Origin of the sequence: Enteractinococcus helveticum, from assembly GCF_020742345.1 — a bacterium.
Taxonomy (GTDB): domain Bacteria; phylum Actinomycetota; class Actinomycetes; order Actinomycetales; family Micrococcaceae; genus Yaniella; species Yaniella helvetica_A.
Window position 1 is genome coordinate 1 of record NZ_DYXC01000084.1, and the last position, 56,875, is coordinate 56,875.

64 protein-coding genes and 1 tRNA gene (1 of these 65 cut by a window edge) are annotated in these 56,875 nt (G+C 54.3%); 12 read left to right on the forward strand and 53 right to left on the reverse strand.

Features of this window, described 5'->3' with window-relative positions:
- From K8V32_RS07635 to rplM, 4 genes are all read right to left on the reverse strand, one after another.
- Positions 1–1,582: hydantoinase B/oxoprolinase family protein (locus K8V32_RS07635; RefSeq protein WP_303905345.1), on the reverse strand; the 1,582-nt coding region annotated here is incomplete at its 3' end.
- Positions 1,579–3,615: a hydantoinase/oxoprolinase family protein gene (locus K8V32_RS07640; protein WP_303905348.1), complete on the reverse strand. Its 2,037-nt coding sequence runs from the start codon at positions 3,613–3,615 to the stop codon at positions 1,579–1,581. The genes K8V32_RS07635 and K8V32_RS07640, both read right to left, overlap by 4 nt.
- 168 nt (positions 3,616–3,783) lie before the next feature.
- Positions 3,784–4,281 carry a 30S ribosomal protein S9 gene (gene rpsI / locus K8V32_RS07645; protein ID WP_303905351.1) on the reverse strand — a complete coding sequence of 166 codons (498 nt, stop codon included), beginning with the start codon at positions 4,279–4,281 and terminating at the stop codon, positions 3,784–3,786.
- A gap of 22 nt (positions 4,282–4,303) precedes the next feature.
- Entirely contained in the window at positions 4,304–4,747 is a 444-nt protein-coding gene (gene rplM, locus K8V32_RS07650) for a 50S ribosomal protein L13 (protein WP_303905355.1), read from the reverse strand.
- A gap of 362 nt (positions 4,748–5,109) precedes the next feature.
- On the opposite strand from rplM, the gene K8V32_RS07655 reads away from it, so the two are divergent.
- Complete coding sequence (locus K8V32_RS07655) at positions 5,110–6,012, forward strand: LysR family transcriptional regulator (RefSeq protein WP_303905358.1); 903 nt, start codon at positions 5,110–5,112, stop codon at positions 6,010–6,012.
- On the opposite strand, the gene truA is transcribed toward K8V32_RS07655, so the two are convergent.
- The 35 genes from truA to K8V32_RS07830 all read right to left on the reverse strand — a co-directional run bounded on the left by truA (position 5,969) and on the right by K8V32_RS07830 (position 29,933).
- Positions 5,969–6,853: a tRNA pseudouridine(38-40) synthase TruA gene (gene truA / locus K8V32_RS07660; protein ID WP_303905361.1), complete on the reverse strand. Its 885-nt coding sequence runs from the start codon at positions 6,851–6,853 to the stop codon at positions 5,969–5,971. The genes K8V32_RS07655 and truA overlap by 44 nt on opposite strands.
- Positions 6,854–6,942: 89 nt before the next feature.
- A complete protein-coding gene (gene rplQ, locus K8V32_RS07665; RefSeq protein ID WP_303905363.1) occupies positions 6,943–7,461 on the reverse strand; it encodes a 50S ribosomal protein L17 in 519 nt (172 codons plus the stop codon).
- Positions 7,462–7,521: 60 nt separating this feature from the next.
- On the reverse strand, positions 7,522–8,514 hold the full coding sequence (locus K8V32_RS07670) for a DNA-directed RNA polymerase subunit alpha (protein WP_303905366.1): 993 nt from the start codon (positions 8,512–8,514) through the stop codon (positions 7,522–7,524).
- A gap of 135 nt (positions 8,515–8,649) precedes the next feature.
- On the reverse strand, positions 8,650–9,048 hold the full coding sequence (gene rpsK / locus K8V32_RS07675; protein ID WP_303905369.1) for a 30S ribosomal protein S11: 399 nt from the start codon (positions 9,046–9,048) through the stop codon (positions 8,650–8,652).
- 57 nt (positions 9,049–9,105) lie between these two features.
- A complete protein-coding gene (gene rpsM / locus K8V32_RS07680; RefSeq protein WP_303905372.1) occupies positions 9,106–9,474 on the reverse strand; it encodes a 30S ribosomal protein S13 in 369 nt (122 codons plus the stop codon).
- Positions 9,475–9,698: 224 nt separating this feature from the next.
- Complete coding sequence (gene rpmJ, locus K8V32_RS07685; RefSeq protein WP_303905375.1) at positions 9,699–9,812, reverse strand: 50S ribosomal protein L36; 114 nt, start codon at positions 9,810–9,812, stop codon at positions 9,699–9,701.
- Positions 9,813–9,848: 36 nt separating this feature from the next.
- Complete coding sequence (gene infA / locus K8V32_RS07690; RefSeq protein WP_082911812.1) at positions 9,849–10,070, reverse strand: translation initiation factor IF-1; 222 nt, start codon at positions 10,068–10,070, stop codon at positions 9,849–9,851.
- A gap of 193 nt (positions 10,071–10,263) precedes the next feature.
- On the reverse strand, positions 10,264–11,088 hold the full coding sequence (gene map / locus K8V32_RS07695) for a type I methionyl aminopeptidase (RefSeq protein WP_303905381.1): 825 nt from the start codon (positions 11,086–11,088) through the stop codon (positions 10,264–10,266).
- A gap of 175 nt (positions 11,089–11,263) precedes the next feature.
- Complete coding sequence (locus K8V32_RS07700) at positions 11,264–11,881, reverse strand: adenylate kinase (RefSeq protein WP_303905384.1); 618 nt, start codon at positions 11,879–11,881, stop codon at positions 11,264–11,266.
- Positions 11,882–11,929: 48 nt separating this feature from the next.
- Positions 11,930–13,237, reverse strand: coding sequence for a preprotein translocase subunit SecY (secY, locus tag K8V32_RS07705; RefSeq protein WP_303905387.1), 1,308 nt, complete (start codon positions 13,235–13,237; stop codon positions 11,930–11,932).
- A gap of 193 nt (positions 13,238–13,430) precedes the next feature.
- Entirely contained in the window at positions 13,431–13,892 is a 462-nt protein-coding gene (gene rplO / locus K8V32_RS07710; protein WP_303905389.1) for a 50S ribosomal protein L15, read from the reverse strand.
- Entirely contained in the window at positions 13,892–14,116 is a 225-nt protein-coding gene (gene rpmD, locus K8V32_RS07715) for a 50S ribosomal protein L30 (protein ID WP_524536709.1), read from the reverse strand. Before rpmD ends, rplO begins: the two co-directional genes overlap by 1 nt.
- A 2-nt stretch (positions 14,117–14,118) precedes the next feature.
- Positions 14,119–14,850, reverse strand: a complete 732-nt coding sequence (gene rpsE, locus K8V32_RS07720) for a 30S ribosomal protein S5 (protein WP_303905393.1) — start codon at positions 14,848–14,850, stop codon at positions 14,119–14,121.
- Complete coding sequence (rplR, locus tag K8V32_RS07725; RefSeq protein ID WP_303905397.1) at positions 14,847–15,221, reverse strand: 50S ribosomal protein L18; 375 nt, start codon at positions 15,219–15,221, stop codon at positions 14,847–14,849. The genes rpsE and rplR overlap by 4 nt, the downstream gene beginning before the upstream one ends.
- Complete coding sequence (gene rplF / locus K8V32_RS07730; protein ID WP_303905400.1) at positions 15,221–15,754, reverse strand: 50S ribosomal protein L6; 534 nt, start codon at positions 15,752–15,754, stop codon at positions 15,221–15,223. Before rplF ends, rplR begins: the two co-directional genes overlap by 1 nt.
- An 18-nt stretch (positions 15,755–15,772) precedes the next feature.
- Complete coding sequence (gene rpsH / locus K8V32_RS07735) at positions 15,773–16,171, reverse strand: 30S ribosomal protein S8 (protein ID WP_303905403.1); 399 nt, start codon at positions 16,169–16,171, stop codon at positions 15,773–15,775.
- A 73-nt stretch (positions 16,172–16,244) separates the two neighbouring features.
- Entirely contained in the window at positions 16,245–16,826 is a 582-nt protein-coding gene (gene rplE, locus K8V32_RS07740; RefSeq protein ID WP_303905406.1) for a 50S ribosomal protein L5, read from the reverse strand.
- Positions 16,826–17,167: a 50S ribosomal protein L24 gene (gene rplX / locus K8V32_RS07745; protein WP_303905409.1), complete on the reverse strand. Its 342-nt coding sequence runs from the start codon at positions 17,165–17,167 to the stop codon at positions 16,826–16,828. The genes rplE and rplX overlap by 1 nt, the downstream gene beginning before the upstream one ends.
- Before the next feature lie 3 nt (positions 17,168–17,170).
- Positions 17,171–17,539 (reverse strand): 50S ribosomal protein L14, encoded by a 369-nt coding sequence (gene rplN, locus K8V32_RS07750; RefSeq protein WP_043058736.1) that lies wholly within the window; start codon positions 17,537–17,539, stop codon positions 17,171–17,173.
- Positions 17,540–17,937: 398 nt separating this feature from the next.
- On the reverse strand, positions 17,938–18,228 hold the full coding sequence (rpsQ, locus tag K8V32_RS07755; RefSeq protein WP_043058737.1) for a 30S ribosomal protein S17: 291 nt from the start codon (positions 18,226–18,228) through the stop codon (positions 17,938–17,940).
- A gap of 11 nt (positions 18,229–18,239) precedes the next feature.
- Positions 18,240–18,512, reverse strand: a complete 273-nt coding sequence (gene rpmC / locus K8V32_RS07760; RefSeq protein WP_303905416.1) for a 50S ribosomal protein L29 — start codon at positions 18,510–18,512, stop codon at positions 18,240–18,242.
- Positions 18,513–18,514: 2 nt separating this feature from the next.
- A complete protein-coding gene (gene rplP / locus K8V32_RS07765) occupies positions 18,515–18,931 on the reverse strand; it encodes a 50S ribosomal protein L16 (RefSeq protein WP_303905418.1) in 417 nt (138 codons plus the stop codon).
- Positions 18,931–19,701 carry a 30S ribosomal protein S3 gene (gene rpsC / locus K8V32_RS07770; protein ID WP_303905420.1) on the reverse strand — a complete coding sequence of 257 codons (771 nt, stop codon included), beginning with the start codon at positions 19,699–19,701 and terminating at the stop codon, positions 18,931–18,933. Before rpsC ends, rplP begins: the two co-directional genes overlap by 1 nt.
- On the reverse strand, positions 19,702–20,073 hold the full coding sequence (rplV, locus tag K8V32_RS07775; protein ID WP_303905422.1) for a 50S ribosomal protein L22: 372 nt from the start codon (positions 20,071–20,073) through the stop codon (positions 19,702–19,704).
- A 32-nt stretch (positions 20,074–20,105) separates the two neighbouring features.
- Entirely contained in the window at positions 20,106–20,384 is a 279-nt protein-coding gene (gene rpsS / locus K8V32_RS07780) for a 30S ribosomal protein S19 (RefSeq protein ID WP_043058742.1), read from the reverse strand.
- 14 nt (positions 20,385–20,398) lie between these two features.
- Complete coding sequence (gene rplB, locus K8V32_RS07785) at positions 20,399–21,238, reverse strand: 50S ribosomal protein L2 (protein ID WP_303905425.1); 840 nt, start codon at positions 21,236–21,238, stop codon at positions 20,399–20,401.
- Positions 21,239–21,269: 31 nt separating this feature from the next.
- Positions 21,270–21,575 (reverse strand): 50S ribosomal protein L23, encoded by a 306-nt coding sequence (rplW, locus tag K8V32_RS07790; RefSeq protein WP_303905427.1) that lies wholly within the window; start codon positions 21,573–21,575, stop codon positions 21,270–21,272.
- Positions 21,576–21,586: 11 nt separating this feature from the next.
- On the reverse strand, positions 21,587–22,195 hold the full coding sequence (rplD, locus tag K8V32_RS07795; RefSeq protein ID WP_303905429.1) for a 50S ribosomal protein L4: 609 nt from the start codon (positions 22,193–22,195) through the stop codon (positions 21,587–21,589).
- Between the two features lie 4 nt (positions 22,196–22,199).
- Positions 22,200–22,853, reverse strand: a complete 654-nt coding sequence (gene rplC, locus K8V32_RS07800; RefSeq protein WP_043058746.1) for a 50S ribosomal protein L3 — start codon at positions 22,851–22,853, stop codon at positions 22,200–22,202.
- 23 nt (positions 22,854–22,876) lie between these two features.
- Positions 22,877–23,185 carry a 30S ribosomal protein S10 gene (gene rpsJ, locus K8V32_RS07805; protein ID WP_022871386.1) on the reverse strand — a complete coding sequence of 103 codons (309 nt, stop codon included), beginning with the start codon at positions 23,183–23,185 and terminating at the stop codon, positions 22,877–22,879.
- Positions 23,186–23,700: 515 nt separating this feature from the next.
- On the reverse strand, positions 23,701–24,891 hold the full coding sequence (tuf, locus tag K8V32_RS07810; RefSeq protein ID WP_303905434.1) for an elongation factor Tu: 1,191 nt from the start codon (positions 24,889–24,891) through the stop codon (positions 23,701–23,703).
- A gap of 271 nt (positions 24,892–25,162) precedes the next feature.
- Positions 25,163–27,226: an elongation factor G gene (gene fusA, locus K8V32_RS07815; RefSeq protein ID WP_524536713.1), complete on the reverse strand. Its 2,064-nt coding sequence runs from the start codon at positions 27,224–27,226 to the stop codon at positions 25,163–25,165.
- A gap of 144 nt (positions 27,227–27,370) precedes the next feature.
- A complete protein-coding gene (rpsG, locus tag K8V32_RS07820) occupies positions 27,371–27,841 on the reverse strand; it encodes a 30S ribosomal protein S7 (protein ID WP_303905440.1) in 471 nt (156 codons plus the stop codon).
- Positions 27,842–27,844: 3 nt separating this feature from the next.
- Positions 27,845–28,216, reverse strand: coding sequence for a 30S ribosomal protein S12 (gene rpsL, locus K8V32_RS07825; RefSeq protein ID WP_043058749.1), 372 nt, complete (start codon positions 28,214–28,216; stop codon positions 27,845–27,847).
- 445 nt (positions 28,217–28,661) lie between these two features.
- A complete protein-coding gene (locus tag K8V32_RS07830; protein WP_303905444.1) occupies positions 28,662–29,933 on the reverse strand; it encodes a carboxylate--amine ligase in 1,272 nt (423 codons plus the stop codon).
- A gap of 83 nt (positions 29,934–30,016) precedes the next feature.
- On the opposite strand from K8V32_RS07830, the gene K8V32_RS07835 reads away from it, so the two are divergent.
- The gene (locus K8V32_RS07835) at positions 30,017–31,198 is read left to right on the forward strand and encodes a lipid II:glycine glycyltransferase FemX (RefSeq protein ID WP_303905447.1); all 1,182 of its coding nucleotides are present in this window, start codon (positions 30,017–30,019) and stop codon (positions 31,196–31,198) included.
- A 134-nt stretch (positions 31,199–31,332) separates the two neighbouring features.
- Here K8V32_RS07835 and K8V32_RS07840 read toward each other — a convergent pair whose 3' ends face one another.
- From K8V32_RS07840 to moaC, 4 genes are all read right to left on the reverse strand, one after another.
- Positions 31,333–35,223 (reverse strand): DNA-directed RNA polymerase subunit beta', encoded by a 3,891-nt coding sequence (locus K8V32_RS07840; RefSeq protein WP_303905449.1) that lies wholly within the window; start codon positions 35,221–35,223, stop codon positions 31,333–31,335.
- 55 nt (positions 35,224–35,278) lie between these two features.
- The gene (gene rpoB, locus K8V32_RS07845; RefSeq protein WP_303905453.1) at positions 35,279–38,785 is read right to left on the reverse strand and encodes a DNA-directed RNA polymerase subunit beta; all 3,507 of its coding nucleotides are present in this window, start codon (positions 38,783–38,785) and stop codon (positions 35,279–35,281) included.
- A gap of 656 nt (positions 38,786–39,441) precedes the next feature.
- Positions 39,442–41,244 (reverse strand): molybdopterin-binding protein, encoded by a 1,803-nt coding sequence (locus tag K8V32_RS07850; RefSeq protein WP_303905456.1) that lies wholly within the window; start codon positions 41,242–41,244, stop codon positions 39,442–39,444.
- The gene (gene moaC / locus K8V32_RS07855; RefSeq protein ID WP_303905459.1) at positions 41,241–41,738 is read right to left on the reverse strand and encodes a cyclic pyranopterin monophosphate synthase MoaC; all 498 of its coding nucleotides are present in this window, start codon (positions 41,736–41,738) and stop codon (positions 41,241–41,243) included. The genes K8V32_RS07850 and moaC overlap by 4 nt, the downstream gene beginning before the upstream one ends.
- A gap of 115 nt (positions 41,739–41,853) precedes the next feature.
- Here moaC and moaA point away from each other — a divergent pair, with 115 nt between their 5' ends.
- The gene (gene moaA / locus K8V32_RS07860) at positions 41,854–42,876 is read left to right on the forward strand and encodes a GTP 3',8-cyclase MoaA (RefSeq protein WP_303905462.1); all 1,023 of its coding nucleotides are present in this window, start codon (positions 41,854–41,856) and stop codon (positions 42,874–42,876) included.
- Between the two features lie 75 nt (positions 42,877–42,951).
- On the opposite strand, the gene K8V32_RS07865 is transcribed toward moaA, so the two are convergent.
- From K8V32_RS07865 to K8V32_RS07885, 5 genes are all read right to left on the reverse strand, one after another.
- Positions 42,952–43,479 carry a histidine phosphatase family protein gene (locus tag K8V32_RS07865; RefSeq protein ID WP_303905465.1) on the reverse strand — a complete coding sequence of 176 codons (528 nt, stop codon included), beginning with the start codon at positions 43,477–43,479 and terminating at the stop codon, positions 42,952–42,954.
- A gap of 254 nt (positions 43,480–43,733) precedes the next feature.
- Positions 43,734–44,120 carry a 50S ribosomal protein L7/L12 gene (rplL, locus tag K8V32_RS07870; RefSeq protein WP_303905467.1) on the reverse strand — a complete coding sequence of 129 codons (387 nt, stop codon included), beginning with the start codon at positions 44,118–44,120 and terminating at the stop codon, positions 43,734–43,736.
- Positions 44,121–44,183: 63 nt separating this feature from the next.
- Positions 44,184–44,705: a 50S ribosomal protein L10 gene (gene rplJ, locus K8V32_RS07875; protein WP_303905470.1), complete on the reverse strand. Its 522-nt coding sequence runs from the start codon at positions 44,703–44,705 to the stop codon at positions 44,184–44,186.
- A gap of 296 nt (positions 44,706–45,001) precedes the next feature.
- On the reverse strand, positions 45,002–45,673 hold the full coding sequence (locus tag K8V32_RS07880) for a response regulator transcription factor (protein WP_303905473.1): 672 nt from the start codon (positions 45,671–45,673) through the stop codon (positions 45,002–45,004).
- Positions 45,674–45,703: 30 nt separating this feature from the next.
- Positions 45,704–46,936, reverse strand: coding sequence for a sensor histidine kinase (locus K8V32_RS07885; RefSeq protein WP_303905476.1), 1,233 nt, complete (start codon positions 46,934–46,936; stop codon positions 45,704–45,706).
- A 166-nt stretch (positions 46,937–47,102) separates the two neighbouring features.
- Between K8V32_RS07885 and K8V32_RS07890 the strand changes: the two genes are divergently transcribed.
- Positions 47,103–47,948, forward strand: a complete 846-nt coding sequence (locus tag K8V32_RS07890; protein WP_303905479.1) for a YybS family protein — start codon at positions 47,103–47,105, stop codon at positions 47,946–47,948.
- Between the two features lie 130 nt (positions 47,949–48,078).
- Here K8V32_RS07890 and rplA read toward each other — a convergent pair whose 3' ends face one another.
- The 5 genes from rplA to K8V32_RS07915 form a co-directional block, all read right to left on the reverse strand.
- Positions 48,079–48,786, reverse strand: a complete 708-nt coding sequence (gene rplA / locus K8V32_RS07895) for a 50S ribosomal protein L1 (RefSeq protein WP_303905482.1) — start codon at positions 48,784–48,786, stop codon at positions 48,079–48,081.
- An 80-nt stretch (positions 48,787–48,866) separates the two neighbouring features.
- Complete coding sequence (rplK, locus tag K8V32_RS07900; protein ID WP_303905485.1) at positions 48,867–49,298, reverse strand: 50S ribosomal protein L11; 432 nt, start codon at positions 49,296–49,298, stop codon at positions 48,867–48,869.
- 136 nt (positions 49,299–49,434) lie between these two features.
- Positions 49,435–50,355: a transcription termination/antitermination protein NusG gene (gene nusG, locus K8V32_RS07905; RefSeq protein ID WP_303905490.1), complete on the reverse strand. Its 921-nt coding sequence runs from the start codon at positions 50,353–50,355 to the stop codon at positions 49,435–49,437.
- Between the two features lie 86 nt (positions 50,356–50,441).
- Complete coding sequence (secE, locus tag K8V32_RS07910) at positions 50,442–50,627, reverse strand: preprotein translocase subunit SecE (protein WP_303905640.1); 186 nt, start codon at positions 50,625–50,627, stop codon at positions 50,442–50,444.
- A 116-nt stretch (positions 50,628–50,743) separates the two neighbouring features.
- Positions 50,744–50,816 (reverse strand) — tRNA-Trp (locus K8V32_RS07915).
- A 222-nt stretch (positions 50,817–51,038) separates the two neighbouring features.
- On the opposite strand from K8V32_RS07915, the gene K8V32_RS07920 reads away from it, so the two are divergent.
- The 8 genes from K8V32_RS07920 to K8V32_RS07955 all read left to right on the forward strand — a co-directional run.
- Complete coding sequence (locus K8V32_RS07920) at positions 51,039–52,244, forward strand: pyridoxal phosphate-dependent aminotransferase (protein ID WP_303905493.1); 1,206 nt, start codon at positions 51,039–51,041, stop codon at positions 52,242–52,244.
- Positions 52,245–52,309: 65 nt separating this feature from the next.
- Complete coding sequence (locus K8V32_RS07925; protein ID WP_303905496.1) at positions 52,310–52,717, forward strand: TOBE domain-containing protein; 408 nt, start codon at positions 52,310–52,312, stop codon at positions 52,715–52,717.
- Entirely contained in the window at positions 52,714–53,508 is a 795-nt protein-coding gene (gene modA, locus K8V32_RS07930; RefSeq protein WP_303905499.1) for a molybdate ABC transporter substrate-binding protein, read from the forward strand. The genes K8V32_RS07925 and modA overlap by 4 nt, the downstream gene beginning before the upstream one ends.
- An 18-nt stretch (positions 53,509–53,526) precedes the next feature.
- On the forward strand, positions 53,527–54,354 hold the full coding sequence (locus K8V32_RS07935; protein ID WP_303905503.1) for an ABC transporter permease: 828 nt from the start codon (positions 53,527–53,529) through the stop codon (positions 54,352–54,354).
- Between the two features lie 18 nt (positions 54,355–54,372).
- Entirely contained in the window at positions 54,373–55,038 is a 666-nt protein-coding gene (locus tag K8V32_RS07940) for an ABC transporter ATP-binding protein (RefSeq protein WP_303905507.1), read from the forward strand.
- Between the two features lie 126 nt (positions 55,039–55,164).
- The gene (gene panD, locus K8V32_RS07945; protein WP_303905511.1) at positions 55,165–55,599 is read left to right on the forward strand and encodes an aspartate 1-decarboxylase; all 435 of its coding nucleotides are present in this window, start codon (positions 55,165–55,167) and stop codon (positions 55,597–55,599) included.
- Positions 55,600–55,928: 329 nt separating this feature from the next.
- A complete protein-coding gene (locus K8V32_RS07950) occupies positions 55,929–56,816 on the forward strand; it encodes a transporter substrate-binding domain-containing protein (protein WP_303905514.1) in 888 nt (295 codons plus the stop codon).
- A 54-nt stretch (positions 56,817–56,870) separates the two neighbouring features.
- Positions 56,871–56,875, forward strand: the start of a protein-coding gene (locus tag K8V32_RS07955; RefSeq protein WP_303905517.1) for an amino acid ABC transporter permease. 748 nt of this gene lie beyond the right edge of the window; 5 of the gene's 753 nt are visible here — the first part of the coding sequence; it begins with the start codon at positions 56,871–56,873; its stop codon lies off the right edge, out of view.

The window sequence follows — 56,875 nt, forward strand, 5'->3', positions numbered from 1 at the left end:
GTGGTTTCCCGTAACCGCCACCACCGGCGGTTTGAATGGTGATGCCTTCACCGGCATGGACTTCGAACCTGGTCATGGATGCTCGTGGTTCATCGCCGTCGGCACCATGGCGGACAACATGGCCTGGCGTGCCATCTGCGCCACCAGCCAGGCCCCAGGGTGATGTGGTCACCCGGGAGGTCCCGGCTACGACTTGGGCTTTGCCGCGGGTGAGTGTTAGGTGCCGGATCAACCCGTCACCGCCGCGGAAGGTTCCTGCTCCGCCGGTGTTCTCGGCGATTTGGTAGGCCTCAACTCGTAGCGGATACTCACGTTCAATGACTTCACACGGGGTGTTGCGGGTATTGGTCATGTGTGTGTGCACGGCAGAGGCGCCGTCCTGGTCCGGCATGGCGCCCTGTCCCCCGCCGTAGGTTTCGACGTAGGAGAAGTATTGGCCGGTGGTTTCGTCAAAGCCGCCGATGGTCATGATCGACATGGATCCGGAGGAGGCTGCCGGGACATGTTCGGGAGCGAATTGGTGAAACGCGCCGAGCAAGGCGTCGACAATGCGCTGTGCGGTTTGGATATTGCCGTTGGCGACCGGTGCGGGAAATACTGCTGCCACCAGTGAGCCTTTGCGAGTGTGCACGGTGATCGGTTCCATCAGCCCAGCGTTCGAGGGCAAGGTGGGGTCGGTGAGCAGTTTTATCACGTAGGCCACGCAGCCTTCGGTCACCGCCCAAGAACAGTTCACGGCACCGGAGACTTGGTCGTCGGTTTCGGTGAAGTCCACGGTGAGGTGTTCGCCGGAGACTTCCACGGTTACGGTGATCTCGGTGGGGTGTTCACGGTTGCCGTCGTGTTCCAGAATATCGGTAAAGGTCCCTTTACCATCGGGCAGGTGACCAATGGCTGCAGCGGTGCGGCGGGCAGCATAGTCAATCAGAGCACGGGTGGATTGCCCAAAACGTTGGGTGCCCCATTCGGTTAATAATTCCTGGATACGCCGTTCGCCGAGTCGGTTGGCTGCCACTTGAGCCATGATGTCGCCGCGAGTTTTGTCCTGGGTGCGAATATTTGTCAGTAATACCGATAACAGTTCACGCTGCAGCACCCCGCCGGCGTAGAGTTTGACCGGAGGAACCCGCACACCTTCTTGGTAGATTTCGGTGGCATGTGTGGCCATCGAGCCCGGGGTGATCCCGCCGACGTCGACATGGTGGGCCAGATTGGCGACCACGGCAATCAATTCATCATGCCAAAAAACCGGGGTGATGACACACATGTCTGGCAGGTGGGATCCGCCGAGATAGGGATTGTTGGTAATCAGCACGTCGCCGTCAACCAGGTTTTCGGTACCGTACGTGGCCAGCGTGTTTTTGATCATGGTTGGCATCAGGCCCAGATGCAATGGAATATGTTCGGCCTGGGAGATGAGCATGCCGTCGGGCCCATAGATGCCTGCTGAGCAATCGCGCCGGTCTTTGATATTGGGCGAGTAGCTGGTTTGGATCAGGGCGGTGCCGACTTCTTCGGCGATGGATTCTAACCTGTTGCGTGCGATTTCAAGTTCTACCGCATTCAACGACGTCGGGTTCATGACTGCTCCTGGTCTGTCGCAGATCGAATATGTAGGAAATCATAGGTGTCGTTCTGCGCTGACTGATCGGGACGTATATAGATGGTGGAGTCGAACTGCTCGATGATCGCCGGGCCCTGTACCACGGTTGCCTCGCCGAAACTGGCGCGATCATATACTGGCACGTCGTGCCAGGAACCATCGATATAGACCTGTCGGTGGTGGGTGGCTGTGATTTCGGCGCTGATGGACGCCACGGATTCTAAAGCCCCATGTTCAACGGGTTGGGTCACCACCAGTCGGGCGACGACGATCTCCATGACTGCGTCCGGATCGGCAAATCCATAGTTTTCTTCGTGAGTATGTTCAAAGATTTCGCGTTGGGTCTGCCAGTCGGAATCCCAGGCGACCGTGAGCTCATATGATTGGCCGATGTACCGGGCATCGACCAACAACTCATAGTGGGTCTCAGCCTCTGGATGATCCAGATCAGCGCCCGCGTGTGCTTGCATGTCTTGGAAAGTAACCTCAAGGTCACTTAGTGCCTGCGGCGTGTTGACGTCCACACTGGTTGCATAGTCGTAGCGGATGGGCGCATCGAGCATGCCCACTGCTGAGGCAATTCCTGGCCGAGGTGGGATAATCACCGAGCGCATATTGAGTTCCCGAGCAAGATCTGCACCGTGTAATGGGCCAGCGCCGCCGAAGGCTATCAAGTCACAGGCCCGTAGATCAACGCCGCGTTCCACTGAGACTTTGCGAATACCTCGGGCCATGGTTGCGGTAATAACCTTCAGTATGCCTTCGGCGGTGTCTTCTGCAGAAAGACCCAGCTGTTGGCCCCATTCGGTCATGGCTTGGCGAGCCGCCGGTACATCGAGTGCAAATTCTCCGCCAAGCAGCTGATCGCCCAGGCGACCTATCACGGCGTGGGCATCAGTGACGGTGAGATGTTCTCCGCCGCGCTGATAACTGATTGGTCCGGGGTCGGCACCTGCGGAATGGGGACCAACGCGTAGACCACCGCCGGAATCTATCCAGGCGATTGAACCGCCGCCGGCACCGATGGTGTGAACATCTACTGAGGGGAGTTTCAGTGGGAGTCCGGCAATTTCAGACGACAGTGTCTCATCGGGGATGCCATCGCGTATCAGGGCAATATCCGTGGAGGTTCCGCCGATGTCAAAGGAGACGACGCGTTGCAGCCCAAGGTGTTTTGCCCAGTTGGCGGCTCCAACGACTCCCCCGGCCAGGCCTGACAGCACCGTGCGTGCAGGGTGTTCTGCTGCGTCTGTGGGGCTGAGCAGCCCACCGGAGGACTGCATGATGCGCCATCCGGTTTCTACACCGGATTCGGTGAGTCCTTGTTCTAATTGGTGAATGTAGTGTGAAATACGCGGGGAAACGTAGGCGTTTATCGCTGCGGTCGAGGTGCGCTCAAATTCACGCATTTCAGCCGATACATCGGTTGCTGCCACAACCTGCTGGGCGACACCTGCTTGCTGGATGATCTCAGCGGCTCGATGTTCGTGTTCGGGGTTCACATAGGCATTGAGGAAGGAGACCACCACGACGTCCAGGTTGAAGTCGCGAAGGTCGTCAATGCTCGTGCGCAGTGCGTTCTCATCAAGGTCGGTAATGGTCTGGCCGGTGGCGTCCATGCGTTGTGTGGCTTCAACAATGTGCTGACGGTCGATGAGTGGTTCGGGGCGTGCTTGGTGTTGGTCGTAGATGGATGGGCGGGCTTGGTGCGCGATGGCAAGCACATCTCGAAAACCTTTGGTCGTGACCATGCCAATGCGTGCCCCGTCACGGGTGATCACGGTGTTGGTTGCTACGGTACTGCCGTGGACAAATCTGGTGAGATCTTGTGGTGTGCCACCGACTCGGTTCAGTGCACCTTTGAGCCCGGCGATGACCGCTTGTTCTGGTGCTGCCGGTGTTGACGGAAGTTTCCAGACGTTCATGGTTCCGTCGTCGGCTCGGATTGCGACGTCGGTAAATGTCCCACCGGTATCGATGGCCATGTGTAAGGGCTGGTCGTGTTGACTCATTGTTGTCGCATCACACCTTCGACGATCCGGTTGGTCATCTTTGATCGTAGCGTTTTGATGGGATCTACAACACTGTTGCTGTTCGCAAGTTGCAGCCCAGAGGTGCGGGTGGTTAAACAAAACATCCGCCAACCCAGGTTGACGGATGTTTTGAACAGTTCTGGCGGGTTAACGCTTCGAGTACTGTGGTGCTTTGCGAGCCTTCTTGAGGCCGGCCTTCTTGCGCTCGACTGCACGAGCGTCACGGGTCAGGAAGCCGGCTTTCTTCAGCGGGCCGCGGTTATTCTCGCGGTCGATTTCGTTGAGTGCCCGAGCAACACCCAGGCGGACAGCACCGGCTTGACCGGATGGGCCACCACCGTGAACCAGAGCGATGACGTCGTAGGCGCCTTCGAGTTCGAGTAGACGGAATGGGTCGTTGACTTCCTGCTGGTGCAGTTTATTCGGGAAGTATGCGTCGAGTTCGCGGCCATTGATCTTCCATGTTCCGGTACCTGGGATCAGGCGGACACGGGCAATAGCTCGCTTGCGACGGCCAACGGCCTGACCGGACTGGGTCAGTGCTGGGCGTTCGCTAACTTGTTGGGTAGCAACTGGGGCATCAGATTCCGAGGTGTAGCTGGTCAGCTCCTGGTCCTCAGTGATCTCATTGACGTTTTCAGTCATGGGTTCTCCTTGAACTCAGGGCCTACTGGGCGACCTGGTCGATGATAAATTCTTTTGGCTGCTGGGCTGCGTGCGGGTGGTCGGAACCTTCGTAGACCTTCAGTTTCTTCACAACCTGGTCTGAGAGGCGGTTCGATGGCAGCATGCCCTTAACGGCTTTTTCAACCGCTCGAACTGGGTTTTTCTCCAGCAGTTCAGCATAGGTGGTTGAGGTCAAGCCACCCGGGTAACCGGAGTGACGGTAAGCTTTTTTCTGTTCCAGCTTGGCACCGGTCAGCGCTACTTTTTCAGCGTTAAGGATGATGACGTAATCACCCATGTCCATGTGAGGTGCAAAAGTGGGCTTGTGCTTGCCGCGCAGCAGCGTTGCCACCTGGCTGGCAAGACGTCCCAGCACCACATCGGTGGCGTCAATGACGTGCCATTGACGATCAACGTCGTCTGGCGTTGGTGTAAACGTACGCACTATGTATTAGCCTTCGTATGTCGGTGTTCGGTCAGCAGAACCGGATGGTCGTGAGAACCATAAGCGCGAGTCTGCTGTTAAGTTGACAGTGCATCTCCGGTACACCAGGTGAGGGCTGGCGTGAAGCCGGGTCCGATCTTCCCGGTGCCGCAACGACCCTAACGACGATGCAACTGCGTCGGGTGCTGCTGCGCTTGCGATCCGGGAGGACACGCACAACAGCTACCTATGTTACTACGGATCACCATTCATCGCAAAACGACTGTGCACGGTCATGATTCTTTGTCCCGACCAGCCACGATGCTGCTGGGTATAGAGTTGTGGTGGTCGGTGTGATGGGTTCCGGCTAGAAGGAAATGATCGTGGAATTACGTCAACTGGAATATTTCATGGCCGTCGCTGAAGAATTACACTTTGGCCGTGCCGCGGCTCGCCTGCATATTTCACAGCCACCTTTGACTGTACATATCAAGCGGTTAGAAGAAGAGCTGGGCGTTTCGCTGTTCGATCGTACTTCGCGCCGCGTTTCGTTGACCTCGGAGGGAGCTCGCTTCCGGGATCTGATCGGCCCAATCTTGCAGGATTTAGAGGAGGCCGTTGAAGACCTGCGCGAGATCAAAGCCGGACGGCGCGGTCGGGTACGGGTGGGATTTGTTTCTTCGGCCAGTTATGAACTCGTCCCGGCCAGTGTGCGCGACATTCGTTTACAACATCCGGGCATTCATCTCGACCTTCACCCCATGGCCACAGGTGAACAGGTCGAAGCACTGTTGGAGAATCGTTTGGACATCGGCGTCATGCGGGATGCTCCCTTACAATCGGGGTTGCAATTTTCAACGCTTCTGACAGAGCAGCTGGTAGCTGTACTACCTTCCAACCACGCTTTGGCTAGCGAAGATGAGGTCTCGTCAGAAGATCTGATTCAATTGCCGTTAGTCTTATTCCCATTTCAGTCGATGCCAGGCTATGTCACCAAGATTATGGAGATTTTCCACCCCTTGGGGCGCTCACCTCGAATTGTTCAGCGGGCTATCAACCAGGAAAACGTTATGGGGCTGGTTGCTGCTGGAGTTGGCGCCTCGATTCTTCCCGCCTCGTTTTCCTCGTTTTCCATCCCCGGTGTGGTCACCAAGCCAATCACCGGTCGTCCCACGACGCGGTTGGAGTTGGTAACCGATCAACATGAGGGCACCGCTAATATTGCGGCCGTTGTCGCCGTCATCACCGAAGCGGCCCGGCGGATTGGTCGCAAGGAAGCATCCTAGGGTCACGTTTGGCTCGAGTCTGAGCGGCACGAGCAGCGAGTTGATCGTCTGGCGGATACATCACGTAGTCCAGGATGAGCCCGTGGGCCGGTGCCAGGACCATATCGGAATCGCGCACCGGGTTTGTCAGGCGGCTGCGTAACCACCCCGGTTCGCGTGAACCGTCTCCGACCCGCAGTAGGGCTCCCACCAGCGCACGAACCATGTGGTGGCAAAAAGCATCGGCTGTCAGATGAAGTGTCATCACGGTTTCTTCGCGAGTGGCCCGAAATTCTTGCAGGGTTCGAATGGTGGTTGCACCTGGTCGAGGCTTGCAAAATGCGCTGAAATCATGCATTCCTTCTATCCCGGAAATTTCTTCAACCATGCGGTTCATGTCCAGGGGTTTGCGATGATGATACGTGAAGTGCCTGGTCAGGGGGTCAAACTCGTCCATGGCGATCCGATACCGATAGCTGCGCGCAACCGGCGAGAATCTGGCATCAAAGCCCGCTGGAACTATCTGGGCTTTGCGAATGTGGATCGCACCAGATGTTTTTGCCAGCACGCCGTTGAGTTTTGTCACCATCGCTGTCTCAGCAGGTCGCATCGGGTGATTGCCGGGCAATTTTTCCCAAAGTGCTGCCGGAATATCAAAATGTATGACTTGATTGGCTGCATGCACACCGGCATCAGTACGTCCGGCCACAGTCGTGGCGATCGGCTGGCGAAAGATAGTGGCTAGGCCGTCTTCTACGGTTCCTTGGATAGTGGCAAGTCCGGGTTGTGTGGCCCACCCGTGGTAGGCGGTTCCATCGTATGCCAAGTCGATACGAATCCGGTAAGTGCTCTGATCATGCATATATGTCAGTGTAATCGTTGTACAACGACGATTGATCATAAAAGCCCCGCACAGCATGTGCGGGGCTTTTATGATTCAGTTGCGAAGATTTACTTGTCGTCGTCAGCCTTATCGGCTGTTTCAGCAGTTTCTTCGACTTCTACGGCTTCATCAGCTTCTTCTGCTGCTGGTGCTTCATCAGCTGCGGTTTCAGCAACGGCTTCTGCTTCAGCAACAACAGCCTGTTTTGGCGAAACTGGTTCCATGACCAGTTCGATGACTGCCATTGGGGCGTTGTCGCCAGGGCGGTTACCTATCTTGGTGATACGGGTGTATCCACCTTCGCGGTTCGCCATGGCCGGGCCAATGACGGTGAACAGTTCGTGCACAACAGATTTGTTCGTGCGGGAGTTACCGGCGATAAGACCCTGTACCTTACGACGGGAGGCCAGGTCACCTGCTTTTGCGAAGGTGACGAGACGTTCGGCGTAAGGCTGCAGACGCTTTGCCTTAGTAAACGTGGTCTTGATGGACTTGTGTTCGAACAGGCTGACCGACAGATTCGCCAGCATACGACGCTGGTGTGCCGGGCCGCCGCCCAGGCGCGGTCCTTTGGTTGGGGTTGGCATGAATTCTCCTTGTATGATTTCCCGGCACTATGTGCAGGGAATCAGTGGTTCAAATATGTCTTAGAGCCCGAACTCGTTTGACTCCTGGGAGTCAAAAGGCGAATCGAAGCTTCCAGGGCCACCGTCTTTAAGGGACAGACCGAGACCCTCCAGTTTTTCTTTGACTTCGTCGATGGATTTTGCTCCGAAGTTGCGGATGTCCATTAAGTCGGTTTCGGAACGTGCTACAAGCTCTCCAACGGTGTTGATGCCTTCGCGTTTCAGACAGTTATAGGACCTGACGGTAAGCTCCAGGTCTTCTACCGGCAGGGCGAGGTCTGCTGCAACACTGGTATCGACAGGCGATGGGCCAACTTCAATACCTTCGGCTTCAACATTGAGTTCACGCGCCAGGCCAAACAGTTCAACCAGGGTTGAACCAGCCGAGGCCAGTGCGTCACGTGGTGCCATGGAGGGCTTAGTTTCAACATCGATGGTCAGCTTGTCGAAGTCGGTGCGCTGTTCCACACGGGTAGCGTCGACTTTGAAAGTGACGGTCAATACTGGTGAGTAGATCGAGTCGACCGGGATACGGCCGATCTCGGCATCTGGGGATTTGTTCTGTGCAGCAGTTACGTACCCACGGCCACGTTCGATGGTCAATTCCATATCGAACTTGCCCTTTTCATTAAGGGTGGCGATGTGCAGATCCGGGTTATGAATCTCAACACCTGCCGGTGGGGTGATATCAGCTGCGGTCACGACACCTGGTCCCTGCTTGCGCAGGTATGCAACTACTGGCTCATCGTGGTGGGATGAGACTGACAGCTGCTTGACGTTCAAGATGACTTCAGTGACGTCTTCTTTAACACCTTGAATGGTGGTGAACTCGTGGAGAACCTGGTCGATACGAACCGAGGTGACAGCGGCACCTGGGATCGATGACAGCAGGGTTCGACGCAGTGAGTTACCGAGGGTGTAGCCGAAGCCCGGTTCTAGTGGTTCGAGGACAAAACGGGACCGGGTTTCTGAAACGGGTTCTTCAGTCAACGTGGGGCGCTGTGCAATGAGCACTGACATTTCCTTTCGGCGCGCGATCCGCCATTTGATGCGCGCAGTTGGGGGAAACGATGGAAATTATTTCTAGGTTAGTCCACGACCGTTGGACAACATGGCTGTTGAGCGTTGGTTGTGGTGTGCTCAAAGGCCTTAAACGCGACGACGTTTAGCAGGGCGTGCACCGTTGTGTGCAACTGGAGTGACGTCCTGAATGGAGCCGACTTCCAGACCTGCGGCCTGCAGTGAACGAATCGCAGTTTCGCGACCGGAGCCTGGGCCTTTGACGAAGACGTCAACTTTACGCATCCCGTGTTCCTGGGCGCGCTTGGCAGCTTGCTCAGCCGCGGTTTGAGCAGCGAACGGGGTTGATTTACGGGAACCTTTGAAGCCCATCTCTCCGGCGGAGGCCCAAGAGATGACAGCACCGGTGGTGTCGGTGATCGAAACGATGGTGTTGTTAAAGGTTGATTTAATGTGGGCTTGGCCCTGAGTAATATTCTTCTTGGAGCGACGTCCCTTACGTGGGGCCGCACCGCGTGGCTTTGCCATAGAATGCTCTCCTACAAAAGCTTGATTTAGTAAATACGGATGTGGGACAAGAAGTGACTACTTCTTGCGTCCTGCAACAGTCTTCTTCGGGCCTTTACGGGTACGAGCGTTGTTCTTGGTGCGCTGGCCGCGGACTGGTAAGCCGCGACGGTGGCGTAGCCCCTGGTAGGAACCAATTTCGACTTTGCGACGAATGTCTGCTGCGACTTCACGGCGCAGATCACCTTCGACCTGAAGGTTGCCTTCGATGTAGTCGCGCAGTTTGACCATTTCGTCATCAGTTAGGTCTTTGACGCGAGTATTTGCGTCTACGCCGGTAGCTTCCAGAATCTGGACTGCTCGGCTGTTGCCAACACCGTAAATGTAGGTGAGAGCGATGACGACACGCTTTTCACGTGGAATATCAACGCCTGCTAGACGTGCCATATGGCCGTTCTCCTGTTCTTTATGACAAAGGTCTTCAACAACACGTCCTTACCCGGGATAACTCCGGCCAAGCGGTTCAATGCGGGTTGTGAAGAACTCGACACATCCCAAACAGTGTCCTTGACTTGGCGGGTAAGTCTTCGGCCTTTGCCTTGTCCGAAGGTTGAGCTCAATGCTCTGTGTTGCTGCGGCCCATGGCGGGCCTATGTTTCTTGCGCTGGGGCTTAGCCCTGGCGTTGTTTATGGCGTGGGTTAGAGCAGATCACCATGACATTGCCGTGGCGGCGAATAACCTTGCAGGCATCGCAGATCCGCTTCACGCTTGGGTGAACCTTCACAGGGTTCCTCCTTGAGCGTTCCAGAGGTGGATAGTGTTATTTGTAGCGGTAGACGATACGGCCTCGTTCGAGGTCGTATGGGCTAAGCTCGACCACCACACGATCTTCGGGCAAAATGCGAATGTAGTGTTGACGCATTTTTCCTGAAATGGTGGCAAGCACAATGTGGTCGTTATCTAGCCGGACCCGGAACATCGCGTTTGGTAACGCTTCTGAAACGGTTCCTTCAACTTCAATGACGCCTTCTTTTTTAGCCATGTCCTCCACAATCTGTTATCTCCTGCAACGGATTCGACACGTTGTCGGGCCGGACCATCACAGAAGCATGCGTTTATGAGCGGATTCGTTTTTGAAGCGTATTCGGGCACACCGATCAACTTAAAAGCAGAATCAGCCAAAGATCCATGTTAGCGCATGTTGCCAAATAAAACCAAATGCTATTGACAGCCAGTTAGTTTTGTGGGATCGGCACCGGAGTCACACCGTAGCGGGCTAGATTGGCTGCCCCGCCATCAGGGGCGGTAATGACCCAGATACCTTCTTTATGGCGGGCCACCGAGTGTTCCCACTGTGATGCATTGGAACCATCGACTGTGACAACAGTCCAGTCATCGGCGAGGGTTTTGGTGGCAATGTCACCACGTACAAGCATCGGTTCAATTGCCAAGACCATGCCGGCTTTGACACGCGGACCGCGCATACCAGATCGATAGTTGAATACATCAGGTGCCTGATGCATGGCCGAACCAATGCCGTGGCCAACGTAATCTTCCAGAATGCCTAGTGGCTCCCCCGGTTGAGCTCGAACATAATCTTCGATGGCATTACCGATTTCGCCGACATGCTTGGCTCGGGCGAAAGCTGCGATACCGGCCCACATGGCTTCTTGGGTGATCGCTGATAGTCGTGTATCCGCCGGGTCAGGTGTTCCGACGATAACGGTTCGAGCTGAATCGGAGTGCCAGCCGTCGACGACCGCACCTGCATCGATGGAGATGATATCGCCGTCTTGCAGGACTCGTTGCCCCGGGATGCCGTGAACGACCTCATCGTTGACGGATGCACAGATGGTTGCGGGGAAACCGTGGTATCCCAAGAAGTTGGAGGTGGCACCGTTATCAGCCAGTACCGAACGGAAGACTTGGTCGAGGTGTGCGGTGGTCACACCGGGTTGTGCTGCTGTCACGACCGCGTCGAGACCTTGGTGGAGAATAAGCCCGGCTTTGTGCATGATAGCCAGCTGCGCATCGGTTTTAAGTTCGATTTGTCGTGACATTCCTGTTACTGATTTCTTGTGTCTCGGAAATGCGGTGATTGGGCGGGTTGACTGGGATGAATACTCACCCAGCGTAGTGCGTCGGGTAAAGAGTTACCAGCCGGTGTCGGCAATACTGTTGGGCAGTGAAAAACCGACCCGGTATGTGTCGGGTCGGTTTCAAGATCATTTTTGTTTAGTCACCAGAGCGAGGTTTGATAACCGGCAGTGTTCCGGTCCGCGCCCGGATGTTGTAGATGGTCTGCAGGAGGCGTTCTGTGATGTCGTCGATGGCTCCGGTGCCGTCAACGCGACCTACGATGCCCTGCTGTACGTAGCTTTCAATGAGATCAGCGGTTTCTTGGTGGTAGAGATCCAGGCGGTGTTGGATGACTTCTGCGGTGTCATCGGAGCGGCCTTCGGTTTCGGCTCGGGCCAGGAGGCGCTCGACGATTTCTTCGTCAGGTACTTCCAAAACCAGGACTGCGGTGAGGTCTTCGCCTTTGTCGTTCATGATCTTATTGAGCGCTTCGACCTGACCCTGAGTGCGTGGGTACCCATCAAGGAGGAAACCGTTTCCAACGTCGTTGTGGTTCAGACGATCTGCGACCATCCGGTTAGTGACGTCGTCGGGCACAAAGTCGCCTGCATCAATGTAGCTTTTGGCTTCTTTGCCAAGCTCTGTCAGCTCTTTAACGTTATAGCGGAAGATGTCTCCGGTCGAGATCGCTGGGATGGCCATTTTGTCCGCAATACGTACCGCTTGGGTGCCTTTGCCTGACCCCGGAGGGCCCATGATAAGCAAACGTGTCATAGATTGTCCTGTCCTTGATCTTTGGGTCTCGTGTGGTTGTGTTCAAGCCTAACGGAGCAGGCCTTCGTAATGGCGTTGTTCCATCTGTGCGTCGATCTGTTTGATCGTGGTCAAGGCTACACCAACCATGATCAAAATCGAGACGCCCCCGAATGGGAAGTTTTGATCGGCCCCGATCAGCACGAATGCGATCAGTGGGATCATAGCGATCAGACCAAGATAGATTGCGCCAACGAAGGTTACCCGCGAGATGACGTATTCAAGGTACTGAACGGTTGGACGACCTGCTCGAACCCCAGGAATGAAACCACCTTGACGTTTCATATTATCCGAAACATCTTGAGGGTTGAAGGTAATGGTCACGTAGAAATACGTGAAAAAGATCGTCATCAGGAAGAACACGGCCATGTAGAGCGGGTGGGATCCGGTGCCGAAGTACTGCTGGAGCCACACGACCCAACCGGCAGGCTCACTGCCGTCAGTGGGCATGTTGAACTGGATCAGGATCTGCGGCAGCATCAGAATTGAGGAGGCGAAAATAACGGGGATCACGCCGGCCATGTTGACTTTGATGGGGATATACGTGGTGGTCGATCCTACAGTACGACGACCAATTTGACGCCGTGCGTACTGGACGGGGATGCGACGCTGAGAGTCTTCGACGAATACGATCAACATCATGATCGCAATACCTACAACCATTACCAGGCCGAAGATACGCCAGCCCTGGGTCTGCCAGATCGCAGCCAGACCTGCTGGGAAGCCAGCGGCGATCGAGACAAAGATCAACAGCGACATACCGTTGCCCACACCGCGTTCGGTGATCTGTTCGCCCATCCACATGATGACGATGGCGCCCATGGCGAGCGTCAAGACCAGTAGCAGAGTAGCCCAGATGCTGTCGTCGTGGAGCAGTGAAACATTGCAATTCAACAATGCACCAGAGCGCGCCAGGGTAGCAATGGTGGTCGCGTTGAGCAGTGCAAGCCCTACGGTCAAGTAGCGGGTGTACTGGGTCAAACGAGCCTGCCCCTCGGGCCCTTCTTTCTGAAGTCGCTCGAAGGCTGGGATGACCACGCGCAGCAGCTGCGTAATGATCGATGCGGTGATGTAGGGCATGATGCCCAGAGCAAAGATGGAGACCTGAAGCAGCGCACCCCCGGAGAACATGTTGACAAATGAGTACAGACCCCCGGTGGTATCCCCTTGGGCCAAACACATTTGTACGTTGCCGTAGTCGACGCTCGGGGCGGGAATGAAGACGCCGATCCGGTAAATGGCGATGACCGCTAACGTAAATAGGATCTTGGTCCGCAGATCGGGGGTCTTGAACACCCTGGATATCGTGCTGAACAAGTGTCCTCCTGACAGTAGTGCGAGACTGCACTTTCGTAGATTCGACAGAACGCCGGATCTTTTGTACACGGTGTACCAAGAAAAGGCACGATTTGCATTCTAACGTTAAAACCTACGGCCCTCGACCTATGACGATATTCGTCATGGGTCAAGGGCCGCCTATCAGCTAGCGCTGTTCTGTGTCAGAACAACGTTATGCGGTGGTTGTTGTGCCTCCGGCCGCAGCAATCTTATCGACTGCTGATTTGGAAAATGCATCGGCGGTCACATTAACAGCGACACCGATCTCCCCGGAGCCCAGGACTTTGACCGGCTGGTTCTTACGAACCAGGCCCTTGGCCACAAGGTCAGCAACGGTGACGTCGCCGCCTTCTGGGAAGGATTCAGTCAGTTTGTCCAAGTTCACAACCTGGTAGTTGACTTTGGCAGGGTTTTTGAAACCGCGCAGTTTTGGAAGGCGCATGTGCAGCGGCAGCTGTCCACCTTCGAAACCTGCTGGCACCTTGTTGCGAGCACGAGTGCCCTTGGTACCACGGGTTGCGGTTTTACCGCCCTTACCGCCTTCACCACGACCGTAACGCAGTTTGCGTTTGTTCGAGCCTTTTGCTGGACGCAGGTCGTGAAGTTTGATCGCTTCTTGTTGTTCTTCAGCCATTAGTCGACCTCCTCGACCTTTACCAGATGGGACACGGCATTGACCATGCCCACGGTGACGGCGTCGGCGCTACGGGTAACGGACTTGCCGATACCTCTCAGGCCGAGCGACCGTAGGGTTTCAACGTGTTTTGGCTTGCGTCCGATAGCCGAGCGTACCTGTGTGATGGTCAGGGTTGCGTCGGATGGCACAAGATTCTTCGGGGTTGATTCGAAGTTTGCCACGATTATGCACCTGCCTTTTCTTCAGCACGCTTGGCACGGGCTTCTTCGATCGTGCGCAGCATTGCCCGTGGAGCAACTTCGTCGATTGGCAGTCCGCGGCGAGCTGCGACCTCTTCGGGGCCTTCCAGCTGGCGCAGTGCTTCAACGGTTGCGCGAACAATGTTGATGGCATTTGCCGAGCCCATGGATTTGGACAGCACGTCGGTGATACCGGCAGCTTCCAGTACCGCACGAACTGGACCGCCAGCGATAACCCCGGTACCAGGAGAGGCTGGACGCAGCAAGACAACGCCGGCTGCATCTTCGCCCTGTGACAGGTGCGGGATGGTGGTGCCAACGCGTGGGACGCGGAAGAAATTCTTCTTGGCTTCTTCAACGCCTTTAGCGATCGCGGCGGGAACTTCTTTGGCTTTACCGTAGCCGACACCGACCATGCCGTCGCCGTCGCCGACGACTACCAGTGCGGTGAAGGCGAAACGGCGTCCACCCTTGACTACTTTGGCAACGCGGTTGATGGCAACGACGCGTTCCAGGAACTGGTCTTTGTTGTCATCACGACCGCCACGGCGTCCGCCGCGGTCAGATCGATCGCCGCGTTCGGAGCGCTGGCCGCGACGTTGACCACGGCCGCCGCGCTCGGTGTGCTGGCTGTCGGAGCCCTGCGAGGTTTCCGATACAGCCTCTTGAGTTGTTTCGGTCACCTGTGTGTCCTTTTCGTTATTTGCTTCGGTCACAGCTTCAGTCCACCTTCCCGTGCACCGTCAGCGACTGCTGCGATACGACCGTGGTATTTGTGACCAGCGCGGTCGAATACGACTGCGGTCACACCGGCGTCTTCAGCGCGCTGTGCAATTATTTCGCCTACTTTGCGAGCTTTTTCGGTTTTCTCTGCGTCGGATGCGCGCAGATCGGCTTCCATGGTGGAAGCTGACACTAGCGTGACACCGGCTTCGTCGTCGATAACCTGGGCAAAGATGTGGCGTGCGGAACGGTTGACAACCAGGCGTGGGCGTGCTGCTGTACCCTGAATCCGTTTGCGCACCCGTATATGACGGCGACGGCGGGCAGCATTTTTGCCTTTGCGTTTCATACTGACAGTTGACATTACTTACCTGCCTTTCCGGCCTTGCGGCGGATGGTTTCACCCTCGTAGCGAATACCTTTGGCCTTATAAGGTTCGGTAACGCGCAGTTTACGGATGTTGGCGGCAGTTTCGCCGACAAGTTGTTTATCGATACCAGATACAGTGATCGTGTTGCCTTCAATGGCAAAGGCAATACCTTCTGGCGCGGTAACTTGGACCGGGTGGGAGAAGCCAAGCTGCAGTTCGAGGTCGTTGCCTTTAGCTACCACGCGGTAACCGGTACCGTGTAGTTCCAATTTCTTGGAGTAGCCATCGGTGACACCGACGATCATGTTATCAATCAGGGTACGGGTCAGGCCGTGCAGCGAACGAGATTCCCGTTCGTCATCCGGACGGATAACCGTGATGGTGTTTTCTTCCAACTTGGCCTCAATTGGGCCGCTGATGCTCATGCCCAGCTCACCTTTGGGTCCTTTGACGGACACATCAGAGCCGTTGATGGCAACTTCGACGCCGGAAGGTACGGTGATCGGAAGCTTTCCAATACGTGACATGGTTTCCCTTCCTTTCCGTTACCAGACGTAGGCGAGGACTTCCCCACCCACACCTTTCGAAGCTGCTTGACGGTCGGTCAGCAGACCAGATGAAGTTGACAGGATCGCGATGCCCAGTCCACCTAGCACGTGTGGCAGTTTTGTGGATTTGGCGTAGACGCGCAGACCTGGTTTGGAGATGCGGCGTACTCCGGCGATGGAACGCTGACGCTGTGGACCAAATTTAAGGTCCAGCACGAGGTCTTTACCTACGCGCGCATCAACTTCTTTCCAGTCGGCAATGTAGCCTTCGTTTTTCAAGATTTCGGCGACGCCGCGCTTCAGTTTTGAAGAGGGCATGCTCACGGAATCGTGATGCGCCGAGTTTGCGTTGCGCAGACGTGTCAACATGTCTGCGACGGGGTCGGTCATACTCATATGTGGCTTTAGCCTTTTCTCGTTGTGGTTTCCTGATCCGGTACACCGGGTCAAGACCTATAACGTAGTTGGATTACTGGTCTGCCTTGAACGGGAAGCCCAGCGCACGCAACAGTGCACGGCCTTCGGCGTCGGTTTTGGCGGTGGTTACGAGGGTGATGTCCATACCGCGTACACGGTCGATCTTGTCTTGATCGATTTCGTGGAATACGGACTGTTCGGACAGACCGAAGGTGTAGTTGCCATTGCCGTCGAACTGGCGAGGGCTCAGGCCGCGGAAGTCACGGATGCGTGGCAGCGCAAACGTAACCAATCGGTCCAGGAATTCCCACATACGGTCGCCACGTATGGTGACGTGTGCACCAATTGGCATACCTTCGCGCAGTTTGAACTGTGCGATGGATTTCTTGGCGCGGGTTACCTGTGGTTTCTGCCCGGTAATTGCGGTGAGGTCTTCGATGGCACCGTTGATGACTTTCGAGTCACGTGCTGCTTCGCCGACACCCATGTTGACCACGATCTTTTCCAGACCTGGTACCTGCATGACGTTTTCGTAGTTGAATTCGTTTTGGAGTTCAGCTTTGATTTCGTCGCGGTATTTCGTCTTCAGACGTGGGGTGACCTTGGAGGCTGCGTTTTCAGATACCTGTGTCATTACAGCTCCTTTCCAGAGGCCTTGGCGTAACGAACCTTGATGATCTTGGTTTCGCCGTCTTTTTCGACTTCTTCAAAACGGTAACCAACACGGGTTGGCTTTTCGGTTTCAGGATCCACGACAGCAACGTTGGAGATGTGTATCAGAGCTTCCTCTTCTACACGTCCACCTTCAGTTGCACCGTCTGGTCCCTGGCCTGCACGAACGTGTTTGGTTACCCGGTTGACACCTTCAACGAGGACTTTGTCTTGTTTTGGAAGAACTCGCAGGACTTTGCCCTGTTTGCCACGGTCTTTACCTGACAGCACCTGTACGAGATCGTCTTTTTTGATCTTCGCCATGGGTTAGATCACCTCCGGAGCCAGCGATACGATACGCATGAACTGGTTATCTCGTAGCTCACGGGCGACTGGGCCGAAGATACGAGTACCGCGTGGTTCGTTATCCTGACGAAGGATGACTGCTGCGTTTTCGTCGAACTTGATGTACGAGCCATCTGCGCGACGAACCGATTTCTTGGTGCGTACTACGACTGCTTTGACGACGTCGCCTTTTTTGACGGCACCGCCTGGGATGGCATCTTTGACAGTGGCGACGATAACGTCGCCGATGGATGCATAGCGGCGTCCAGAGCCACCGAGGACACGGATGGTGAGAATTTCTTTCGCACCGGTGTTGTCGGCAACTTTGAGCCGCGATTCTTGTTGAATCACTTGCTTACTCCTGCATGTCTCGCTGGTTCTCAGTCCTCGGGTGGATTGAGCCTTGCGGAACGGTCATGGAAATATTCTTGCTGTGCTTACCCCTAGCTAGGTGAGACGTATGTGATCGGTTTGCACACAGAGGCAAACTGATCACACAGTGCTTTTGAGCCAGGGCCGAGGCACGTTGTTGCAAGATGTTGTGCTGACTTTTCGTCAGATACCCGGTGGATGGCCGAGCTATGAAAAGGGCACAGCTACAACATGCTACCGCACGCCTGGTGGTTTTGGAAAATCGTTGTTCACGAGCCTCGGAGGGCTAGATCCCCTAATTGGTGTTAAAGCACTGCATCCGCTTCAGGAGTTCCTGATGCGGATGCAGTGTTTATGTTTGCGTCGAAGCAGAAGGCTTACTTAGCGCGTTCTACGATTTCGACGAGGCGCCAGTGTTTGCTCTTGGAGAGCGGGCGGGTCTCGGCTAGACGAACGGTATCGCCGATGCCGGCGGTGTTTTCTTCGTCATGGGCTTTGACGCGCTTGGTGCGACGCATGATTTTGCCGTACAGAGCGTGCTGCTTGAAGTATTCGATCTCGACAACAATGGTTTTTTCCATCTTGTCGGAGACGACGACTCCACGCAGAGTTTTGCGATAATTGCGCTCTGGTGCGGCTGCGGTGTCAACAGACTCAGTCACTGTCATTCCTCCTCAGCCTACTTGCGGCTTTTCTTTTTGTTTTTGATGTCTTCTTCGCTGGCTTCGACTTCTTCGCGGATACCAAGTTCGCGTTCGCGCAGCACGGTCAGGATACGTGCAACATCGCGTTTGACGATCTTGATGCGACCGGTGTTTTCAATTTGGCCGGTTGCGGCTTGGAAGCGCAGATTGAATAACTCGGCTTTTGCTTTGTCGAGTTCTTCACGCAGGCGTGCGTTATCGAAACCATCGAGTGCTTCTGTTGTCAGTTCAGGTGAACCCAATGCCATGGTTATTCACCACCCTCTCGGCGTACAATGCGACCCTTGACCGGCAGCTTGTGTGCAGCCAGACGCAGAGCTTCGCGAGCGACATCTTCGGTGACGCCAGACAGTTCAAACATGACACGGCCTGGTTTTACATTGGCAACCCAGAATTCTGGGGAGCCTTTACCCGAACCCATGCGAACTTCGGCTGGTTTTTTGGTCAGCGGACGGTCTGGAAAAATGTTGATCCATACGTGGCCACCACGTTTGATGTAACGGGTCATCGCGATACGAGCTGCCTCGATCTGACGGTTGGTTACATATGCGCGGGTGGTTGCCTGCAGACCCCATTCACCGAAGGCTACTTCGGTGCCACCCTTGGCCATACCTTTACGACCTGGGCGGTGCTGTTTACGGAATTTTACGCGACGTGGGATAAGCATTACGCGTTGCCTCCTTGAGCGCCAGCGCGGGCACCCGATGGGGCGCCTCCACGGCGACGGCGTGAACCACCGCGACCACCACGGCCACCTCGACCTGATGGTGCGGCTGCTTCCTGAGCGGCCAATTCTTTATCGGTGAAGTCGCCCTTGTAGACCCATACTTTGACGCCGATGCGTCCGTAGGTGGTCTTGGCTTCGAACTGTCCGAAGTCGATGTTGGCGCGCAAGGTGTGCAGCGGGACACGGCCTTCGCGGTAGAACTCGGTACGGCCCATATCGGCACCGCCCAGACGACCGGATACCTGAATACGGATACCCTCGGCGCCTGCACGCATTGCCGACTGGATCGAGCGGCGCATTGCACGGCGGAATGCCACACGTGCGGTCAGCTGCTCGGCGACACCCTGTGCTACCAGCTGTGCGTCGGTTTCTGGTTTCTTGACTTCTAGGATGTTGAGCTGAATCTGCTTGCCAGTGAGTTTTTCGAGTTCACGGCGAATGCGATCAGCTTCCGCACCACGGCGACCGATGACGATACCTGGGCGAGCAGTGTGTACGTCTACACGGACACGATCGCGGGTACGTTCGATCTCAACTTTGGAAATACCAGCACGTTCCATGCCGTCCTGCAGCAGGCTGCGGATCTGCACGTCTTCTTTGACGAAGTCCTTGTAGCGCTGACCGTCAACGTTGGAGTCAGCGAACCAGCGGGAAACGTGGTCTTTGGTAATGCCGAGGCGGAATCCGTGTGGGTGAATTTTCTGACCCATTTAGTTGGTCCCACCTTCCTGATCTTCATCGGTTGCAACAACCACGGTGACGTGGCTTGTGCGTTTCTTGATTTCGAAGGCACGACCCTGAGCGCGCGGCTGGTAGCGCTTCATGGTTGGGCCTTCGTCAACGAAGGCTTCACTGACAAACAGCTCATCTTCGTTGAAGGCCAAGCCTTCGCGGTCTGCTTTATCCCGTGCGTTGGATACTGCAGAGGCCAGTACCTTGTACACCGGCTTAGCTGCGCCCTGCTGGGCGAATTTCAAAATGGCCAGGGCTTCATTCGCTTGCTTACCACGAACAAGGTCGACGACGCGCCGGGCCTTCATTGGCGTAACACGCAAATAGCGTGCAATTGCCTTGGCTTCCATTGCTTAATCCTCTCTAAGATCAACCACCGCGCTTAGCGGCGGCCTTTCTGGTCGTCCTTGGAGTGGCCGCGGAAGGTACGCGTTGGTGCGAATTCTCCCAATTTGTGTCCGACCATAGATTCGGTAACGAACACCGGTACGTGTTTGCGACCATCGTGGACTGCAATGGTATGACCCAGCATGTCGGGGATGATCATCGAACGACGTGACCAAGTGCGGATAACGTTTTTAGTGCCCTTTTCGTTCTCAGCAAGAACCTTGAGGTACAAGTGCTGATCTACGTAGGGGCCCTTCTTCAGGCTGCGTGGCATAAAGAGATCAGCTCCTATCGATTCTTCTTGCTTTTCGGACGACGACGCACAATGTACTGGTCGCTGGCCTTATTCGGACGGCGCGTACGGCCTTCCTTCTTACCATTCGGGTTCGATGGGTGACGACCACCGGAAGTCTTACCTTCACCACCACCGTGTGGGTGATCCACAGGGTTCATGGCGGCACCGCGGGTTTGTGGACGAACACCTTTCCAGCGCATCCGTCCGGCTTTACCCCAAGAGATGTTGATCTGCTCAGCGTTGCCGACTTCACCAACGGTGGCGCGGCAGCGGATGTCAACGTTGCGAATTTCGCCCGATGGGAGACGAAGTTGTGCGTATTTGCCTTCGCGGGCAACCAGCTGGATGGATGCACCAGCTGAACGTGCCATTTTCGCACCGCCACCTGGACGCAGTTCCACAGCGTGGATCACGGTACCCAATGGGATATTACGAAGTGGCAGGTTATTGCCTGGTTTGATGTCGGCATTTGGGCCAGACTCCACCATGTCGCCCTGCTTCAAACGAGCTGGTGCGAGGATGTAGCGTTTGGCTCCATCGACGTAGTGCAACAGTGCAATGTTGGCGGTACGGTTTGGGTCGTATTCGATGTGAGCGACCTTTGCCGGAATGCCATCTTTATCGTGACGGCGGAAGTCGATCAAACGATACTGACGTTTGTGTCCACCACCACGGTGACGTGATGTGATACGTCCGAGGTTGTTGCGACCACCGGTTTTCGACAGTGGGCGAAGCAACGACTTCTCGGGCGTTGTTCGGGTGATTTCTGAGAACTCGGATACCGACGAGCCGCGCTGGCCCGGAGTAACCGGTCTGTAATTACGTATTGCCATAGATATATTCCTCGATTAAGTGGTCTCCGACCTAGGCGGCCGGACCTCCGAAGATGTCGATGGAACCTTCCTTCAGCGTGACAATCGCGCGCTTGGTAGCTTTGCGAGTGCCATAGCCGAAACGGGTACGCTGACGCTTACCCTCACGGTTCATGGTGTTGACTGAAGCCACCTTGACGTCGAAAATCTTTTCGATTGCCAGTTTGATTTCAGTCTTATTTGAGCGTGGGTCCACGATGAAGGTATAGCGCCCTTCGTCCATGTCCGAGTAGCTCTTTTCACTCACGACGGGAGCAAGGATCACGTCGCGGGGATTCTTATCGATATTGGTTGACATGTGGTCTCCTCCTACTTGGCGCTTGCAGCGGCCACGAAGGCGTCGTATGCAGGCTTGGTAAAGACCACGTCGTCAGCATTCAACACGTCGTAGGTGTTGAGCTGATCAGCATACAGCGTGTGAACATGCTGCAGGTTACGAGTTGACAGTGCAGCGACGTCGTCGGACCGGTCGATGACGACCAGGAAGTTGCGACGTTCGTTCTGGACTTCTGCCAGCGCGGTTTTTGCAGCTTTAGTCGAAGGGGTGTCCTGATCAATCAGGGCTTCGACGACGTGGATGCGTCCGTTGCGGGCACGGTCAGACAGTGCCTGGCGCAGGGCTGCTGCGATCATTTTCTTAGGGGTACGCTGCGAGTAGTCGCGTGATTGAGGACCGTGTGCAATTCCACCACCGGTCATCTGTGGTTCACGGATCGAACCTTGGCGTGCACGGCCGGTACCTTTTTGACGAAACGGTTTGCGTCCACCACCGGATACTTCAGCGCGAGTTTTGGTCGCGTGAGTTCCCTGACGTGCCGCAGCAAGCTGTGCATTGACAACCTGGTGCATTAGAGCAACGTTTGCTTCGACGTCAAAGAGTTCAGCTGGTAGATCCACCGATACTTTGTTGACAGCCATTGAACTAGGCTCCCTTCACTGCATCGCGAACCAGAACAACGCGACCACGTGGGCCAGGTACTGCACCTTTGATGAGCAGCAGGTTGTTCTCTGCATCGATTCCGTGCAGAGTCAGGTTCTGAGTGGTTGTTTTGACGTTACCCATGCGGCCTGGAAGCTTCTTGCCCTTGAACACACGACCTGGGGTAGCTGCGCCACCGACCGAGCCTGGTTTGCGGTGGTTTTTCTTCGCACCGTGGGAAGCGAATGAGCCACCGAAGTTGTGGCGCTTCATGGCACCGGCGAAGCCTTTACCCTTGGAGTTCGCAGTGACATCAACTTTTTGTCCTGCTTCGAACAGTTCAACGGTTAGGTCCTGGCCGAGTTCGTAGTTGGCTACGTCAGCGGTACGGATTTCGACGACGTGACGACGCGGTGTTACACCGGCTTTGTCGAAGTGTCCGACCAATGGTTTGGAGACCTTACGGGGGTCGATTGCCCCGTATGCAATTTGGACAGCAGAGTAGCCATCAACTTCTTCATTGCGAAGTTGGGTGACTACGTTAGGCTCAGCCTGAACCACAGTAACGGGAATGAGGTTGTTGTTCTCGTCCCATACCTGGGTCATGCCGAGCTTCGTGCCCAACAGTCCCTTGATATTCTTCTGGGATGTGGTCATAGTTCTCTCAGCACCTCCCTAGCTTAGAGTTTGATTTCAATGTTGACATCCGCTGGCAGGTCAAGACGCATCAGCGAGTCAACAGCCTTAGGAGTCGGGTCTACGATGTCGATAAGACGTTTGTGAGTACGCATTTCAAAGTGCTCACGGCTGTCTTTGTATTTGTGCGGAGAACGGATCACGGCGAACACATTCTTCTCAGTAGGTAGTGGAACCGGGCCAACTACCTGTGCGCCTGCGCGTGTGACCGTATCAACGATCTTCCGCGCTGAAGTGTCGATCACTTCGTGATCATACGACTTCAGCCGGATGCGGATTTTTTGTCCCGCCATGGCGTCTGCCTCATTTCCGTACTAGTTGAGTACCTGTCCCTGTGTACATGCAGTACAGCTGAAGCTGGTGCATGCGTTATTTTCGCTCACGTAGCTGAATCCGTCTTACGGGTTCCTCAACTATGTGAGACCATCAAGTTTTTAGTCACCAGACTGCATAGCAAAATCGGTCTGGGATATTTGATGCCTGCTCTTTGAAAGCGTGCTCAGGGGTGTTATTCAACATCTTCCGGGCACGTTCGTTGCGAGCAACCTGTCTATTATGACAGATTCTGTGTGGATTAGCCAATCGAGTTGCATGGTGTTTTCCAATCGGGCCTGATCGTTGTTGCGAGGTGGTGGTCTGCAAGGTTTCCTCGTGTGAGGTCGGACGGCCGAAGGCACCAGGGCGGATACAGTAAACGGTGTTGGAAATGGTCGATTTTTAAGTATTTGGATACAAAATATCCCCTGCTGTTTGGCAGGGGATATTTTGGTCTACTACAGGTTAGAGCGTACGCTCTATTCGTAGGAGCTTAGGCGATAATCTTGGTTACACGACCGGAACCAACAGTACGTCCACCTTCGCGGATAGCAAAGCCGAGGCCCTCTTCCATAGCGATTGGCTGGATCAGTTCAACGGTCATTTCGGTGGTGTCACCTGGCATGACCATTTCGGTACCTTCTGGCAGGGTGATGACACCGGTTACGTCAGTGGTACGGAAGTAGAACTGTGGACGGTAGTTCGAGTAGAACGGGTTGTGACGGCCACCTTCGTCCTTGGACAGGATGTAGACGTTTGCTTCGAACTGGGTGTGTGGGGTGATCGAGCCTGGTGCTACGACAACCTGACCGCGTTCGACGTCTTCACGGCGCAGACCGCGGAGCAGCAGGCCACAGTTTTCGCCGGCCCATGCTTCCTCAAGCTGCTTGTGGAACATCTCGATACCAGTAACGGTGGTCTTCTGCGATTCACGGATACCAACGATTTCAACTTCAGAGTTGATTGCCAGGGTACCGCGTTCGGCGCGACCGGTCACAACGGTACCGCGACCGGTAATGGTGAAGACATCTTCAATTGGCATCAGGAATGGCTTGTCGCGGTCACGAACTGGCTCTGGGATGTATTCATCCACAGCGTCCATGAGATCTTCAACAGCCTTGACCCATTTTTCTTCGCCTTCGATAGCTTTTAGAGCGGAGACGCGGATAACTGGTGCGTTGTCACCGTCGAAGTCCTGGGAGGACAGCAGTTCACGAACTTCCATTTCAACCAGTTCCAGCAGGTCTTCGTCGTCGACCATGTCGGATTTGTTGAGTGCAACGAGCAGGGTTGGAACGCCAACCTGCTTGGCCAGCAGAACGTGTTCACGAGTCTGAGCCATAGGGCCGTCAGTAGCGGCAACAACGAGAATTGCGCCGTCCATCTGAGCAGCACCGGTAATCATGTTCTTGATGTAGTCGGCGTGGCCTGGGGCGTCAACGTGTGCGTAGTGACGTTTTTCGGTTTCATATTCAACGTGGGAAACGTTGATAGTAATACCGCGCTGGCGCTCTTCAGGAGCACCGTCGATATCGGCGTAGTCGCGCGATTCGTTGTATTCAGGGTACTTATCGGCCAGTACCTTGGAGATCGCAGCGGTGAGGGTGGTTTTACCATGGTCAACGTGACCAATGGTACCGATGTTAATGTGCGGCTTTGTCCGCTCGAACTTTGCCTTCGACACAGATTCCTCCTAGAACTGTTCGACTGGAGAAGGACATGCAGCCGCTTGTGGCGGTCTGACTTTGGTCCAGTCTACGTCAGATGTTGTTATTACTAGTTTCCCCGGGTGTTAGGACCGGTCCGTGGATTGCTAAACAACCTCGGCCGCCTGCGCGGACCGGACCCTAGTCCTTTACCAAACGTTATGTTCGGGGTGACACATCGTTTGGCTGGTGGTGGGCTTGGCGGGGCCGAGCCCACCACCATAAATCTAGCCGGCTAATAAGTCTAAATTATTGGCCGGAGTGTTTCTGAATAATTTCTTCAGAGACAGCAGAAGGTACTTCACCGTACGAGTTGAAGGTCATGGTGTATACAGCGCGACCCTGAGTACGGGAGCGCAGGTCACCGATGTAACCGAACATTTCAGACAGTGGAACTTTAGCCTTGACGACTTTGACACCTGCAGCATCTTCCATCGATTCGATGGTACCGCGGCGGGAGTTCAAGTCACCAATGACGTCGCCCATGTATTCTTCTGGGGTACGGACTTCTACGGACATAATCGGTTCAAGCAGAACCGGTTTTGCGCGTTTGATACCTTCTTTGAAGACCTGGGAGCCGGCCAGTTTGAATGCCATTTCCGAGGAGTCAACGTCGTGGTAGGCGCCGTCTTCAAGAGTTGCTTTGACACCAACCATTGGGTAGCCAGCAAGAACACCGAACTGCATGGCTTCTTGAATACCCTGGTCAACTGATGGGATGTATTCGCGAGGAATGCGTCCACCGGTGACAGCGTTCTTGAATTCGTAGACTTCGCCTTCTTCGGATACCAGAGGTTCAAAGGTGACGACAACCTTAGCGAACTGACCGGAACCACCGGTCTGCTTCTTGTGGGTGTAGTCAACCGATTCAACCTTCTGGCGAATGGTTTCACGGTAGGAGACCTGTGGTTTACCAACGGTAGCCTCAACCTTGAATTCGCGCTTCATACGGTCGACCAGCACGTCAAGGTGCAGTTCGCCCATACCGCCAATTTCGGTCTGGCCAGTTTCTTCGTTCTGAGAAACGGTGAACGTCGGATCTTCTGCAGACAGTCGCTGAATAGCAGTCGACAGTTTTTCCTGGTCACCCTTAGAGTTTGGCTCAATAGCGACCGAAATCACTGGTTCTGGGAATTCCATGGATTCCAGAATGATCGGAGCTTCTTTAGCAGACAGGCTGTCACCGGTGGTGGTGTCTTTGAGACCCACGACGGCGTAGATGTGGCCGGCCTGTGCTTCGTCCACAGGGTTTTCCTTATTGGCGTGCATCTGGAACAGACGGGAGATGCGTTCTTGTTTCTGCTTGGTAGCGTTGAGAACGGTATCGCCTGCTGAGATTTTTCCTGAGTACACACGAATGTAGGTCAAGGTACCAAAGAACGGGTGAGCCGCAATCTTGAAGGCCAATGCGGAGAATGGTTCCTGCAAGCTTGGCTTGCGGGTCAGTTCTTCTTCTGGATCCTTAATGGAAGTGCCCTTGACGGATTCGACGTCCAGTGGGGATGGCAGGTAGTCAACAACAGCGTCGATGATTGGCTGAACACCACGGTTCTTGAATGCAGAACCACAGAATACTGGGTATGCGTCGTCAGCAATGGTCAGTGCACGCACACCGGCTTTGATTTCTTCGTTGGTCAGCTCGCCCTCGTCGAGGTACTTCATCATCAGTTCTTCCGATGATTCAGCCACCGATTCAACGAGTTCGGCGCGGTACTCTTCCGCTCGTTCCTGCAGTTCTGCTGGAATGTCCTGAATTTCGTAGTTAGCACCAAGGGCCGTGTCACCTTTGGCATCCTCTGGCCATACGAAAGCCTTCATGGTCACGAGGTCGACAACACCAATGAAGTCGCTTTCAGAACCAATTGGCAGCTGCATAACCAGTGGTTTAGCACCCAGGCGGGATTTGATGGTTTCAATGGTGTTGTAAAAATCAGCACCGAGTTTGTCCATCTTGTTGACGAAACAGATACGGGGTACACCGTATTTATCAGCCTGACGCCATACGGTCTCGGACTGTGGTTCAACGCCTTCTTTAGCATCGAACACGGCTACCGCGCCGTCGAGGACACGCAACGAACGTTCAACTTCAACTGTGAAGTCAACGTGTCCTGGGGTGTCGATGACGTTAATCTGGTTACCGTGCCAGAAGCTGGTGACAGCTGCGGAGGTAATGGTAATGCCACGTTCTTTTTCCTGCTCCATCCAGTCGGTGGTTGAAGCGCCGTCGTGGGTTTCGCCCAGTTTGTGGCTTACACCGGTGTAGAAGAGGATACGCTCGGTCGTGGTGGTTTTACCGGCGTCGATGTGTGCCATGATGCCGATGTTACGAACTTTTGTGAGGTCGGTAAGCACTTCTTGTTGTGCCACAGGTTCTCCCTTGGTTGTTGCCTGGTTCCGTGAGCCACAGACTCCTGGTTGAGGCAACGGCTCGGAATAAGTACTGAGTTGGTGTTTGAGTTACCAGCGGTAGTGGGCAAACGCCTTATTAGCTTCAGCCATCTTGTGCACGTCCTCACGACGCTTTACAGCTGCACCCAGTCCGTTGGAAGCATCCAGAATTTCGTTGGTCAAACGCTCAGTCATGGATTTTTCGCGGCGTGCCTTGGAGAAGGTAACCAACCAGCGAAGTGCAAGAGCAGTAGCGCGCCCAGGCTTGACCTCAACAGGTACCTGGTAGGTGGCACCACCAACACGACGTGAGCGGACTTCCAATGCAGGACGAACGTTATCCAAAGCTTTTTTGAGCGTTGCTACTGGATCGTCGCCGCCTTTTTCGCGCGTCCCATCAAGGGCGCCGTAGACGATGCGTTCTGCAGTCGATCTTTTACCATCGACCAATACTTTGTTAATAAGCTGGGTGACCAGAGATGAACTGTAAACAGGGTCAACTACCAGTGGGCGCTTTGGCGCAGGACCTTTACGTGGCATGGTTTACTTCTCCTTCTTAGCGCCGTAACGGCTACGAGCTTGGCGGCGATCTTTGACACCCTGAGTGTCCAGAGCACCGCGGACAATCTTGTAACGGACACCTGGAAGGTCTTTCACGCCACCGCCACGAACGAGCACGATGGAGTGCTCCTGGAGGTTGTGGCCTTCACCTGGAATGTAGGCGGTAACTTCGATTCCGCCGGCCAGTCGGACACGTGCGACTTTACGCAGCGCGGAGTTCGGTTTCTTAGGGGTGGTGGTGTACACACGGGTGCACACACCACGGCGCATTGGGCGTGCGTCAAGCGCAGGCGCACCAACACGCTTTGCTTTTGGTGTGCGGCCCTTGCGGACCAGCTGCTGAATTGTTGGCAAAATATTCTCCGTATGATTTATCTTCTTTCGAACGGTTCGAGGCGGTATGCAGCGCATCGAATCGAAAGAAAGCTTGGTCGTTTTTCGACGTCGTAGACTATTCGACTTTAGACGTGCAAAAAGGTGGCATTTGTCGCGCAAGTTCCCCGCAACCCGGACAGAGTCCTACTGCCACTTTGAAACAATCGTTTACAGTGTACCAGGTTCGGTCACATTGCAACAATTTGCACATTGATTGGGGTATGCATCACGTTGGGTTCCTGTTATCCCCTGTCGGCAAGCTATTTACGGATTGAACGGGACAGGTGGTCAGTATTCCTCAGTGGTACGTGCCACCTCCAGACCGTCTGGCTCATGCGCATCCTCTGACAGAGATGTTTGTTTGCTACCAGCGGTTGATTGTGGCTTTGGGCTACAGTCGGTCCTGTACGGAAAGACCCGGTATTTAGGCGTTCATCGTGCCTGGTATGTGGGCCACTTCGCCTGCGGCCTTATTCAGCCGATAGCGCTGGTACAGGTCGCGCTTCAGATTCCGGTCGTTACTGTATTGCAACGGCCAGCCCATACGGCCGGCACGCTTAGCGGCATCAAGTTGTTGCTGTTGTGCTGGTGTTGCGTACTGTTTGGCAAGTCTTAGCGGAATAGTCAGTGAAGCAGCAGGCCCCGTGGTTGTCACAGGTTGACCGTGAGCTCTCATGGCAATGAACTCCCGGTAGAGGTACGTTGCGGGGTTTGCCCCGGCCACGGTCAGGTAATAATGATGGCGGCCCAAACGTGGATTCATCTCCAAGAAATATGGTTCACCAGTCGTCTGATGGATCTTAATGTCAAACATGCCAAAGCCGTGCCAGTCCAGTGCATCCATGAGTCGTGCGCCTTGTTTTTCTATGGGCGCATCAGTGGCTGCCACTACAGCCCGTGAGTTGCCCTCAAGTCCTGCTGCGTGATCTTCGACGATGACTTCAGCAAGTCCGGTCAGTGCGTTGGCGCCGGTTCGATCGCGGAATTGCGAGAGAATTCGCAGGTTGGAATCCGGGCCAGGAATGAATTGCTGAATGATAAGGGAACCAACATAGCCGGCGTGTATAGCTTGAGTGATGACAGCTTTTAGTTGCCTTGGTTCTTGTAAGAAGTGTACTTTTCGTCGACCCGGAAAGCGGGTATTCGCCCAGGCTGCGCCGTCACCAGCTTTCAAAATGTTGGGGTATTTCAACCCCATCTCAGCGACTGTGTCCAGGAAAGTATCAATGGTGCCAGGGCCTTGCGAGCAGTCGATGGATGCCGTCTGGGGATATTTGATCCCCAGCTCGTCACACAGGGCGTAGAAATTATCTTTCAATGAGGCCTGGTCAAGTTGAGCTGCAGTGAGGTCAGGAAATACATATCCCATCGCCCGAAGTTCTTCAGCGTGGTTGATCATGATACGAACCAGATGGTCGTAACCTGCTACCAATAGCAGAGGGCGAGCGTCGTCGCGCCGTAGTCGTTGAGCAACGCTAGCCAGGTGTTGAACTACATGTTCTGGATCGAACATGGTCCCTGCGGGATAGAGCTGAGTGATTTTGCTGCCCCCAACAATCAGGTTTTCTGCTGTTGGGACGATTGCTGATACCACCCCGTATGCTTCGTGGAATTCGCGGGCCAGTGTGTACGCGCCGAGGTCTCCCCCGGTAATGACCGGGACAAAGGATTGCGAAGCGGGGATCTGTGAGCTCATAGTGGACGAGTCTAGCAACTGTCAGCAGTGATCCGGCTCGCTCTATCTCGGGGAACGATCAACAGCTGGGGTACGCTGGAGACGTGACACAACATAAGACCCTGAATATCCAAGAGATTTCCGCTGAACAGCATCAAAGGTTTCTCGCTGAGCAGCCGCGAGCTTCCTTTCTTCAGAACCCCTATTGGCCCCATACCAAAGCGGCTTGGCGTGGTCAATCGTTGGGATGGTGGGATAATGACGAGTTGGTTGCCACCAGCCTGGTGTTATACCGGCCGATCCCGTTGCCTGGGCTTCGGGGCCGCAATTTAGCGTATCTGGCCGAGGGGCCGATTTTTGATCCCGAGAATGTTTCGTTAGATTCGCTGGTAAATCCGTTAGTGCCGTATTTGCGGGGTCAGGGCGCGTTTTTGATCCGGATGGGGCTGCCATTTATTTTGCGCCGTTGGGATGCAGAGACAGTTCGTCGTACCCTATCGGCCAATGACCACGATATGATCCCGGATCTTCATCCTGTCGAGTCTGATCCCACAGCGTGGTCACTTGAAGATTCTTTGGTGCGCTTAGGGTGGGAAAAACCTGGGCTGACCGAGGATTTTGGTCCGGGTCAGGCACAATTTCAGGCGCGTATTCCGCTTCCTGAGCTCACCGCCGCGCAGCGAGCGGATCGTGAGTCACCTGAATTTGTGCAAGCCGTCGATGGCGTGTTGGCTCGTATGGATAGTACTTCGCGTCGTCAGACACGAAAGTCGATGCGCTCAGATTTGCAGATTTCCGTTGGCGATGTTTCTGAGATCAGTCAGTGGCAGACCTTATATGAAGAAACCGCTGAACGCGATGGTTTCATTGGTCGTCCGCAGAGTTATTTTGAGGCGATGTTCAATGCACTGAATTCCTCCGAGATTGCACAGTGCAAAGTGTTGTTTGCCCATTACGAGAACCAACTGCTTGCTTCAGCTATTTATGTTCAGCAGCAAGATACTGGATGGTACGTCTACGGTGCTTCGACTCGTGCCGAGTCCAAGCGCTATGCCCCGCGTGCTCTGCAATTGGAACAGATCAAGCTCAGTCTGGAAGCTGGCGCACGCTGGTATGACCTCGGCGGGGTCTCCCCCACCCTCAATAAGGAGCATCAGCTTGCGGGCCTTACGCGATTCAAAACGACGATGGGTGCAGACGTTGTCGAGACCATGGGCGAATGGGATTACCCCATCAACAAGGTTCTGGCTCGAGCGTTCAACCGGTACCTTGCTCGCAGAGGCTAGGGTTCGTCCCGTCTGACTTCCCGATCATCGTTAGCAGTAGTATTTTTCTTTTACGGTGAAGCCACAGAGAGCCAGTGCAAATCATTGCACTGGCTCTCTGTGTGTTTCGGGCCGATTTTTAGTGGCCTACGGCGTTAGCGGAAGTCGCCACCCATACCGTAGTCTTCCAGCGGGATCGCGTGGAAGTCGCCACCGATTTCGGTGTCCATACCCGGGTAATCAAAATCCGGGAATGCTGCTGCACCGGTGAACATATTGGCCTTAGCTTCATCGGTTGGTTCAACCGCAACGTTGGTGTAGCGGTCCAGGCCGGTTCCGGCCGGGATGAGCTTACCAATGATGACGTTTTCTTTCAGACCAAGCAGTGGGTCTGCTTTACCTTCCATAGCGGCCTGTGTCAGAACACGGGTTGTCTCCTGGAAGGATGCGGCCGATAGCCACGAGTCGGTTGCCAACGAGGCCTTGGTGATACCCATCAGCTCGTCACGACCAACTGCTGGGCGTTTGCCTTCCGCAACGGCAGCACGGTTGGCTGCCACGAAGTCGGCGCGGTCAGCAAGTTCACCTGGGAGCAGGTCGGTTTCTCCGGAGTCAATGATGGTGATTCGACGCAGCATCTGACGGACGATGACTTCCACGTGCTTGTCGTGGATGCCAACACCCTGGGACTGGTAGACCTCTTGGACCTCATCGACCAGGAATTTCTGGGCGGCACGTGGACCAAGAACGCGCAGGACTTGTTTCGGATCGATCGCACCAGCAACCAGCTGGGTACCAACCGCAACGTGCTGGCCGTCTTCGACGAGCAGGCGTGAACGACGCAGGACCGGGTAGGCCATTTCTTCAGAACCGTCATCCGGGGTGAGCACCAGACGCACTTGTTTGTCGTCTTCTTCGATGGTCACGCGACCGGCGACCTCGGAGATCGGGGCAACACCCTTTGGCGTGCGGGCTTCGAAGAGCTCCTGAATACGTGGCAGACCCTGGGTAATATCGTCAGCCGATGCGACACCACCGGTGTGGAAAGTACGCATAGTTAGCTGAGTACCTGGTTCACCAATCGACTGAGCGGCGATAATACCGACTGCTTCACCGATGTCAACGACTTTACCGGTAGCCATCGAACGACCGTAGCACTTGGCACAGGTTCCAACAGCGGATTCGCAGGTCAGCACCGAACGGATACGGATCTCAGTGACACCGGATGCAAGCAGCAGGTCAAGCTTGGTGCTACCAATGTCCTGGCCGGCTTCAACGATGACGTTGCCGTCAGCGTCTTTGGCATCGGTGGCTAGAACTCGTGAGTAGGCTGAGGACTCGATATCTTCCACGAAGACGAGTTCACCGTTGTCATCCGGGATAGCAATGGTCGTGTTGAGACCACGGCGAGTACCACAGTCTTCTTCACGCACAATGACATCTTGCGAAACGTCGACCAGACGACGGGTCAGATAACCCGAGTTCGCGGTCTTCAACGCGGTGTCTGCTAGACCTTTACGGGCACCGTGCGTAGCGGAGAAGTATTCCAGAACCGAAAGGCCCTCACGGTAGGAGGACTTGATCGGACGAGGAATAATCTCACCCTTCGGGTTTGCTACTAGACCGCGGATACCGGCAATCTGGCGCACCTGCAACCAGTTACCGCGAGCACCCGAGGTGACCATGCGGTTGATGGCGTTTTGTTTGCCCATTCCGGACCGCATTGCTGCAGCAACTTCGTCTGTGGCGTTATTCCAGATATCGATCAGTTCAGCACGACGTTCGTCGTCTGAGATCAGACCGGTTTCGTACTGGGTCTGAACCTTGATCGCCTGTTCTTCGTATCCCTCCATAATCGATGCTTTGTCGAAGTCTGAAGTGATATCGGAGATCGCAACGGTCACACCCGACCAGGTGCCCCAGTAGAAGCCCGCGTCTTTGAGGTTGTCCAACGCTCGAGCGGTATCAACTAACGGGTAACGTTCAGCTAGATCGTTGACCAGTTCGCCGAGGGTTCCCTTAGTCGCAACTACTTCTACCCACGGGTAGTCGGCTGGCAGCAGCTGGTTGAATAATACGCGACCAATGGTGGTTTTTAGGTTCACACGTTGACCTGGTTCCCAGCCTTCTGGAGCTGGTTGTACCTCGGATGGTACAAAGTCGTCCACACCGATGGTGACGGTTGCATTGAGGTGAACCTTACCGGCGTCCATACCCATGATGGCTTCACCGAGCGAGGAGTAGGTGTTGCCAATGCCAACGACGTCGTCGCGAACATCGGTCAGGTGGTTCAGACCGATGATCATATCCTGAGATGGCACAGCAACTGCGCGACCATCGGATGGTTTCAGGATGTTGTTGGACGACAGCATTAACAGACGGGCTTCAGCTTGTGCTTCGGGGCTCAGTGGCAGGTGGACTGCCATCTGGTCGCCGTCGAAGTCTGCGTTGAATGCGGCACAGACCAGTGGGTGCAGCTGAATGGCTTTACCTTCAACCAGCTGTGGTTCAAAGGCCTGAATACCCAGGCGGTGCAGGGTGGGTGCGCGGTTGAGCAGTACCGGGTGTTCGGTAATGACTTCTTCTAACACATCCCAAACCTGTGGGCGGGTACGTTCGACCATGCGTTTGGCCGATTTGATGTTCTGGGCGTGGTTCAGGTCAACCAGTCGTTTCATCACGAATGGTTTGAATAGTTCCAGCGCCATTTGTTTTGGCAGACCGGCTTGGTGCAGTTCCAGCTGGGGTCCGACCACGATGACCGAGCGGCCGGAGTAGTCGACGCGCTTACCGAGCAGGTTTTGACGGAAACGTCCCTGTTTACCCTTGAGCATGTCGGATAGCGACTTCAGCGGACGGTTGCCCGGTCCGGTGACGGCACGTCCGCGACGGCCGTTGTCGAACAGCGAGTCGACGGATTCCTGCAGCATGCGCTTTTCGTTGTTGACGATGATCTCTGGCGCACCCAGTTCAAGCAGGCGTTTCAGACGCGAGTTGCGGTTGATCACACGACGGTAGAGGTCGTTGAGGTCAGAGGTCGCAAAGCGGCCGCCGTCAAGCTGCACCATTGGGCGCAGTTCAGGTGGAATAATCGGGACGGCGTCTAGCACCATGCCTTCTGGCTTATTGTCGGTGGTCAAAAATGCGTTGACCACTTTCAGGCGCTTCAGCGCACGGGTTTTACGCTGGCCCTTGCCGGTCTGGATGATTTCGTGAAGTTTTTCAGATTCACCTTCCAGGTCGAAATTTCGAAGACGACGTTGGATGGCTTCTGCACCCATGGAGCCTTCGAAGTATTCGCCGTATTTATCGCGCAGCGAGCGGAAGATCTGTTCGTCGCCTTCCAGGTCGCCGACCTTGAGGTTTTTGAAACGCTCCCAGACCTCTTCTAGCTGTGCGATTTCTGCTTCGGCGCGTTTGCGAACCTGAGCCATGGTCTTTTCGGCCAGGGATTTGGCTTTTTCACGTTCTGCAGTTTTAGCACCGGCCTGTTCCAGTTCGGCGAGTTCTTCTTCGAGTTCGCGCGAGATGGCGGCAATATCGGAGTCGAGTTGTTTCTTCAGGAAATTGACTTCCTGATCGTACTCGGCTTGCAGGTTTGGCAGATCGGCGTGGCGTGCTTCTTCGTCAACGCTGGTGATCATGTAGGCAGCAAAGTAGATGATCTTTTCAAGATCTTTTGGTGCCAGGTCAAGCAGGTAGCCAAGGCGCGATGGCACGCCTTTGAAGTACCAGATGTGCGTGACTGGTGCAGCTAGTTCGATGTGGCCCATGCGGTCACGACGAACTTTGGAACGGGTGACTTCTACACCACAGCGTTCACAAATGATGCCTTTGTAGCGGACTCGTTTGTATTTACCGCAGTAGCATTCCCAGTCGCGGGTTGGACCGAAAATACGTTCACAAAACAGGCCGTCTTTTTCTGGCTTGAGTGTTCGGTAGTTAATGGTTTCAGGCTTCTTGACCTCACCGTAGGACCACTCGCGGATTTGGTCTGCGGTGGCCAGTCCGATGCGCATGAGGCCGAATGAGTTTTCTGGGGACATTGTCCTATGAACTCCTGGTTCTAAAATGGATGAAAGACTGATTTGTGTTGTGAACTTAGACTTCTTCTACCGAGCTGGGTTCAGCACGGGAGAGGTCGATGCCTAGTTCTTCAGCAGCACGGAATGAATCTTCATCCGAGTCACGCATTTCGATATTCTGGCCGTCTGCGGAAAGGACTTCCACATTCAGGCACAGGGACTGCATTTCTTTGATCAGGACTTTGAAGGATTCTGGAACGCCTGGTTCTGGAATGTTCTCACCCTTAACGATGGCCTCGTAGACCTTCACACGGCCGTGGACGTCGTCAGATTTATGGGTTAGGAGTTCCTGCAGGGTATATGCGGCGCCGTAGGCTTCCAGTGCCCACACTTCCATTTCACCAAAGCGCTGACCACCGAACTGTGCTTTACCACCCAGCGGCTGCTGGGTAATCATCGAGTACGGTCCTGTTGAACGAGCGTGAATCTTATCGTCAACCAAGTGGTGCAGTTTCAGCATGTACATGTAGCCAACCGAGACGTGTTCTGGGAAGGGTTCGCCAGAACGCCCGTCAAATAGCTGGGCTTTACCGTCGGTGCCCATCAGGCGTTCTCCGTCGCGGGTTGGATTGACATGACCAAGCAGCCCGGTGACTTCTTCGGCTTCGGCTCCGTCGAAGACTGGAGTAGCGACGTTGACCGGGCCGGTTTCGCGCGGCAGGTTCGGCAGCTTTTTGAGGAAGTCTGGTTCGCCTTCGATCTTCCAACCGTTGGCAGCAGCCCAGCCGAGGTGAAGTTCCATAACCTGGCCCAGGTTCATACGTCCTGGTACACCCAGTGGGTTCAGGATCATATCGACCGGGGTGCCGTCGGCGAGGAATGGCATGTCTTCAACCGGCAGGATCTTGGCGATAACACCTTTGTTCCCGTGACGGCCGGCCATTTTGTCACCGTCGGTAATCTTACGTTTCTGGGCAACGTAGACGCGTACCAGCTGGTTAACACCGGCGGGCAGATCGTCGTCTTCGTCACGGTCGAAGATACGAACACCAATAACGGTACCGGATTCACCGTGTGGGACCTTCAGCGAGGTATCACGGACTTCTTTGGATTTTTCACCGAAGATGGCACGCAGCAGACGTTCTTCTGGGGTAAGTTCGGTTTCACCCTTCGGGGTCACACGACCAACGAGGATGTCACCGGATTCAACCTCAGCACCGATGTGGATGATGCCGCGTTCGTCAAGCTGGGCCAGAACTTCTTCCGAGACGTTTGGAATGTCGCGGGTGATTTCTTCGGCACCAAGTTTGGTGTCACGAGCATCGACTTCGTATTCTTCGATGTGAATTGAGGTCAAGACGTCATCGGAGACCATGCGCTGGGAAACGATAATCGCGTCTTCGAAGTTCAGACCTTCCCATGGCATGAAGGCCACCAGGAGGTTCTTTCCAAGTGCGAGTTCACCGTTATCGGTCGACGGACCATCGGCCAGCACCGAACCGTATTCAACTCGCGCCCCTTCGGATACGCGGACGACCTGGTTGTAGGCGTTGCCCGAGTTGGAACGTTCGAATTTTGAAACCGGGTAGTGACGGGTAGTGCCCTCATCTTCCATAACGGTGACCATGTCGGCGGCTACCTCGGTAACGACACCGGGTTTCTGCGCGATGATGGAGTCACCAGCGTCAATAGCAATCGGCTTTTCCATACCGGTCCCAACCAGTGGAGCTTCCGACTGAACCAACGGCACAGCCTGTCGCTGCATGTTGGCTCCCATGAGCGCGCGGTTGGCATCATCGTGTTCCAGGAATGGGATCAATGCGGTTGCCGCAGATACCATTTGGTGTGGGGAAACGTCCATGTAGTCAATATCGGACGGGTCGGCAAGGATCGGCTCGCCGTCACCACCGCGCTGACGGGACAGGACGAATTCTTCGGCGAAGGTGCCGTCGTCGTTCAGTACAGCATTGGCCTGGGCAATCTGGACATGCAGTTCGTCATCAGCTGTCAGGTATTCAACGGTATCGGTGACGCGACCGTCAATAACCTTACGGTACGGGGTCTCGATGAACCCGAACGCGTTGATGCGCCCGTACGTTGCCATGGAACCGATGAGCCCAATATTTGGGCCTTCTGGGGTTTCAATTGGGCACATACGGCCGTAGTGGGATGGGTGAACGTCACGGACTTCCATACCGGCGCGGTCACGCGATAAGCCGCCTGGGCCCAGTGCGGATAGGCGGCGTTTGTGGGTCAGACCAGCTAGCGGGTTGCCCTGGTCCATGAACTGCGACAGCTGTGATGTTCCGAAGAACTCACGAATGGCTGCAACGACCGGACGGATGTTGATCAGGGTCTGCGGGGTAATGGCCTCGACGTCCTGGGTGGTCATGCGTTCGCGAACCACGCGTTCCATACGGGACAAACCGGTACGGATCTGGTTTTCGATCAGCTCACCAACCGCACGGATACGACGGTTACCGAAGTGGTCAATGTCATCGACTTCTACCGGAATATCAACTTCTTGGCCTTTCCGGGTGCCCTTGATCTTGGAGTCACCGTTGTGCAGTGCCGCAATGAAGTGCACCATCTGGGTAACGTCTTCTTCGGTCAGAACCAAGGAAGCCGGATCGCTCAGCGGAGCATCGACACCGAGTTTACGGTTGAGCTTATACCGGCCAACCTTGGCTAGATCGTAGCGACGTTCGGTGAAATACAGGTTTGCCAGCAGGTTCTGGGCAGAATCTACCGAAACTGGTTCACCCGGACGCAGTTTACGGTAAATATCTTTCAGCGCTTCAGCCTGGTCGGCAATACCGTCTTTTTCCAGGGTTAACATTATGGAATCGTAGTGACCGAACTCTTCGCGAATGCGAGCTTCAGTCCAACCCAGAGCCTTCAGCAGCACGGTGACAGGTTGTTTACGACGACGGTCTAAACGAACTGAAACCTGATCACGGCGGTCAATTTCCAGCTCGAACCAAGCACCGCGTGATGGAATGATCCGGGCAGTGTAAATATCTTTGTCAGTGGTCTTATCTGGAGTGCGCTCAAAGTAGGCGCCCGGGGAACGGACCAGCTGGGAGACGACGACGCGCTCGGTCCCATTGATAATGAAGGTGCCTTCATCAGTCATTAACGGGAAGTCGCCCATAAAGACGGTCTGCTGTTTAATTTCGCCGGTGTTGTAGTTCATGAACTCGGCTTTAACATACAGGGGAGCCGCGTAAGAAGCGTCACGTTCTTTGGCTTCTTCCGCGTCCATCTTCGGGTCCGAGAACTCTGGGTCGGAGAACGACAGAGACATCGTGCCCTGGTAATCTTCAATCGGTGAGATTTCGTCAAAAATCTCTCCAAAACCTGAAGTTGTAACTACCGAATCATCGCCGATTTCTTGTGCACGTGCGACCTGGGCAGCCCAACGCTCATTGCCAACTAGACGGTCAAAAGATTCCGTCTGCAGCGCAAGAAGATTGGGCACATCAAGTGGTTCATCAATCTTTGCAAAAGAAATACGACCGGCTGAAGCGCCGTGTCGATAGTTTGTAGCGGTTGTGTTATCAGAGGTGCTAGAAGCGACCAACAGCGATCCTTTCACAGACCTTCCAAGTATCTATAAACGCGTAGTGCCCAAGCATCTAATCAAGTACGCCACGGGACAAAGACACGGGACCCACCGCTATATGAAGGTCAACCCGCTCTTGTGTATGATCCTGTGGAGATGGTGAATCCGACGTTCAGCCGGGAACACCAAAACGACCTGAAGACAGGGATACGCAAAGAATCAGCATATCTTGACTTGACCCATTTTGTCCAGTAGGCACCTCCGAGTTAGTTAGAATTTACCTTTCGGACGTGTCTCGGGTCGCAATATTGTCCTACAAACTCCCGGTGGCTGCATCATCCTGCTGATAGGACGACGATTTTAGGATGCGATGTCCTTCTTGGCAAATGCAAGCAGCACGCGTTTTTCAATCACATGAGCCCAGCTTTGCCTGCCCCGCCTATGAAGTGCGCAGCCATACTATGACAAACCTTCCCACCTGTGGGGCGCCAATTTTATACCGCTTACACCGGTAGCGATAATCGTACCGATGCGAAAAGTACCCGAGCAGCCTTGTAACGCTGCATGCGTTGCGCAGGCCAGTCAGTGCCTAGCTACATGCCAATAACACCGACAACATGAAGTTGAAGCATGACAGGATAACGCCTCATCAGTGGGGTTCCGAAGTGAGTTTTTCATCGCTGATGGTCTTGACCTCGGATCTGTTCGACGATGTGGTCAACGATGTCATCTAATACCGTCATCCCATCTCGGACTCCACCCAATGAGCCAGGTAAAGTCGCAACAAATGTGTGGCCTACTATCCCGGCGACCCCACGGGAAAGTGCAGCGTGAGGCGTATGCTGCAGACCTTCAAGCAGGATTGCCGTCATCACATGTGGCAGTTGAACATCCAAGATCTCGCTAATGACATCTACGGTTTGGTCTGTTGGAGAAATTCCCGTGCCGCCGCTGGTAATGAGCAGATCGGGCAACGATTCTTGGTCCTTAGCCATCAGCTGTGTCATGGTGTGGGCCAGGTCTTGGTCAGCGACTACCACTGCATTTGGTGTGACATAGCCTTTAGAACGTAGCCATTGGACCAGCTGAGGACCTGCTTCATCCTCATACGTTCCGGCCGCCGCTCGAGTGGAAGCGGTGATCACTTGAGCAGTTTTGCCTTGGCCGTCACCCGTAGAACTGCGATCAACTACGGGGGGAGATTTCATATGTGGCAAAGGTTTCACGGCGAGGTCGAAGGTTACATCGGCAAACAGATGTGCAGTAACGGTTTGGCCAGGTTTAAATCTAGACAGGGGCGGGATTTCTAATAGTGCATTTGAACCGACTGCTTGAGCCAATAGATGAGAGCTGGCTTCACCCTGTATTTGTGCCACAAGATCTGCACCTTGAAGTCCTACGGTGCCACGGCGATATTGGGTCTTGCCACGAATACCAGTCACCGTGCTGTTGATCTTGGTCTGCACAGCAATAGGTGACCAACAGGATCGAAAGGCTTTCCACAGCGCAGGAACAACCAGCATGCGCAGTGAAACCAGAGTCGAAATAGGATTACCTGGCAGGGCAATGATTGGGGTTCGATTATAGACCCCATACCCCTGTGGGCCACCGGGTTGTTGCTGAATTTTGCCGACCCAAGATATTTCCAAACGATCAAGCAGCTGACGCACGACCTCATATTTTCCTTCGGAGATACCACCGGAGGTGATGATGATGTCCGGCCCATGATCACGAATCAGCCGATCGATTTCTGATTGGAAATCGCGGAGTTCATCTGTTGTAGATCCGGTAGCAACGATTTCCATGCCATGTGTTGTCCCAAAGCCTTGCATAAGCGGGGTATTGGCATCAAAGATTTGTGCTTGTCTGGGGGTTCTACCAGCAACTACTTCGTCACCACCAGCGACAACGGCAACCTTTGGACGAGCTTTAACGGTGAGCTCTGCGATTCCTTGTGATGCCGCAGCGGCAACAAGCGCGGCATCCACGAGTGTGTTTTCTCGGGCTAGTAACGTTCCAGCAGGCATATCACTACCGGTTTTCCGGATAAAAGCACCAACCTCGACCGAAGGTAGATAGACGTACTCACCAGTGTCTACGAAGTGCGGTGGATCAGCCTGTTCGACCGGTATGATCGCAACAACATCTTCAGGTATTTTTGCGCCCGTCATGATCGGCACAGCGGTGTCATGGCCATACCCATTGACGCCGTAGTGATAGATATCTGTTGGATCGGTCCCAGCTGGGACATCCGGTCCAACCCGGAAGCGGCCGCCTGCTACGTTGGCATAACCGATCCCATAGCCGTCCATCTGCGAATTATCGAATTGTGGAGATGGCTGTTTGGTCAATAAATCAGCGGCAAGCCGCCGTCCTATCGCCTCGCGAAGCGGTAACGATATTGCCGGTAATTCCCCAACAGTGTCGAGCAATAAGCGTGCCAGGGTATCAGCGTAGGTTTCCGTTGACATCGTCATGAGTCATCTCCCGGCTCAGAAATAGTCCAGTCTCCGGATTTTCCACCGGATTTTTCTAAGACTTTAATATCGGTGATAACCGCCCGGGCATCCACAGCCTTAATCATGTCATACACTGTCAACGCTGCCGTCGACACCGCCGACAACGCTTCCATCTCCACGCCGGTCACACCTTTAGTTTTCACCAACGTGATAACCCGTAGGGTGCCTGCTTCAGCGTCCGGTTCAAAATCAACAGTAATTTTCCCCAGTGGGATGGGATGGCACAATGGGATAGTCTCCCAAGTCTTCTTGGCAGCCATAATGCCTGCAACCCGAGCCACCGGTAGCGCGTCTCCTTTAGGCAAGTCGGCATCCATGATTAAGTCGATGACATCACTTCTTGTGTGCACCACAGCTTGTGCCCGGGATAGTCGAGCCGTTGTCTCTTTTCCGGTAACGTCGACCATGTGGGCTGATCCATCAGAACGTACGTGACTGAGCTGGTGGTCCATGACTACCTTTCATCGCCTATTGACAGGGTCTAGACTAACTATAAGATGAAACAACCATCCTCGCCCTACCAACCTCAACAACGCTTTAGCTGTTGTGACGGTAAAGGAGCACTTCTTGACTGGTTTGATAGACCAATTTGGTCGTACTGCTACTGATCTTCGCATGTCGCTTATCGACAAATGCAATCTACGGTGTCGGTATTGTATGCCTGCTGAGGGTCTAGACTGGCTCAAAAAGAATGACATGCTGACGGCGGATGAAGTGATTCGATTGGCTGATATCGCCATTGGTCGGCTTGGTGTTGAGCGAATACGTTTTACCGGTGGCGAGCCAATGGTCAGAGCGGATCTGGTTGATATCATTACTGCTGTACACAGTGCACACCCACAGGTTGAGCTGGCGATGACCACTAACGGTATCAACCTCGAAAAGAAAATCGACGATCTCGTTTCTGCCGGGCTGTCTCGCATCAATGTGTCCTTAGACACCGTGTGTCCTGATACTTTTGCAAAAATTACCCGACGCGATCGGCTCACGAAAGTACTTGAAGGGTTACACTCCGCGAAGGCCGCTGGGTTGGATCCCATCAAAATTAACGCGGTGTTGTTGCGGGGGATTAATGATGAGCAGGCTGCTGAGCTGCTCACGTGGACGATCAAGCACGGATACCAATTACGCTTTATTGAACAGATGCCATTGGATGCCGATCATAACTGGACCCGAGACAATATGGTGACCGCAGCCGAAATTCGACAACAGATCTCGCAGGTCTATACGTTGACGCCACACAGGTCACCTCGCGGTTCGGCACCTGCGGAACTCTTTGACGTCATCTCACAAGCGTCAGGCGAAGTCCTGGGCACCGTAGGTATTATTGCTTCGGTGACGGAACCCTTCTGCGCGGATTGTACGCGAACCCGAATTACTGCAGATGGCAAAGTCCGTTCATGCCTGTTTTCGCATACAGAAACGGATCTCTTAGGACTTCTTCGTGATGGTTCTTCCAACGAAGTCATCGCCGATGCATGGCGGGAAGCAATGTGGCATAAACCTAAAGCACACGGCCAAACGAAAACCGGCTTAGGTATGCCAGGCTTCGTGCAACCCGAACGAACCATGAGTGCAATAGGCGGCTAACAGTCACTGTTGCGGTGCATGGCTTTAGGTCTTGGAATCACCGTCAGGTGTCGTTGGCATGGCGCACAAAAAGTGTTAAAGATGGAGAAAGCGTTCCGCGGGAAATTCTAGAACATCCCCATTGAGGATCGGTGGATGCTCGTACCCCAGTACTGCGGATAATGCCAGTTGAAATAACGTGCCGTGGCCAACCAGGATGACGTTGTGTGCACGGTGTTGTTGCGCAATGTAACGAAAAGCGTCAAGTGCCCGGGTCTTCACTGCCTGATCAGATTCTTCAGCGCACATGAGTTCATTGCGCGTCTCTTCGTCAAAGTCCCCTAAATGGATGCCTTCGGCAGGACCAAAATCGCGTTCAATGAGTGCATCTACCTTGTGCACCTGAGCAATACCAACAATCTCGGCTATCCGTTGAGCTGTTTGGACCGATCGCATCAGTGGCGAGGAATATATAGCGTGCCAGTGGCCCATGCGCTGTAGGCATTGGGCAGCTTTAGTTGATTCAAAATATCCTTCAGCATTCAACGGGTTATCTGCTCGTCCTTGCACCAGTCGTTTTCGGCTCCACTCTGTGCGTCCATGTCGAACAAAGGCCCACTTCATTGTCAATCCCCGTTTGCTATACAGCTGTCTTTCGGATGTACGTGGCCGATAATACCGGCCTACAGTGAGCCAGATTTTATCCAGTGAATAATAGGTGTCCTTTTGGTAACTCCAAATAATCGTGGAAGTAACGCGCAAGTTAGGTCGACATAGGTGAGTAGGTTTTACCTTTAAATACCTCACCCCGCTGCATGTGCAGCGGGGTGAGGTTGAGACTAGATCAGCAGAAAGCTGATCATCCGTGACTCTGAAGCTTACTTCACAGTTACGGTAGCGCCTGCGCCTTCCAGAGCTTCCTTGGCAGCGTCTGCAGCAGCTTTGTCGACGCCTTCGAGGACGGCCTTTGGAGCAGCGTCAACGAGGTCTTTAGCGTCTTTCAGACCCAGCGAGGTCAGAGCGCGTACTTCTTTAATGACACCAATCTTGGCATCGCCAGCAGATTCGAGAACGACGTCGAATTCGGTCTGTTCTTCAGCAGCACCGGCGTCATCGCCGCCACCTGCTGGAGCAGCAGCCATTGCGACTGGGGCAGCAGCGGTTACGTCGAATTCTTCTTCAAAAGCCTTGATGAATTCGGACAGTTCAAGCAGGGACAGCTCTTTGAAAGCATCCAACAGTTCTTCGGTGGACAGTTTTGCCATGATATTGGCTCCTTTTGAATATAAGTCTTGGGAGGTTTGCAGCGGCACCGGAGGTGCCTAAGATTAGGCGGCTTGTTCTTGCTTTTCGCGCAGCGCTTCTGCGAGGCGAACAGCTTTCGATAGTGGGGCCTGGAATGTAGCGGCAGCCTTGGACAGGGAGCCCTTCATTGCACCAGCCATCATCGACAACAGAACCTCGCGAGATTCGAGATTTGCAAGCTGTCTAACATCGGATTCTTCAAGAGGCTGGCCATCCATGTAGCCGCCCTTGATGACCAGTTTGTCGTGGTCTTTGGCGAAATCACGAATGACTTTTGCAACATCTACGGTTTCACCCGAGACGAATGCAATTGCGGTAGGGCCGCTGAGTTTGCCTTCAAGGGCAGTCACTCCGGCCTGTTCTGCCGCAATGGCAGTCAGCGTGTTCTTCGCCACGGCGTAAGTAGCGTTCTCACCCAGAGCACGGCGCAGTGCCGTAATCTCCTGCACGGTGAGACCACGGTATTCTGTGACAACTGCTGCAGATGAGTTGCGGAAAAGCTCCGTCAGCTCTTCCACGGCTGCAGTTTTTTCAGCATTCGCCATGGCACTCCTTCCTTTGTGGATATGCCGGCCGCTCAAACATAAAAACGCCCCGTGCAGGTGCACAGGGCGCAAAGATTCTAAACTGCCTTAAGACGCAGTTGGTCTATGCTGTCATGTTCACCTGCGCGGGCCGCTCAACGAAAGAGCTTTTATAGCTTCACCTATTTAACACAGGTAAATACGACCGGCGGTCTTCGGTATGGATTATCCTACACAGGTGCACTTCGAATTGGCAAATCGATCGTCCTGCTCCCGCTCATGTTGTGAAGCGATGACAAAACTGTCTGGAGCGAGGGTTATTGCACCTCGTCCATGTCCAAACGAGCCTGCCCAACGAAGAACGCTAACTGGGCGCCATTGTCAGCCCCGGTCTTCTGCATCGCCCTGGTAACAGTAGATTTCACTGTATCTGGTGCGATATTCAGTTCAGCGGCTATCTGTTTATAAACTTTGCCGTGTCCAATCAAGTGGGCCACTTGGAGTTCTCGGTCGGATAGGGAACGAATGCGTTCGCGTGCTCGGACGATTTCTGGTGCCGTCGTCGGCTGGAGAAAACTTCGGATCAGTCGGACAGTGGTTTGTGGAGAGACAATGGGATCCCCCTCGACTGCCGAATGAATTGCAGGGATCAACAGTGTTTCTGCGTCATTTTTCAAGATGAACCCGACTGCACCAGCTTCGAGCGCCCCACGAGTGTAAGACTCAAGGTCGAAACTCGTAGCTGCGATGATCTTGGGCGGATTGAAAGAGTTCTGGATCCGCCGGATGGCCTCCACGCCGTCAAACTCGCCGGGGAGATATAGATCCATCAGGACTATGTCAGGTCGTAGAGCGCGAACTTGTTGGATTGCATCAATGGCATTGGTGGCTGTCCCAGCGACATTTAGCGTGGGGTCGGCTTTGATAATCGCTTCCAGATTCCGAAGCGTCATCGTTTCATCATCTACGATCAACACCTGAATTGCCACACACAAGAGCTTAGCACCGTAGGTGGGTGGTTACTGGGCTGTTGGCTCCTGAAACCACGGAAGCCGCACGGTGAGACGAAAATGTTCTGGGAGAAATTCTGCGTGAGCATTTCCACCAAGGAGCGCAGCACGTTCAGTAATACCGAGTACCCCTGTACCACTACCCCCGTCGAATTGGGCTTGTGTATCACGACGGTTCATAAATTCCATCAGCAACCCCTCCCCTGGTTGCCCTTCGAAACGCAGCTGGACTGTCTGATCTGGACTGTGCCGCATCACATTTGTCAGAGCTTCTTGGGTAATGCGCACCACTGCACGCTGCAGTTCATCAGGTGCAGTGTCATAGCCATTGAGCACAATAAGCGGATATAGGACAAGCCCTTGGTCAGAGGCATCATCGAACAGTCTTTTGAGGTCGTGGAATCCATCGGGCGCTACAGATGGAACGGCAGTTTCTTCCTCGCCGTGTTCACGCAACGTACTAACAAGGTTGCGCAAGTCTCTTAACGCTTGATCTGAATATTGTTTCGTTGCTTTCAGCGCTGTCGACAGATCAGCATCAGGATATTGCGCCAGCTGGTTTTGCATCTGACCGGTCTGTAACGATAATGCCGTGAGCCGTTGGGCCAGTGTGTCATGGACTTCCCGTGCCAAGTGCTCACGTTCTGTTTGTCGTGTCATCTGGGTAGAGATAGTGTCTCGATCGTGTTCCACGGCTTCGACCGTCGCATCAGCCTGTTCAATACGACGGCGTTGTCGCGTCAATATGGAAGTTGCCAGCACAATCGCCACTGCAAGAAAGCCAACGGTTAATACAGCAACAATATAGGCCTGAGCCGCGGCACCGTCGGGCATCCTAAGCAATGCAAGGATGTGCCATCCAATGTTGATGACGATCCCGAACAAGCTTGCTCCGGCTACGATCCACTGCCACCGGTGTTCTGCGCGCACCATCCACACGGTGAGTCCAATAGCCATGACATATGGATCGCCTTGAATGATCACGGCATAGAAACCGCCCGCGATCATCAAAACCAAAGGGATTTTCCGGTACCAGGGGATGAAGAGCAACAACAGGATGGCGATTAGGAAACGAATTGCACCCAGATCAGAAAGCTCCATCTGAGCGACGTCGGCAAAGTTTTCCGGGGCGGTAAGTATCGCCAGCATGCTCACCAAAAACCCGGTGAACATCATCGCGGAGATTGCCACCGTTTGGGCCAGTATCGACCACCAGCGGTTCTTTTTCGTCGTTGCCGTCATGATAAGCCAGTTTAGCCGCCGTGTTCGGGCAAGCATTCACACTTTCGGTCAATAGCGCATACCCGATCGGGTATCAGGTTGTACCCGCTAAGCGGTACGTAGATCTTGGCATTATTCATACCGTGAGATATGTCCAGATTTCCTCACACCAATTCGAAAGGTCGCTATGACAACCGATACCGATATACGTCCGGTCCAACCACCCCAGCAGCCGCCTAAGTCGCGCAATACGGTGGGAATTATTGCTCTGGTAGCTGCAATAGTTGGCGCAATATTTGCGGTGATTCCAGGGGCAATGATTCTAGGCTGGGTCTTCCTGCCCATTGCCTTTGTCTTGTCTATCGTCTCGTTGTTTATGAAGAACCAAAAACGTGGTCATGGCATCGCCGCGTTGATTGTTTCAATCGTTGGCACCATTATCGGCATGATCGTCTTTATCGGCGTGGTCGGTTCTGCGTTCGATGAGGCATTCAATGAAGAAATACACATTCAGTCCCCGACCAATGGGGACGAGGTGCAAGAGCTTGAAGACCTCGTGACAGATGACGAAGCTACTGATCCGGCACAAACCAATCAAGCTGAGGAGGGGTCACGTGACAATCCGTTACCCATAGGATCGACGGTTAGTGATTCCGAGTGGGATGTGACGATCAATAGTGTTGATCTCAACGCTACGGATGCCATTATGGCTGAGAATCCGTTAAATGATGCTCCAGCTGATGGCAACACCTACATCATGGTGGAAGTCAGTGCGACCTATACCGGAACGAATCCCGAAGGCGACACTCCCTGGGTCAGCGTGGAATACGTCTCAGCAGGCGGTAACTCGTTTGCTAGCCATGATGCTCTGCTGGTGGCTCCTGATAGCTTCGATTCGTTGGAGACACTTTACGAAGGGGCCTCTGTTACCGGCAACATTGCCCTTGAGGTGCCAGAGGAGGAAATCGCAGATGGCACGTTGAAGGTCTCACCGGGTCTATTTGGTGAGTCTGTGTTCTTTGCAACCCAGTAGTGGCCAAGAAATCTACACGGCGCGGTTCCAGGACCTGATGGTTCTGGAACCCCTACTTTAATGACAAAGCAGGCCAGAGAAAACCCTGGCCTGCTTCGCTACGTACTACCCAATCGGGTTGGGTAACGCTTTAGTCTTCTTCTGCGAGTACGCGGGTGACGTTTGGATCGATCTGAACTCCAGGACCGAAGGTGGTGGCTACAGTTGATTTGGTGATGTAGCGGCCCTTGGCGGCGGATGGTTTCAGACGGATGATTTCGTCTAGAGCGGTTGCGAAGTTTTCGGTGAGCTGTTCAGCAGTGAAGCTGGTGTTACCGATAATGAAGTGCAGGTTGGCGTGCCGGTCGACGCGGAAGTCGATTTTGCCGCCCTTGATGTCTTTGACTGCCTGCGCCACGTTCGGGGTCACCGTACCGGTACGTGGGTTTGGCATGAGGTTACGTGGCCCCAGGATTTTACCAAGGCGACCAACGAGGCCCATCATGTCTGGGGATGCAACGGCTGCATCGAAATCAGTCCAGCCGCCCTGGATGCGTTCTACCAGGTCATCGGAACCAACATAGTCGGCGCCGGCTTCTTCAGCGGCGGTGGCATTCTCACCGGTTGCGAACACGACCACACGAGCGGTTTTACCGGTACCGTGAGGTAGGTTTGCGGTACCACGGACCATCTGGTCAGCTTTACGTGGGTCTACCGACAGGCGCATTGCGACTTCTACGGTGGTATCGCGTTGGGACGGGTTGGTTTCTTTTGCTAACGCGATTGCTTCAGCTGGTGCGTACAGGCGATCTTCAATTTTCGCCGCGGCTGCTCTATATGCTTTGCTGCGCTTTGCCATCTGCTTGTTCTCCTTATGCAGTTGTGGTGTCAACGGACCGCGCTCGGCCCTACCACGAATTTTCGAGAAAGGTTTGGGGGTTAACCTTCGACGGTGATACCCATGGAGCGGGCAGTTCCGGCGATGATTTTGGTTGCCGCTTCAATGTCGTTGGCATTGAGGTCACGCATTTTGGTTTCAGCGATTTCTGCGGCCTGCGCCGTGGTGATCTTGCCAACTTTGGCAGTGTGAGGAGTACCTGAACCTTTTGCTACACCAGCAGCTTTTTTGATCAGCTGGGATGCAGGAGGGGTTTTGGTAATGAAAGTGAACGAACGGTCTTCGTACACGGTAATTTCTACCGGAACGATGTTGCCGCGCATGGATTCTGTCTCAGCGTTGTAGGCCTTGACGAACTCCATCATGTTAACACCGTGTTGGCCAAGTGCTGGGCCAACTGGTGGAGCAGGTGATGCTGCACCTGCTTCGATCTGGAGTTTAATCAGACCGGTGACCTTTTTCTTCGGGGCCATTTTTTGGGTCCTTTTCTACTTCGGATAACGTTGTCCACAGGAGCGTGGACAACGGGGCGATCACCGTGGCGCGGTGATCTGGACACCACAAGCCCGAACAAAGCGTTTCGGGCTTGAAGTGAAGTCTGGTATCTAGTTATTCAACCTTGGAAACTTCGTGGAAGCCAAGGGTTACAGGGGTTTCACGTTCGAAGATTGTCACGAGCACGACCAGCTGACGAGATTCAAGCTTGACCTCAGAAATGGTTGCTGGCAGAGATTCGAATGGACCTTCCTTGACAGTGACCGAATCACCAACTTCGAAGTCCACGGAAACCTGTGGTGCCACTTCTTCGGCTGCTTCGCCGGTAAGTGGTGCGCCAGCTTTTTCAGCTTCTTTGGCTGCCTCTTGCAGCAACGATGGTGCCAGCATGTCAAAGACTTCCTGCTGTGACAGCGGGACTGGATCATATGCGTTGCCGACAAATCCAGTGACACCTGGAGTGTGCCGCACGGCTGCCCAAGCATCTTCGGTCATTTCCATGCGGACTAGCACGTAACCTGGCACCCGTACGCGATTAATAACCTTGCGCACGGTGTTCTTGATCTCGACGACTTCCTCCATCGGAACTTCAATTTCGTAAATGTCGTCTTCAACTTCGAGGGTCTGGATACGTGTTTCTAGGTTGGCCTTTACACGGCGCTCATAACCTGAATATGTGTGGACGACGTACCATTCACCCGGTGCACGACGCAGGCGAGACCGCAGCTCCTCGGCGACTTGCTCTGAATCTTTGACCGCGGGTTCTTCTGGCGTATCGACGTCAGCGGTGGCTTCTTCAATGAGTTCTTCTTCGGCGATGTCTTCAGCAACGTCCGCTGGGGCGCGAACCGCTATCTCATCGGGGTCGCCGTCTTCATCAAAAGCTGGTTCTTCTACGGTGTTTTCTACATCGCCCGCTGCTTCAGCTGGTTCCTGTAGCTCGTCTGCGACGTCGTCATTGACATCTTCTACCAGCTCGTTGGTCTCTTCAACGTCGCTGGAGTCGATGTTTGGGTCGAGTTCGTTCTCCGACACTAGGTCTCCTGCTTTCTCAACGGTCAATCACGGGTGTTTACTGACATCTTCACAACGGGAAGCGCCCCGCGATATATGTGAAGTTTTTAGAGGCCGTCAGAACTACCGAATACCCAGGATGCACCCATACCGAACAGCCAGTCGAGCAGGCTCACCAGTCCAATCACAATGACAACGAAGACCAAGACCACGCCAGTCATTTTGACGAGTTCTTGGCGGGTCGGGGTGACCACCTTACGCATCTCGTCGACCACTTGGCGCAGGAACATCATGATCCGAGCAAAAAACCCACGCTTTTCAGCGGATCGAGATGACGATGTCTTGCTCACTAATCCTCGCTCACAATGATTGTGCTGATAGGTTCTTCGATTCCTTCGAACCTCATGCGCAGGGCAGACAGGACTCGAACCTGCAACCTACGGTTTTGGAGACCGTTGCGCTACCAATTGCGCCACTGCCCTAGGGTTGATCGCACACAAAAACTGGTGAGCGACCTACACCAGAGTCCAATCATAGCCAATGCAGACCAAGACGACAAATCGGCGACGTCGTTATGGTTTACGACCGGTTTCGGTTATCAACAATTCCCTTGTTCAAGCCGATAGTGCAGTACGATTACCCCATCGATTACTTCTTCTCCTCGCGCTTGACGTGAGCAACTCGTCGAAAGGCCTAGACCACCTATGGTTGAACCAGCACGCCGTGTTTCTGTCCGACTTCAAGCGATACCTGAATCTGCAACGCTTGCGATCACTGCCAAGGCCAAACAGCTCAAAGCAGCTGGCGAGCCGGTCATTGGTTTCGGCGCCGGAGAGCCCGATTTCCCAACCCCGGATTACATTGTTGAAGCCGCCAAGGAAGCTGTCGTTGATCCAGCAAACCACCGCTACACCCCTGCTGCTGGCCTCCCCGATTTGCGCCAGGCCATTGCTGATAAAACACTGCGTGATTCCGGCATTGAAGTCGATGCTTCCCAAGTGATAGTCACCAACGGCGGTAAACAGGCTGTGTACAACGCGTTTGCTGCAATCGTTGATCCAACCGACGAAATTCTCTTACCTGCACCGTATTGGACTACCTACCCTGAAGCGATTAAGTTGGCCGGCGGTACCCCGGTTGATGTCTTTGCTGGCGCCGAAGCCGACTACAAGGTCACCGTTGACCAGCTTGAAGCAGCTCGCACCAAGAACACTAAAGCGTTGGTATTCGTATCGCCTTCAAACCCAACCGGCTCGGTATACACCCCAGAAGAAACCGAGGCTATCGGCCAGTGGGCACTAGATAACGGGATCTGGGTTATCACTGATGAAATTTACGAGCACCTAGTTTATGACGAAGCGGTATTCACCCCCATCTTGAAAGCAGTACCTGGGCTGGTGAACCAGACGATTATCCTCAACGGTGTGGCAAAGACCTATGCTATGACCGGCTGGCGTGTTGGCTGGATGATTGGGCCGGCCGATATCATCAAAGCGGCCTCAACTTTGCAGTCACACGTGACGTCTAATGTTAATAACATTGCCCAAAAGGCTGCCCTTGCTGCGGTGTCCGGCCCATTGGATGCCGTCAAAGAGATGTTGAAAGCGTTTGATGAACGCCGCAAGACTATGGTCAGTATGCTCAATGAGATCGAGGGCTTCAATTGTCCGACACCCAAGGGCGCTTTCTACGCATATGTTGACGTAACGCAGGCCCTCGGCAAAGAAATTGCCGGCCAATACGTTGAAACCTCTGCAGAACTTGGCGAGGTTATTTTAGAGAAAGCCCAGGTCGCTGTTGTCCCCGGTGAAGCGTTCGGCAAGACCGGATACCTCCGCCTTTCCTATGCTCTAGGCCTAGATGATCTCATCGAAGGCGTTTCCCGCATTCAAAAACTGATCAACGGATAGCTTCTTCCGCATCTGCGGGTCAGACGGCTTACTTCTTTCGCAAATACGCCATAGACTAAGAATCTATGGCGTATTTGCGAATATCAGAAGCTGCTGGATATTTGGGCGTCTCAGATGACTCCGTCCGCCGCTGGATCACGAATGGAAAGCTCGCTGCAACGACCGATGAGACCGGTCGGCAAGTGGTCTCTGGGGCTGATGTTGCAGCTCTGGCCCAAGCGGCAGCACAGGGTCGATCACCTGTTCCAGGTGAACTGACCTCCTCGGCACGAAATAAGCTCAATGGACTCGTGACCAAGATTGTCTCCGACAAGGTCATGTCCCAAATCGAGCTGCAGTGTGGTCCATTTCGACTTGTCTCCCTAATCTCCACTGAAGCAGTCCAAGAACTCGGACTCGAAGTTGGCTCCCCGGCGATCGCAACTGTCAAAGCAACCAATGTCATCATCGAGACAACGGGACTATCATCATGAAACGGACGATCCTCACGATTACAGCTGCCATCGCCTTGGCCATGACCGGCTGCAGTTCTGGTTCTTCTCACACGGATCGTCCAGACTCTGAATCAGCACCAGCAGCCGAAGCAGAAATTACCCTAAATGTCTTAGCTGCAGCTTCCCTGCAAAAGGCTTTCGAGGAGATTTCCGAACAATTCGCGGCAGAACATCCAAACATCTCCATTGATTTCAACTTCGCAGGATCTTCCACACTGGTCCAAAACCTCGAAGCGGGTTCACCTGCCGATGTAGTTGCTACAGCTGATGAAGCAAATATGGACAAAGCCCAGGAGGCAAACCTCATCGACGTCGACTCCCGTGGCCTATTTGCGTCCAATAAGTTAGTGGGCATCGTTCCGGAAGATAACCCGGAAAACATTTCCACGCTGGAAGATGCCAACGCCGACGGTGCGAACCTGGTTATCTGTGCGCCACAGGTGCCTTGTGGAGCACTGTCCCAGACGTTGGCTGAAGCAGCTGGGATCACGTTGAACCCCGTGTCTGAAGAACAACAAGTTTCGGATGTTTTGGGCAAGGTCCGTTCGGGCCAGGCTGATGCCGGTTTGGTTTATACAACGGATGCTGCGCTTGCGGCAGATGAGGTCGAAGTCTTCGATATTGAGGGGGCTGATGCAGAATTGAATCATTACCCGATCGCCCGCACGTCAAACTCTGAACATCCTGAAGCTGCCGAAGCGTTCATTGAGTTCGTGTACTCTGATCTTGGCCAAGCCACCCTGGCGGCCAATGGCTTCTCCGCGCCGTAAAGCCACGAGTCGTCACACATGACTACCACGAAGCCAACAGCCAGCGTTCGAACTCGCCAGACCCTGTCTGCCGGCATACCTACTGCAACTATTGCCGTAGCACTGCTTGCCGGGGCGTTCTTTATTATCCCCTTTATCGCACTACTTGCCGGGATCACCTGGTCGGACCTACCAGAATTGCTCACCAGTCAATCGGCACTAGATGCCCTATGGCTATCTCTGCGTACAGCGACCATTGCCACCATCATCTGCGTGTTGTTAGGTGTGCCACTGGCACTGGTATTAGCTCGTACGAACTTCCCTGGTCGCACCCTAGTACGATCAGTAGTACTTGTCCCTCTGGTAATCCCCCCGGTTGTGGCCGGTATCGTACTCACCGAAGCCTTTGGACGCCGTGGACTCATCGGTGAGCACCTGGAAGCCCTCGGCATAGACATTGCCTTCACCACTGCCGCCGTCGTGCTGGCCCAAATATTTGTCGCACTACCATTTATGGTGACAAGCCTGGAAGCCCACCTGGCCTCATCCGGGGAACACTATGAACGTGTAGCACAATCACTTGGCTCGTCTAAATGGCGAACATTTTGGACCATCACCATCCCATTGCTCCGCCCGGGCCTGATATCCGGGGCGGTGCTGACCTTTGCGCGAGCATTAGGAGAATTCGGCGCCACCATCACCTTTGCTGGTTCTCTACAAGGCACCACCCGAACTATGCCGTTGGAGATTTATCTGGCCCGTGAAACAGATCCTGAGTCCGCCGTTGCACTGTCGCTAGTACTCATTTGTGTTGCGGTTATGGTCATCGCGGTCGCATACTTCAGACCAACAGCCCAAAATAAGTAGGTTGACTCCAGCATGCGCATGAACCATACAAAACACTCGGGTCTGACCGTTGAACTCACCGTGACACAACGCAACGTAGAGCTGGCCTTCGAGGTTTCTCACGGTGATATTATGACGCTGGTTGGTCCCAATGGTGCTGGAAAAACCACGACGCTTATGGCAATTGCCGGTTGGTTAATGCCGGACGTCGGTACAGCACGCCTTGATGGTACGGTGCTATTTGATTGCTCGATTCCAGCACAACGACCCAAGGTGTGGATTCCTGCAGCGCGCCGGGGCATCGGATATCTTTCGCAGGATCCTCACCTATTCCCCCATTTATCGGCCCTGGACAACATCATGTACGGCATGCATCGGGCTAGTATCACCGGTCGAAAAGCTCGCAAAGACAAAGCCGAAGAATGGTTGCAACGCGTTGGCCTGTCCGGGTACGGCAAACGCAAACCACATCAACTATCGGGCGGACAGGCTCAGCGTGTAGCCATTGCCCGGGTACTTGCATCAAAGCCGCGACTCGTCCTCCTCGATGAACCACTGGCAGCACTCGATGCGCACACCGCACCTGCCATCCGCCAACTGTTGGCTGACGTGCTGCAAGGGGTCACCACCGTCCTGGTGACGCATCATCAAGCAGATATTGATGCCCTGGCCGACGACGTCTATCGCATCACCCCACCGACCTAACCGCCTGTGCCGTGTTTCCTCGTGGGAATAAAAGTGACCGATTCGACATTAATACAACCGAGTACACTGAGACTTTGGCTACCGCGCCAGCAACCTTTTTTCAATACACGCTGAGAGGCAGAACCTATGCTGCGTACCATGTTCCACGCCAAGATCCATCGGGCTACCGTTACGGAAGCCAACCTGCACTATGTAGGCTCCGTAACTGTGGACCAGGATCTACTTGATGCTGCGGACATCCTGCCAGGCGAGATGGTGTCGATCGTGGATATCACCAACGGCGCTCGGCTTGAGACTTATACCATCGCCGGTGAACGTGGTTCCGGCGTGATCGGCATTAATGGTGCCGCCGCGCATCTCATCAAACCGGGCGATCTGGTCATTTTGATTGCTTATGCCCAGATGCAAGACGCCGACGCACGCACCTATGAGCCCAATGTTGTGCACGTCGATGAGCACAACCGAATCATCGATCTGGGCTCTGATCCTGCCGAGGCAGTGACCCCCAACACCCAGCGGCCACCACATGCGCGCTCGTTGCAGGATGCCCGAATAAACTAAGGGCTCGATACGCAAATGCGATCCTCGTGGCTGTGCAGCTTTGTAGTGTCGTCGAACTGATCTCAACACTGTCGAGCACTTCCAGGGCGCCGAGATACCCTTTTACCCAGGTCAGACCCCCAAGATCGCTAATACATTAAGTTTCAAAAAGTTCGGATATTTAGCTCTTGAGCTGTTGAGCCTATCGAACCTGGCCCGTAAGGTAGTCCACATCCTAAACGACCACTGATTGTTGTCACTACACGAATGACCTGCACCTTGTGTCTGGCCGCCTCGTGCATCAGCCGGCGGCCTGAGACCCGGTGCAACCTGAAGGGGGTTATGTTTTTATGGTTCGCAACATCTCAAAAACAACACAAGCTGCGGCACTTTCAGCCGCAGCACTTCTGGCACTAACCGCGTGCAGCGGTGACAGCGGTGAGGACACCGCTTCGGGCGATGTCATCACCGTCGGTATTGCCGGCGAAGTCCCCTACTCATATCTCGACGAAAATGGCGACCCCGCCGGAGCCACTGTAGCGTTAGCCGAACGAATCTTTGGCGAGATGGGATACGAGGTTCAGGCGGAGCTAGTTGATTGGGACAATTTGATCCCTGGTCTCAACGCTGAACGCTTTGACGCCATTTCAGCAGGTATGTCCATCACCCCGGAGCGCTGTGAAGAGGCCGCCTTTGCTGAGCCCGAAATCATGTATACCACCGCATTGGTCGTCGAGGCCGGCAACCCTTATGGCGTGGAGAACCTCGATGATGTTTTAGAAGCCCAAGAAAGTGGTGAGGATATTACCCTGACGACCCTCACCGCGGGTATTGAAGCCGGCTACGCCACCGATCTGGGATTAGATTATGAGGGAGTGGGCAGCGCCGATGAAGGCCTGGAAATGGTTCAAGGTGGGCGCGCTGATGTATTTGCCATGACTGCGATTTCACTGAATCAAATGGTAGAAGATGCTGATGACGTCGAAGTCACTGACCCCTTCGTTCAAGAAATTGATGGTGTGTTGCAATATGGCGCGGGGTCTACGGTGTTCCGCCAAGACGACACAGAGAGACTATCTGAATATAACGAGCATCTTGCCGAGCTGAAATCTAGCGGTGAATTAGGCGAAATTCTTGGAGAGTACGGTTTCACAGACGCAGAAGTTCCGCCTGAAGATTTGACTGCCGAAGCCCTCTGTGCAGGTGATCTGGAAGCGCTGCAAAATATCGAGGAATAAGTCCTCATCCCCACACACCTGTTTAAGGAAAGTCGAAGGGACTGAGGAGTTGTCATGGA

Bases quoted from the DNA above. Each gene is read 5' to 3' on its own strand.
- map (WP_303905381.1), bottom strand. From the start codon at position 11,088: ATGTCACGACAAATCGAACTTAAAACCGATGCGCAGCTGGCTATCATG.
- rplA (WP_303905482.1), bottom strand. From the start codon at position 48,786: ATGGCAAAGCGCAGCAAAGCATATAGAGCAGCCGCGGCGAAAATTGAA.
- K8V32_RS07950 (WP_303905514.1), top strand. From the start codon at position 55,929: ATGGTTCGCAACATCTCAAAAACAACACAAGCTGCGGCACTTTCAGCC.
- rplL (WP_303905467.1), bottom strand. From the start codon at position 44,120: ATGGCAAAACTGTCCACCGAAGAACTGTTGGATGCTTTCAAAGAGCTG.
- K8V32_RS07925 (WP_303905496.1), top strand. From the start codon at position 52,310: ATGGCGTATTTGCGAATATCAGAAGCTGCTGGATATTTGGGCGTCTCA.
- K8V32_RS07865 (WP_303905465.1), bottom strand. From the start codon at position 43,479: ATGAAGTGGGCCTTTGTTCGACATGGACGCACAGAGTGGAGCCGAAAA.
- rplQ (WP_303905363.1), bottom strand. From the start codon at position 7,461: ATGCCAACCCCAACCAAAGGACCGCGCCTGGGCGGCGGCCCGGCACAC.
- rplO (WP_303905389.1), bottom strand. From the start codon at position 13,892: ATGGCTGAAGAACAACAAGAAGCGATCAAACTTCACGACCTGCGTCCA.
- K8V32_RS07940 (WP_303905507.1), top strand. From the start codon at position 54,373: ATGAACCATACAAAACACTCGGGTCTGACCGTTGAACTCACCGTGACA.
- K8V32_RS07920 (WP_303905493.1), top strand. From the start codon at position 51,039: ATGGTTGAACCAGCACGCCGTGTTTCTGTCCGACTTCAAGCGATACCT.
- K8V32_RS07840 (WP_303905449.1), bottom strand. From the start codon at position 35,223: ATGTCCCCAGAAAACTCATTCGGCCTCATGCGCATCGGACTGGCCACC.
- rplX (WP_303905409.1), bottom strand. From the start codon at position 17,167: ATGGCGAAGATCAAAAAAGACGATCTCGTACAGGTGCTGTCAGGTAAA.
- rplW (WP_303905427.1), bottom strand. From the start codon at position 21,575: ATGTCAACCAATATCGATAAGAATCCCCGCGACGTGATCCTTGCTCCC.
- K8V32_RS07885 (WP_303905476.1), bottom strand. From the start codon at position 46,936: ATGACGGCAACGACGAAAAAGAACCGCTGGTGGTCGATACTGGCCCAA.
- modA (WP_303905499.1), top strand. From the start codon at position 52,714: ATGAAACGGACGATCCTCACGATTACAGCTGCCATCGCCTTGGCCATG.
- rplB (WP_303905425.1), bottom strand. From the start codon at position 21,238: ATGGCAATACGTAATTACAGACCGGTTACTCCGGGCCAGCGCGGCTCG.
- rplV (WP_303905422.1), bottom strand. From the start codon at position 20,073: ATGGAAGCCAAGGCAATTGCACGCTATTTGCGTGTTACGCCAATGAAG.
- rpsH (WP_303905403.1), bottom strand. From the start codon at position 16,171: ATGAGTATGACCGACCCCGTCGCAGACATGTTGACACGTCTGCGCAAC.
- rpsJ (WP_022871386.1), bottom strand. From the start codon at position 23,185: ATGGCGGGACAAAAAATCCGCATCCGGCTGAAGTCGTATGATCACGAA.
- rpsQ (WP_043058737.1), bottom strand. From the start codon at position 18,228: ATGACAGTGACTGAGTCTGTTGACACCGCAGCCGCACCAGAGCGCAAT.
- rpsK (WP_303905369.1), bottom strand. From the start codon at position 9,048: ATGGCAAAGCCACGCGGTGCGGCCCCACGTAAGGGACGTCGCTCCAAG.
- K8V32_RS07850 (WP_303905456.1), bottom strand. From the start codon at position 41,244: ATGACGATGTCAACGGAAACCTACGCTGATACCCTGGCACGCTTATTG.
- rplE (WP_303905406.1), bottom strand. From the start codon at position 16,826: ATGACACAGGTATCTGAAAACGCAGCCTCCAAGGTCACCCCACGTCTG.
- K8V32_RS07640 (WP_303905348.1), bottom strand. From the start codon at position 3,615: ATGAGTCAACACGACCAGCCCTTACACATGGCCATCGATACCGGTGGG.
- rplF (WP_303905400.1), bottom strand. From the start codon at position 15,754: ATGTCACGTATTGGAAAGCTTCCGATCACCGTACCTTCCGGCGTCGAA.
- moaC (WP_303905459.1), bottom strand. From the start codon at position 41,738: ATGGACCACCAGCTCAGTCACGTACGTTCTGATGGATCAGCCCACATG.
- rplJ (WP_303905470.1), bottom strand. From the start codon at position 44,705: ATGGCGAATGCTGAAAAAACTGCAGCCGTGGAAGAGCTGACGGAGCTT.
- truA (WP_303905361.1), bottom strand. From the start codon at position 6,853: ATGCATGATCAGAGCACTTACCGGATTCGTATCGACTTGGCATACGAT.
- K8V32_RS07830 (WP_303905444.1), bottom strand. From the start codon at position 29,933: ATGAGCTCACAGATCCCCGCTTCGCAATCCTTTGTCCCGGTCATTACC.
- K8V32_RS07935 (WP_303905503.1), top strand. From the start codon at position 53,527: ATGACTACCACGAAGCCAACAGCCAGCGTTCGAACTCGCCAGACCCTG.
- rplR (WP_303905397.1), bottom strand. From the start codon at position 15,221: ATGTCAACTGTCAGTATGAAACGCAAAGGCAAAAATGCTGCCCGCCGT.
- rplD (WP_303905429.1), bottom strand. From the start codon at position 22,195: ATGGCTGTCAACAAAGTATCGGTGGATCTACCAGCTGAACTCTTTGAC.
- rpsI (WP_303905351.1), bottom strand. From the start codon at position 4,281: ATGACTGAAAACGTCAATGAGATCACTGAGGACCAGGAGCTGACCAGC.
- rpsG (WP_303905440.1), bottom strand. From the start codon at position 27,841: ATGCCACGTAAAGGTCCTGCGCCAAAGCGCCCACTGGTAGTTGACCCT.
- rplC (WP_043058746.1), bottom strand. From the start codon at position 22,853: ATGACCACATCCCAGAAGAATATCAAGGGACTGTTGGGCACGAAGCTC.
- fusA (WP_524536713.1), bottom strand. From the start codon at position 27,226: ATGGCACACATCGACGCCGGTAAAACCACCACGACCGAGCGTATCCTC.
- rplP (WP_303905418.1), bottom strand. From the start codon at position 18,931: ATGCTTATCCCACGTCGCGTAAAATTCCGTAAACAGCACCGCCCAGGT.
- panD (WP_303905511.1), top strand. From the start codon at position 55,165: ATGCTGCGTACCATGTTCCACGCCAAGATCCATCGGGCTACCGTTACG.
- rplK (WP_303905485.1), bottom strand. From the start codon at position 49,298: ATGGCCCCGAAGAAAAAGGTCACCGGTCTGATTAAACTCCAGATCGAA.
- rpsC (WP_303905420.1), bottom strand. From the start codon at position 19,701: ATGGGTCAGAAAATTCACCCACACGGATTCCGCCTCGGCATTACCAAA.
- rpmC (WP_303905416.1), bottom strand. From the start codon at position 18,512: ATGGCATTGGGTTCACCTGAACTGACAACAGAAGCACTCGATGGTTTC.
- K8V32_RS07890 (WP_303905479.1), top strand. From the start codon at position 47,103: ATGACAACCGATACCGATATACGTCCGGTCCAACCACCCCAGCAGCCG.
- K8V32_RS07700 (WP_303905384.1), bottom strand. From the start codon at position 11,881: ATGACACGTTTGCTTATCATGGGCCCTCCGGGGTCAGGCAAAGGCACC.
- rpsM (WP_303905372.1), bottom strand. From the start codon at position 9,474: ATGGCACGTCTAGCAGGCGTTGATATTCCACGTGAAAAGCGTGTCGTC.
- secE (WP_303905640.1), bottom strand. From the start codon at position 50,627: ATGATGTTCCTGCGCCAAGTGGTCGACGAGATGCGTAAGGTGGTCACC.
- infA (WP_082911812.1), bottom strand. From the start codon at position 10,070: ATGGCTAAAAAAGAAGGCGTCATTGAAGTTGAAGGAACCGTTTCAGAA.
- rpsS (WP_043058742.1), bottom strand. From the start codon at position 20,384: ATGCCACGCAGCCTGAAGAAGGGCCCCTACGTAGATCAGCACTTGTAC.